Genomic DNA, 44,110 nt, shown 5'->3' on the forward strand with positions numbered 1-44,110 from the left:
CCAAGGTTTGAATGTGAAAATAATCCGGAATATGCTGGAAAAAACTATATACGGAGGTAATCCATTCGTTTTCTGCAGAAAAATTATCCGTAATTTCTTTTTCATTTTTAAGATAATAGATCCGTATCAATCCGCTATTTATAAAATACGTATGGGAACAAATTCTATTGGGTTTATGAAGAAAATGACCTTTTGGGAAATTTTGGATTTGACCAATTTCTTCAAGTCGATTTTTCAGTTCCGTCGAAACAGGAATGAAACGGCCAATATGATGTAATAAGCGTTCTATAATGTCAGATGGTTTTTATTTTGTCTACAAAATATTAGCAGTAGTCAGCCCATGGTTTGGTTGCTAATGTAATAAATAAATCAGGGATATTTTTTGATAAGAGACGACTTTTGGAAAAGAATGTCCAAAACTATGAGAACAACAATTTGTGCATTTCTGTGATTGATCTGCCTGATTCTTTTAGCACAGTTGTACGTTGGTCATACTTATTTTGACCTTGAAATAGGTTCGCTTCAGCTTGTTTTGAATTCCATTGCCAGGACTGGCCTATTTATGAAAAGTAATATGCCCGCAGGGAAGCGCATCGATCTGCGGTAGCATCCTATAAAAAAGATCTTGCCCTTTCAAAATTAACTCCCCCCGATTGCCGCCTCTTTCCTCATTCCAGGCATCGGCCTTTGTTTGATAAAAAATGGCTACGACATAGAAAAGAGAATCCTCCTTTGGGTTTAATTTTTTTTGAAATTTGGTCGATGCGTCAAGAGATGCTACTGTGGTTAAGCCATAGCTAAATTGGGATTGCTTTTCAGGGGTCATGGTATCCGAAGGTAGAAACAGTTTTACGAAGGTGTTCGGGGAATTGGGAATTGGGATAGAATCAGCAGAAAAATTAACGGTAAATGTTATAGGCTTTTCGGTTTCATTGACCACACGACTATAAAATACTAGATAACTATAATTGAAATGCTTCTTGGTGGGCCCTGGATATGGCCCCCCTTTTGGGAAACTATTTTGTATTCTTATTCCATTCGTTACCGTCTCACTGTACCATGCTGTGTCTATATCTTGCCCTTTAAGAGAGGAGCAAAGTAGCAAAAAGAAGAATGCAAATATGGAAAGTCTCATCGTTTTATGAATAGGGGGTATCTCTTTTCAAGTTGGGATACCATTAGCAATGTGCACAAAATTGTGCAAACAATTTCAGCACTTAAATTAGGAAATAAACCGCAAACCACAACTAATTTTAAAGATAATGGCTTCGATTTTCCGTGAAAACGACTTCCTATTGAGGAGCCTTGAAAGCATAATCCCATAAGGGGCTTTCTGTGACGGTGAAGTAGGGTTGTAGGCTTTTATTTGGCCAGCTTTGCTTCACTTTTTTTAAGGATATAGTTAAAATGCTCCACATCGTCGCTATTGAGTTGCAATATTCCCGTAACGGTAATAATATCGTCTGTTTTAAAGGGAGGTTTCTCAGGGAATTGGAGCTCTATCGCGGTTTCAGGACCACCAATACCGCAGAAAAAGCAGGAAGACATTGGACCCTTGGACAACACAAATACACTGCCTTGTGGATTGATATCCAGATAATAGCCCGTTATGCTTATTTTCTTTCCTTCCAAAGCTTTAACGGATGAAGAAAAATCTGGGTACAAAAAGTACTCGCCAAAATCTGGAAAATACTTTTTTTCAAATTTTACTTGGGCCAAATCTTGCCAAGTGACCTTCTTTTGAGCAAAACCAATACAGCAACTTAGCAGTATTAATGTGGTTAGAATTTTATTTTTCATGACTTAAAATGTTTGATATGTTCATTTTTATAATGGGATATATCGCTAGGGAAATGGATAGGATGATCATGGCCAATACCAAGCCCATTAGCTGTACGATTTGCCCCAATGGCAATCCCTGTAACATGTGATGTTGCTGTCCGTTTTCTAGAACGTTAAACATAAAGTATAGCCCTGCTTTTGTGCATAAAAAACCAATGACAAAGGCAAAACTGCCTATGATAAGACCTTCGTAGGCAACCATTTTTACCAATTGTAGGGCGCTAGCGCCATAGGTTCTTAAAAGCGCTAGGTCAAAAGCACGCTCTTTGATCATTTTGTAGAAACTGATAAAAATAATTGCTCCGGAAATAATGAGAATGATATACGCTATCCAGGATATTGTTTTGAACCCTATTCCTGTATATTGATAGAGCTTGTCCAATTCATATTTGGGCAAGGCCGCTTGCATATTGGTGTCTTTGTTGATTTTTCTTGGAAGCGTTAAAAGCGCCCTGGGATTTCTAAAAGAAATCAACAAGGAGGTAATCTCCTTGCCTTCATGATGATCTCCCTGATGTTCGGGATGATTTTCTTCTTCCTCGACATTGGAAAGCGCATGCTTTTCTTCATTCTCGTCAGCTTCACCGTCATGAGACGTATGATTATGGACATCCCGCACACTTTCGAGCTTAGTAATGATCAATCTATCGATGACTTTCTGGGTGGGTTTAAGAATCCCAACTACGACCAATTCTTCATCGTGAACATCGAAATCATTGGCTACCAATCCGTGTGAACTTAGGAAAGAATCGCCTATGTGAAGCTGTAGCTTATCGGCTACCGTATGCCCCAATACCACTTCCATGCTTTTATGTAGAGGACGCCCCTCCCGGATTTCGCCATTGTAAAAGGCAATAAACTCAGAAGTAGTTCCCAGAATTCTAAAACCCTTATAGTTGTCCCCATAAGAAATGGGTACAGCCATTTTAACCATAGGGTTTTTACCTATTTTTTTGGCTTCTTCATGACTGATATTCCCTGTAGGATTGTCCAAATGCAAGACAGAAGCCAATACCAATTGCAGCGGACTGCCCTTGGCGCCAATGACCAGATCTATTGCTCCCAAATTGTTCTCCATTTGATATTGGAAGGAAGTTTTCAACTGTTGAATTCCCAAGAGAAGCGAAATACTGAGGGAGAGTGTAAAAATACTCAATACCGTATACAAGGGGTTCGACTTTATATTTTGAATGCTGATCTTCCAGATATTCATAGGGTGATTGAATTTTGAAAGAATGGTTTGATTCTGTGATCGTGCGTTATCACGATGAGGTTGGCATTGTTTTTTTGAGCTTGTTTTTTAAGTAATCCTATAACAATGGCACAGTTTTCATCATCCAAACTGGAAGTAGGTTCGTCGGCCAAAATAAGCTTGGGTTTGTGTATGACCGATAGGGCAATACCTAAGCGCTGTAATTGCCCTTCACTAAGTTCCTGTAGCTTACGTTTTTTAAGTTTTCCGAGACCTAATTCATTCAATAGCTCGTCAATAGCTGTTGTATGGATTTCTTTTTTACCGAAAAAAAGTCGCGCTTGTACATTTTCAAAAACGCTTAAAGATCGTATAGCGTGATTTTTTTGAAATACAAGGCCTATATTTTGCCCTCTATAAAGGTCTAATTTAGCTGTTGACAAAGAATTTATGGCAACCTCATTAATGTATACATGGCCACCAGTAGGCTTTAATAGGCCTGCCAAAAGGTGGAGAAGCGTTGTTTTTCCTATTCCCGATTGCCCTAGAATAAGCAAATCTTCTTGCGCGGCTAAAGCAATGTTGGGAAAGTTAAAAGCAGGCTGTTCCTGTGTATAGTGAAATCTAAGGCTATCTGTCTTTACCATATACGTTATCTTGGTATGGGCCACTGATCTTCCTGTGGAAACAATTCCTGTTTCCATAGGGCTACCTCCTGATCTGTAAGAAGACAATTGTTTAAATGACCGATCATCTCCTCTTTTTCAAGATGTTGTCCAATAAATACCAGTTCTATTTTTCTATCCCCAAATACAACATCCCAATCACGTTCTATTTGATCTTTATTGTCAATGAAAGCGGCATATCCTATGCGCTCGCCAAAAGGCATAGAAGCCCACCATACCCCTGCATTGTCCACTTTAACAGAACCCCCGGCAGTACCCCAGACAATGGCGTGTTGTGGTCTTGACCCCAACCAAAATAACCCCTTACTTCGAATAATGTTTTGCGGGAAACGGGTATTTAAATAGGTTAAAAAACGTTCGGGATGAAAAGGTCTTTTACTTCTAAAAACAAAAGAACTGATTCCATATTCTTCGGTTTCCGGGGTATGCTCATTTTCAAGTTCTTTTATCCAGCCAGCAGAAGCTTCCGCTTTTTCATAATCAAATAAGCCTGTATTTATGATACGATTTAGGGCTACCTCAGATTTACTGGTTGTAATAATTGTAGCTTCCGGATTTAGTTTTTGGATAATAGCTTGGAGTTCTTCCAGTTCTTCCTCATTTACAAGATCCACTTTATTGATAACAATGACATTTGCAAATTCAACCTGATCGGTCAATAAATTCACAATGGTTCTATCATCCCCTTCAATGTCTGTCAGGGAACGGGTTACGAGATAGTCCGAACTGGAAAAGTCCTTTAAGAAGTTAAAGGCATCCACTACGGTTACCATGGTGTCTACATAGCTAAAACGGCTTAAATCTATAGTGCCATCCTCACTTTCAAAACTAAAGGTTTGCGCTACAGGAATGGGTTCGCTGATGCCTGTACTCTCGATCAATAAATAATCGAATTTATCTTGGGAAGCCAATTTCTCTACTTCAACCATAAGGTCTTCCCGTAATGTGCAACAGATACAGCCATTGGACATTTCTACTAATTTTTCTTCGGTTCTGGAAAGGACATTTTCATTTTCAATAAATTGGGCATCGATGTTTACCTCGCTCATGTCATTGACGATCACGGCAACTTTTAAACCTTCTTTATTGTGTAAAACGTGGTTGAGCAAGGTTGTTTTTCCTGCACCGAGGAAGCCACTTAAAACCGTTACGGGTAATTTTTTCATATCTTGATTTTTGCAGAGTACATGGGGCTATCCCCCTTTTAATTACTTCTTATTATACGATTTGTTATTTTCGGAAACTCTTATCAGTTGCCAATTGAAATAATGGGCTATTGCTACTAAGAAGGCACCAATAACCGTATTGCCAATTTCCCATAGCAGATTGAATTGAAATCTTCCTATTAGAATTAGCGTAAAACCCAAAGCTGCAAAAAGCAAAGGTTTTATTTGATGATGATTTTTTTTGAAACTGGGCCAAAGCGAAATAAAAACAAATAGGAGCCCGAAAATAGTAAAGGCCCATTCTATATAAGGGTTTTCCAAAAAATGCAAACTACTCAATGCAGAAAATGAAAGGAGCACGGGAATAACAATACAATGTATGGCGCAAATCAATGAACTTGATACAGCAATAATATCCAGGGTGTCGTTCTTAATTCTCATGTAATTATTTGCATATTATAGTACCTCCATTATTGATTATATAGAGGTTGCGCCATCTTATTGCAACAAAGTTGCAATAAGATGGCGTGCAAATATATTATTTATTTGTAGTATTCCCATAGCTTCTCTGGGAATACGACCTAAATACCTATTGGAGCAATGGATATTTTAGCAATACTTCTCTATCTTTTTGCAGTATACAAGGCATTGCTATGGAGGCCCGTACGATCTAAAACCCAGAAGGCAACAAGGGGTGTTCTAATGAAAAGTTCTCCATTTTTTGCTATGGCTATAGGCGCAATGGCAATTTCGAAAACGCTTGGAGTGTGGTTTTTTTAATTCCTAGAGTGTAAGTTGTAGATCTCCGGCAACTACGCTAATATGGCAGCAATCGGTCGCAACGGTATAGTTGGCACTGATCACTTCTTGGTTGTTTAGGAATCCTCTAAATTGAATTTGCCGTTCTTGATTTAGCCCTAGAATTCCATCCGTAATTAAAGGGTACCTTCCAAATTCCTGAGCAGCCGCAAATTCTGAAGGAGTTAGTGTTATGGTTCTATTATTTCCATTTTCTACATCTGTAACGCTAAATGAGTCCAAAGCAACAGGGTTTTGATTTTGATCTGATACAGAAACCGAAATCACTACAAATTCCAAGGTACAGATGGTATTCTGACATTCCGCATTGGCGTCGTCATTGGCATCGTCATCACTGTTGCAGGATATTTGAGTTAGGCTAAAGAATATAGCGCATATCATGGTAAAGGGTTTAAAGAATCTGGTCATGGTGCTTTGTTTTTACCCTTAAGATACCAAAACGGATATTGGTTGCGTTGGCAGGCTTCCAGCTGCTCTATAAATAGCCTTTAATTAAGGTTGCCATATAGGGGCATTTCACATTTTACGACGCTTCATTAATTCGTTTTTGAACCTTGCCCTCGGCAGTTTTTCTGACTTTAGGTATGTGGTCCACTTAAGGATTGCAGGAATAGCTGAATTCGTCAAACCCCATCCAGTGAAGAAGTACAGCATCATGGTTGCTATTCTTTAAACTTCTTTGAGGTAAAAAAATGCTTCATTGGAATGGTCCGAAAACAACATGCGATCTTTTTCCTGATAAATGAGACTACCCCCATTCCCTAAAACTAATTTTTTAGATGTTGTCATACACTCAACACCGAATGTGCATACCCAATACTCGTATTTTCCCTTATATTGGTTGGAAATCTCCATGATATCTGTAATATGCTCTCCTTTGTGGTCTAAGACCTGATAGAAACCGTTTTGAATGGGTTTCATTGTCCAATTAAAAAGCCCTTTGTAAAAGGGAATGACTTTTTCTACATCCGAGACCTGTAATTCGTTCCAAATAAGGGTGTTTTTTAGATTTTCTGTTCTTGTATTTTTCAACTGACTGCCCTCATATACTGTAAAACCTGCTCCTTGCACATCTCGTATTAAAGCCACTTTTCCGAAACCTTCCATGTTGTAATTGAGTTCAACAATGCCGCCCAATTGTTTGGCTCGGGTTATGGTGTGCTCCAAATTTTCTACTTGAATATAGCTCATCCAAAAATGAGGCATTCGCATTTGTTTAAATGTTTCGGGAGTTTCATATAAACCTGAAACTTGGGTATTGCCCAGGAAGGCCGTATAATACTTGTTATTTTCGTAATAGGTCCACCCAAAAAGCCTTTCGTAAAAGGCGATGGAATTTTTAGGGGAGTAGGTAGATAAATCTGCAAAAACGAAATGATTTACTTTCATGGTTTATCCTTATTTATGTTTAGGTTACCTGAGTCATTTGGAGGAGTCCAGTCGGGCGGTTTTATAAAAACCAAGATTTTGTTTAGAAACCCTTGGGTGTTTCTTAATTTTCCAAAGAGACGTGCAATACCATGAAAAAATACCTTTATAGGATTGTTCGTGTGTATGGGTTCCGAAATTCCATAGCGGACCTTTTCAACTTCAGGTTCAAATGTGTCTAGCATTCTGTCCCAAATGATTAATATTCCTGCATAGTTTTTATCCCAATATTGCCTGTTGGAACCGTGATGCACTCTGTGATGTGAAGGTGTATTGAAAAGAAACTCAACGGGCTTGGTAAGCTTTCCTATAATTTCGGTATGCAACAAGGTTTGGAATACTTGAACAAAAACTTCAGACAATAGCACCAAAATAGGGTGGAAGCCCAGCATCACAATAGGCAAAGAAAATATAATGGGCATGATGGCATCCAAGGGGCCAAACCGATATGCTACTGACATGTTAAAGTGGGGGGAACTATGATGTACCGTATGTGTGGCCCAACCAATACCAATTCTATGCATCATCCTATGTTCCCAATAATACGCAAAATCGGCCAATAGGACACAGGCAATTATGGTGACGAAATTTAATTCCACATGGGGCAAGCTAAAATTGGAATATATCCAAAAATAAAGCTTGGTTACCGCCAAAAGCCCTAAAATAATTTCTATTAAAAAGAAAGCTCCAAAGGTGATGATATTGGCAAGACTATCTAAAATAAGATCCTTGTTTAGCTTCCTTAAATAGGCATATCGGATTAATTCCAATACAAAAAAAGGAACAATGATGTATACTAAACTTAGCTCGTTAAGGATATAAAACCAATAATTTACCTCTATCCAATCGAGTTTTTTTGTTAAGAATTCAATCATAATTATTGTCTTTTCCAGGTTTCACTATCACCATAACCAAAATAATCATACTGTAATTTAAAGGTGTTTTCATCCAGAACATCAATTTTGCAATCCACTTGATATTGCTGTTGTTCATACGCAACACTATAAATACCCTTCCCTGTATCACCGTCAAATTCTTTAATGCTTAAGGTTTTTGTGCCTTCAGCTTTTTCAGTATTCCCTTTTTCATCTTGGTATTGGTAGGTATATGCATTAAAAATCCTTCCCTCTTTTTTAATGTCATAGATCACCGCTCCTTTAAAATCTTTATCCGTATAGGTAACCTTCCATTTGCCAACGATTTGGTAGGTTCCCGAATTGTCATTTGTTTTTTTCTCTTCACCTACATCTTCGATAGGGGGTGATGTTTGATCTAGATCTATGGGTTCTTCATAACCATGGTCGAATGGTTTTTCTTGCGGCGTATAACTCACCAAATGCGCCATACCTGCTAAGAAAATTATGATAGCTAAACTTCTGAATACAAGTGTTGAATTTTTCATGATTAACTGCTTTTTTACAAAGATGGGACAGATTGAGGCACTATTTTTTGACCTATGTCAAAATATGTAAGCTATGATAGGTAAAATCAACCAGCGTTTCCGTATCGCTGTGTTGCAAGTACTAGAAGGGTTATCGTCGTATTCTGCTTAAGGTTTCCTGCGATATCCCTAAGAACGATGCAATATAACCTAGTTTTACCCTTAGTTCAATATCGGGAAAATAGGTTAAAAGCAAATCGTATTTTTCCTTTGCACTCAGAAAAGACCAACCTTTAGAGAATTCATCAATAAACGTAAGCATTTCTTCAGCAAGCAGGCGGGCAAAATTTCCAAAAGAAGGAAAATCTGCAATTAACCTTTGATAGTTGTTATAGCTAATTTGAAATAAAATGCAATCCTCCAAGCATTCAATTTCCTCAAAGCTTGGTTTTTGGGCATAAAAACTGTGCCATGAGGTAATAAATAAGTTTTCCGGATAAAACCAAGAAGAAACCTGTTTATCGTCATGATAATAATAATTATGCAAAACCCCCTTTTTAATAAAATAAAGATAGTTGGCCCTATTTCCCTGACTTAGGATTTTATCCCCTTTTTTAGTTTCTTTTTCTTCAAAACTGTTCGTGATTCTTATTTGTAATTCAGGGGTTAAGAAACATCGGTTGCTTATTTCTTGAAGTAGGCTTTGCATTTTTTTATGAATTTAATTTTTATTGCGTTTACGTACACCCTATATCCGATAGGATGGGCATGATGGGGTGTTCAACCCATAATTTCAGTACGTTATTCAAAAAGGGGAGGAGTGAAGTCTTTTTGTTTATTCCCTAGATTTCAGTTCGGCTTTAATTTTGTTCATATTTCCATAATTCAAGGGAATAATTGCACTTAAGGCTATAGGTACAACAATCAAGGCACTAAAAGTTCCGCTTTTGTCTTCGGTGAAAAATAACCCCCACAAACACACTATAAATAGTGCCCCTAAGACGCCTATTAGGGCTCCGTTTATTGCTTTTAACCCTCTTAATTCTCCTTCAAGTCTTTCTGTTGTTTTTTCCTGTAACTTCATTTTTTCGTTTTTCTTTAGCGGATTTTGTAAGTTGGGTATAAGCCATCATTTTTTAGAAATGCTTCTTCAGGGTACTTTATCTATCTTGCTGAGGTGTGCGCCTATTCAGCAAAAACTTCATAATGCATGACACTTCCTGGGAAATCAACCAAATATTCGGCATCTGCAGTATAGGCAACCGCCTTTTCAAAATTTGAACCCGTAAAATTCTTTATGACTTCTAGGTTCTCCCATACCGTTATCAACTTAAAGTAAGTATATTGGGTATCCGAACGCTTTAGGAAATTCAGTTTTACAAAACCTTCAGTTTCCCTATAGTTGGGAATATCACGCTCCACTATTATTTTCGTGTACACCGCAGCCTGCTCTATTTTAGTATATCCTTCCCAAATTCTTGCTGTCATCATAATTGCCTAATGTCTATTGCTCCTATGGTTTAGTTCCTTAGTCTTTTAGATTGGTGTTCCATACTACCGAGCGTATAAACCCCTAATTTAGGAAATACAAACGGAAAGGAAAACCCATAGGGCACACTAATAGCGACAACAACTTTTTCCTGTGAGCCAAGGAAATAGCTTTTCTTAAAACTAGGGCTTTGTTTTTCCAGTAATCAAAAACGCCTCAAGAGCGGCATGCAAATTATTTCCATTGTCACTATTGGTAAAAATGATAAACCCTGCATTAAGCGCACTGTAAATTTTAAACTTGCACAAAAAATCCCCATTACTTCCGCTATGCCCAAAAGTGGGGCCAAAGGGGGTCTTTTCTATCGCTATGCCCAATCCAAAATGTTCTTCCCATCCTTCTTCGGCTTTTTCCATATCTACTTGTGTCTGTAGGGACAACATCTTGTCATAGGTCTCCGCTTTTAGCCCTTTTCGTTCTAAAAGACCTAGTGCGAAACTGGAAAAAGAAAGGGCTTCTGTATGCATGGAATACGCCATACCTGGTTCTTTGGGAAGATCTGCTTTTGTAGGGAATCTACCATAATGGCCATTGGCCACGTGCGTTTTTAAATACGCATTCTCTGAAAAATAGGTGTTTTTAAGACCCAATGGATGTAAAACTTCTTCCTCTAGAACAATTTCAATGTCTTTTTCTGTTATTTTGGAGACCACCCGCTTTAAATACTCAAAGCCTTCCCCAGAGTATCCATAGGCCGTGCCGGGAGTAAATTTAATATCTATTTTTCCATCTGAATTCATCCATGCCCAATTGGGAAAGCCTGTTTGATGGCTCAGTACATGTCTGGCCGTAATTAATTGGTATCGTTCATCATGAGCGATCTCTTCAAAAGGCAAATACGTATATAAGGGGCGATCAAGATCAATTATCCCTTTTTCTACTAATCTGCATACAGCAAAGGCGAAAACGGGTTTTGTAATGGAAGCAGCTTCAAAGAGTGTTTTCTTGGTAACAGCCTTCTTTGTAACCGTATTTTTCTCGCCATAGGTTTTGTGATAGACCACTTTTCCGTCTTTTATGACGGCCAAAGAGACTCCAGGGATGATGAAATGGTCCTGATAGGTAGTAATAAAATTATCGAGTTCTGCGGGATTGTCCGGATTAAAATCTTCAATGATTCCTTGCTCCGGTATAAGATCAGGAAGCACTTTACGCAATAGTTTTAGCGCTGGAGCTTGATTGCTTTTGCCAGACCCTAAATTTACGATCGACGTGCTATTTTTTAAATCAATTCGGTACTGGTCCCGGAACTCCCAAAATGGTTTTACACGGTAAGTACCTTCGGGCAATAGCGTATTGTAATTTCCAAGGCTATCCACTTCGGCTACGGTCCACTGTTTTTCGTAGGTTTCGTGAAAAATGGCCACCCTATCCGGCATTTTTTTTAGGGTGGTATCTTGCCACGACACCTTGCCTTTCATTTCGGCAATTTTGGTATTCGCTGCCACAGGGATAATATCTCCAAGCCGTGTAGGTTGTCCTTCTTTTTCGCCTCCTGCTCCCCAGCTTATAAAACTAAGATCTCCTTCGGGATCTTTATCTATTATTCCATGATCGAATCCAATGCTTGTATTCAATTTTAAGTGATCTCCCAATCGTATTTTTATCTCATAGATTGTTGTATTGTTCGATCGGGACATCGCCATTTTTACATTGTCCCAATCTAGTTTTTTTACCCCTAGATCTGCATTGTTCCTGTTATTGATGACACTTTTGAAATTTTCGCCGAATTGAAATGATGTTACGTCAGAACCACTCCAATCGTGTTGCTGATCGAGATATAAAGCATAGCTATCTTGTGTATACCATGCGGCATTTTCGGAAGTGTCAACGATGTGATGGTCGTCTATAACGTTCACAAGAATATAAAGTGCTTGTTCATTTAAATTATGTCCAACTTGAAAATAAGCTTTAAGGTCGTTATCGTTTGGAAGGGCACCATAAGGAGAAATGGCCATAGGATACTTTTTCAGCGTATTTGGCCAATCGTCGGCCTTTCCATCAATGGTGATAGCAGGGATAGGGTAAGCGTAAGCTTGAGCTCCATTGGAGAAATAAGCCTTAAAATCTACCGTATTTGCGGCCAATGAATAAGGAATTAAAAAGAAACACAAAATCAACATGGGATAAGAAAAACGAGTTTGGACTGATGAATTCATAAGGAAACGAATATTGAGGTTATTACGCTATACAGATAAACTAATTTTTAGAATGTTACAGTTGAGATATCCTTAAATAGGTGATTCTTTCTACATTTTACATACACCGTACCCTGCTTTTTTCGTTAAAGTATGGATAGGAAAACCACCCTTTCCTGCTAAAGACGAAGGAAATCTTAATTGTTTTTTTGAATTCCCTGATTTACATTACTTATTTTCCGAAGGCGCTAAACTCCATATCGGGAACAGTCTCCAAAAACGCATTGGTGCATCACCAAAAATATACCTACAAGATGTATGAAGTTTGGCACTAGTGCTAGCATTTTCATGATATTATTGTATTTCTGGATAGACTTGGACCTTCTATAGTTAATGGATTGATCTAGAAAAATTTCATCTGATTTCTTTAAATAGTACAATGTTTCCACATCTTAAAACCTTTCTCCTGTAGTTTCTTTTTTATGTTTTCCTAACCAAAACCTTTTTCCCTAAAGGATATGCCATAGTCTAATGTATTCATTTTAGGAATTATTTTGGTTAGGAGTTTCTACAAGGTTCCACCGTTAAAATTGATATCCAATGCGCAAATGCAAATTTATGGTAGCTTCTCCTCTGTCTTTTGGGAAGCCGGAGTTCTTGGAAAAGAAATGAATATAACCCACTCCTATGCCAGCTTCATAATTAAAATGTTTGCCAACATTTCTTCGGATCCCCCAAGTGGGTACTATGGCTAGATTGTCCACGATTTCGGCACGACTATCTTTCCCAAATTTTATTAATAAGTTATCTGAGCGAAAACTGGTTTTAAGGGCAAAGAAATTCCCGCTATTGCCGTCTATTCGTTTTCCGGCAAGGGCACGATTGTCAAAATTATAATACCACCGCGGTTCCATAGTAATAACTGTAGTGAGTAAGAAACTGGCATCTGGGAAAAAATCATCATTTTCATAAGCGTCCAGACCAAGTTCAGTTCGTAAGGCAAGCTGACGGGATAATTTTAATTCATGGTGAATCCATAATCCCGCATATCCTGTTTGGATTCCGAAAACGGATTTTTCTACAGCGGGATGCGGTGATGCCTGAGGGGTTTTTTGTGATTTCGCCGCTAGTGTAAGGGCACAAAAGAATAAGGTCAATACGATTTTTTTCATCTTTGATATGGTTTAAAAATTTGATTACAAATCAATAAACTAATCGCCAATTGGATTGACCAATAGAAGCATTGGTATGTTATTTTACGTTAAAAAATAGAATAGTTTTTAAAGAATGCTCTTTTTGTATTCGGAAGGTGAAAGCCCTGTTTCTTTTTTAAAAGTTCTATTGAAACTGGTTCTTGATTTAAAACCACATTCACATGCAATGCCAAAAAGATTGTAGTTTTTGTAATGCATCAAGCTTATTTTTTCTTTTACAGCTTCAACTCGATATTTATTGATTAAATCATAGAATGTTGTATTCATGTATTGATTTAAGAGAATGGAAAGCGTTTTATCTGTTGTAGCGATCTGCCGGGCTAATTTTCCTAAGGTTAATTCTTCGTCCAAATAGGGTTGGTCCGTATTTAAAAGAAGTTCAAGTTTGTTTTTTAAAGTTTTGAATTCTTCTCGTTTTGCTGTTGAAATAATCTTGTTTTCTGTACCTATTTTTGGCTTTGCTTCAAGCTGTACTACAAAAGAAGGCAACAATACTTTAGATTGATTCACCCCGTAATATCCTAAATACATCACTAGAACAATCATAGCCAATACAGAAATGAAATCAGCATTCCATGAAAAGTCACCGGCAAAATATTCAAATAGTTTAAACCCAAAATCAATACTCATAATACCCAATGCCGACAAAAGCATCACCTTTACCCAATGAAAATCGAATTTTGTCAGATTTGAATAGGCATATTTGGTCCACCTTCTATACTTGGCTAACCATCGTAATGAAATCATAAGGTATCCTATAAAATATAGACTTTCAGCTTTAATAAGGGTACGAATAAAGTTGGAGTGCGTATAGGCAAGAGCCTCAATTTTAAAGATACCGTATATTAAGGTAGGAAGGCTAATGCAAAGTGCAAATAGGAACGCGGGCATAAAATGCAGTATATGGCGCTTTAGCAGCTGCTTTTCTTCCAAGAATAGTGATTGTATATACAGGAATATTAAGGGACCTAAAACCGTTGTGGCAATATCATTTGGAAGGAAAAAAAATCGGGCCAGCCCAATGATATTATGCAAGAGGGCATAAAAATAAACAGCAACGGAAAACAGAAGGAAGAAGAGTACCATTAATATGTTTTGGGGCAATTCTTTATTCTGTATTCTAAATAGCTGAAATAAAATGATCGAAATAACGACAATGCCGCTCACTAAGAAGAAATCTACCACTAAGTCCATGAAATAAATACGGTCTTTTTACTATTTTGAAATGTTCATTTGGTTCTCATTGGGCGCAAGGGTTTGGTATACCCACCCATTTGAGGGATTCAAATTAGCGTTTTTCTCCATTTGATTACCTTCTGCAGCAGAACTTTATAGTATTATTAACCATTCCATCGATTCAATTTCTTTTTCCATTCATTGTAATAGTAGGATAAGATTAAGTACTGATATCACTTGAAGTACGAATATCAACCTGCTCATTCTTTTTTTGTATCCATAGGCAATGGCAATCATAAGAATCACCAGGAGAGGAAGAATTAAGCCAGATGCCATTCTCAGCGAATAGATGCTACTGACCCCATTGGCAGGCAATCTATGCCGGTTTACTTCTTTAAACAACCAGGAAACCGAATAGGCGATTTTTTCATCCTGAGCCAATTTTGCAAAATCTTCCGATACCAAAAATTGATGTTCAGCAGTCACGACTTTGTAAGAATAGTGGTAATTCCCAGCAGCATTGTAATAATTTTGCCTTGTTTTTTTGATGTCTAGCACGTCCTCGGTAAATACCTTGCCCGGCAAGGCAAAATCCAGAAGCACTATTAAGGAGAGTAGAACGGTTAAGCCATATGCATAAAGGCGTGTTTTGTTGTTTTCTTTACTCATTTTTTAAGCTTGATAAGAAGTTAAATACCTGGGCATACGCATCTTTTTTTGCTTTGAAGTTTCCATCATCGGTACCTCCAAATTCATATTCATAGTCCCTGCCATCAATATGGAGCTGTCCAAGCTTAGTATTTGAATTTTGCGCTGGGTTTGTTGAAATTAGATGACCTGCATCCTCATATTTGATATTTTTAAAGGGATATTGAAAATCGTTCTCTTTCAACCTCTTTTCAATCATATCGGCCATTTTGACGGAGGGCCAAACCTTATCATCAATTCCGGAAAAGAGTAGTATTGGGCCATTGACCTGTTCTACTTGAATAGCAGCTTTATCGGCTAAACCTGTTTTGGCTAACCCATTTTCCCAATAGGGTATCATTTGTATTGTATTGGAGCTATCACCCTTAATTTTTTCCATGGGTAAATAAGGAATCGCTGTACCCTTATACCGCCAACTGGGCTTTAAGGTATTGGAGTTATAGGGTAAAACCGTATTGGACCAAGAAACAGCACTTGGAGCATAGGCGATAACACCACTGATCATTTTAGGAAGTGTGGAAGCTAGGACCAACGCTAATTCGGCATTTCTTGAGGCCCCCATTACCATAATTTTATCGGAATTGACTTCCTTTTGATTTCCCAACCATTCTATTGCACGTTCAAAGTATTCCAGATCTATAGCTTCGGGCAGTCTTGGCAAACCCTCTTTTCCGCTATAGGGCAGGGATAAACCCACCATTTCCTTCTTTGCAAATTCCTGTGCCCAATAATCTCCCCATCGGCCGCCACCAATAAGAATTATTGTTGTTTTATTTTCTATTCCATCTTGTGCAAAGTAGTTGGCCTGAAACCCATTTTCATGTATGGGTTTGGATCTTACTCCGTCGAATAAAATGGAATCAGCGACTAAATATCCCACAATAAGAACTACTGCTAGTCCAATGGAGATACTGTATTTTCTGTTTTTTTTCACTTTTTTTGACTGTTGCTATAGCTATAATAGTTGAAATTTTCTTAGGAATGCTTTGAACCCGTACCGATGCTAAAATTTACGAACTTCATTTTTGTAGGGTGCTGGCATTTTTAATAGGTTCAATTCATCTATTCAATATCATGGGATTTGTTTAAATTGTTTTTTTAGTCTGGTGAACGTAAAGGTATCTCTTTATTTCTTTTAACAGGTCAGCATGTACACCAATGTACTAGTTGTTGGTTTCTAAGAATCCTCATTAAGGCAATTTATGGGATGGATACAGCTACGTAAATACCGAATTTAGCAAATACAAACCGAATAGGGAAGCTATGGGGATTTTTATAAAAACACTTGCACCAATTTCATCTTTATAGTCTCATTATCGTAGTTCCCCTTTAAGGGACGGTAGTCTTTGTAAAGTTGGAGTAGATACTTAACATTTTGCCCATTGTTAAAAACTTAAATTTGAAGTATTTTTGTGGTATTGATAATTTAAGTCCATTATTATGAGAAATCGTTTAATTTTTAGTCTTTTTTTTAGTTTAACATCAATTTTTATGTATGCGCAGAATACTGACTCCAATGTTAAGATAGGGGATGTTTTTTTCATAGGGGAGGTGGATCATAATACCTATGAATACATTAATTTTCCAAGACCCAACTTCATTATCAAAAGAGGAGGAATTGCCAACTATAAGAATGTAAGGGGTAGGAAAGTGGAGGTGACTTCAATCAAAGAGAAGAAGGATGGTAGCCTAGTGGCCACAATTCAATTAACCTCTAAAAAAGCTTTTTTCAATAGTCACAAATATGTAACGGTTAAGATTGTTGAAGCCATTCGAGCCAAAGAATTATTGCGGATTTAAGAGGTTGATTTTTCTGTTCCGAGACATTTCTTGATAGCTGGAATGTTATATTCCGTTTTTGGCTAAGGAGTACTTCTATTCCTAGTTTTTTATAAAGACTTATTCGATCAGTTGCTCTAATTTTTCTATTCTGTTCTTATGGGCATCGCTATTGCTTAACTCATAGGCTTTTATGGCGTTTTTAAGCGCATTGCCAAAATCACTTTGTTCTTCATAATAATCTGCCATGGCATCATAAACATTGGCGCTATTGGGGTAATTCTTGATGTTTAAATTGAAAAAAGCATATGATTTTGCTTTTGACTTGGGGTTTGGATTCAAAAATCGATACCCCAATTGATTGATGAATTCTTCTTCGGGTTTCACGGTATACCCAAAATTTTCAGAGGCTTTCGCGTAGTGATTTTCTATAAAGTCGATTAAATATTCCGGAGTTGCAATAGGTTTTCGAAATTCATCATTGATATTAAAATGATACCAAGAGAACACCGACTTTAACCCATCGTATTCTGCAATTAAAGGAACACTGCCATGATTTTCCTTCTCGTAATACTGCCAATCAAACCGCAATTTGTTTTGGGTATTCTTCGCGGTAGTTTTTGTAAAGTCCAATATAGAACGTATATGCATGGTAGCATCCGAAGTGTCTTTTTCTACCTTAGTGATGGTCATTCCATCCCTCATGGTGTTCGCTACGGCAACAAACAAGGATTTGTTATTAAATTGCTCTTGTTCCAACACGGTTTTGGTCTCTTTCAATAACTTTTGATTATTCCACCAAAGACTTGGGTCTATGGCGATATAATTATCGAAAATTTCGGGATGGTGTATCAAGGTATTTATAACCAGTAATCCTCCTAGGGAATGGCCAATAAAGGTTTTATGGGATGTTGCAGGATATGTTTTCTCGATATAGGGGATAAGCTCTTTTTCCAGAAAAGAGGTAAACGCTTCCCCGCCTCCATTGATTCCTTTTGGAATGGGATCTCCGTTTCGAGATACCGCCATACGGGAAGGAGTTAGATCTAAGGTTCTATTGGTATTGGGGATGCCCACAACAATCATATTTGGAATCTGATTAAATCGTACCAAATGTTTCATTAGCGCCTTTACGCTCTCAAAATGGGCATTTCCGTCAAGTAGGTAGAGTACAGGGTATTTTTTGGTCTTATCCGAACCTTCGGGAATGTGCACCCATATAGGGCGTTCCTCACCTAGTATTCTGGTATAAAAAGTGTCTATTTTTTTACCTTCGAGGGCATTCTCTGGCCTATGAATGTCTTGTTTCTTATCGTCTTTTTGTTGGCAGTTGGCAAGGGAAGTCACAATACATAATAGAAAAATGATTTTCTTCATGGGTAGTCGGGGTTTCTTATTTTTTATTTGTCAGTTCTACTTTCTTCTAAGTTCTGTAATAGTGCGGTACAAGACACAATGTGGAGGGTCGGCTATGATTTTATGTTGTCACCGAAAGATAACAAATTGCAATGAATTCCTTTATAAGAACTCCATAGGAGTGCGTAATATAGTATTTGGGATAGTGTTTTTTGTTCATTTACTTAACTTCAAGATTCTAAAGGCGCCTTGAATGACCAAAATAAAGACAATTGTTCCGATAATAAGGTCTGGTATGCTAGAATTTAGTCCGTTTACTAAAACCCCGGCTATAATGACCCCTAAATTGATAATAACATCGTTTGAAGTAAAAATCATACTCGCTTTCATATGAGCCTCTTCTTTGTTCTTTGATTTTTGCAAAATGTAAAGGCAAATTCCATTTGCGATCAAGGCCAAAATTGAGATGATAATCATAGTAGAAAAGTCAGGTAGTTTTTCTCGTCCAAAAAAGCGTCTTAGAACCTCAATAAATCCGATAATCGCAAGGGTAATTTGAAAGTATCCCGCAAGTTGGGCAATCCTTTTTTTTCTGGTTAAAGTTCCACCAACGGCAAATAAGCTAATGCCATAAACGAAACTATCTGCAAGCATATCCAAACTGTCGGCAATAAGTCCCATTGATTTTGAAATGGATCCTGCGGTCATTTCTACAAGGAAAAATGTAAAATTAATTCCAAGTACTGTCCAAAGCAGTTTTTTCTGGTCTATCTTTTCTCCAAAATCGGTTTGATTGGTTTTTTCGGTCAAGATTTTCTTTCCACCTAAGTTCAGTTCTAAAATTGAACTTTCTATTTGGTCAATTTCTCCAAGATGAAAAATAGTTAGTTCACGCTTGGGAATATCAAAGTCCAGATGCGTAATACTTGAAATTCCATCCAATTTCATTCGAATTAGATTTTCCTCTGAGGGACAATCCATTTTGGTAATCTCAAATATAGTTTTGTACATTCAAATTTTGAGTTTTTGAATATGGGCCACAATGATATGGAAATGCTTCTGTTACGGAAAGTTGGCCCCCGAATGTGACTAGCTTTCCTGAGGAAAAACAAAACCGCCAAGTGCTGATTTTTCCATATTCCAAATATACAAATTGCAGAAGAAGACCTTCTGTTTAATAATCTTATGACAAAGAATTGTAGCTATTGTTGGGACACCTACTTAGCTGTTCAATATGTCCCTCATTTTTCTGGCCTTACTTGAAACGGATTTTCGTTCATCTGCCGTCAATCGTTCCAAATGCGGTAGTAGCCATGCTTTTAATTCAGCATCATTTTTTGCCCATCGGGTCAAGGTATCCATCGTCTGATTTAGGACGATCCAATCGCTATGATGGGCCAAATTATTTTTCATGATTTTTTTCGCTTGAACAATTTGAGTTTCACTCATTTCCTTTTTGAGCATTCCAAATAGTTGGGACAAGGTCCATTGTGTTGAAGCTTGATCAATTTGGGCGATAGCGGTTAAAAATTGATCTATATACGGTATAAGCATTGATTTTTTTGCTTTGCAAATTCGTTTCATTGCATTTGAAGTGCGAAGACGTACAATTTCATCAGAGCTAAAATAGCAGTTGAAAAGTTCTTTAAAGTGTCTGTTTTCGGCCAATACTTCGGTTACAATTTCAACCGTATTTCCCAACGAATTAGGATGCCCGCCTTTTAATCTTTCTTCAAAGTTTTTCATTCCATTTGGGTATATCGGTATGCCAATGGTACTGCCAAAGACGCATAGCAGCCCTTTAACTATGGACTTTTGCGCTAACCGAAAGATAGGGAAAAGTTTGAAAGTGCAATTCAAATATACAAGCACCATTTGTTTATTGTTTGGAATCTATAAACATAATGGCCTCAATGATGTTTTTATCCTTGGATAAATCTTCAAAGTTGGTTTGTTTGATCACTTCTATATTGGGGACAATAGTTTTTGTGAAGGTTCCAGATCTATCTGTTCCATAGCTTTCCGTAATCGCTGCTTTTATGCCAAATGGCATTTCATAGAGGTCATTGGCTGTAGTACTACCGTGGCTTTCCTCACCGATTACAATCGTGTTTTTTCGGCCTCTAAAACCCAAAATAACAAATTCTCCCGCGCTGTTGGTCAAGATTCCGGATATCAGAGCAACGGGGATATGGGGTTTTGGTTTGGAATTTGTTTGTACAGCGTTCAACACCTTATGATTTTCATAGAGGGCGCCTTCGTAGAGACTGGTAAGGGTTTTTACGTTGTTATTGATATCCAAACTAAGACAAGTAGTGCCATTTCCCAATAAATGGGCTAGTCCGGCCAGCATTACATTGGAATTACCACCAATATTTAGACGTAGGTCAATAATCCATCCTTTAATGCTGTTGGCGTTATCAATTTTAACAATGGCATCATATATTTTTTGGCCAGCTTCGTCAAGTTCTTCCCTAGTAGCATCTTTGAGCAACATTCCTGGAATCAGCACATACCCATAGTTTTTGTTGACTACTTTGGCTTCAAAGGGTTTGTTGTTGGTGTAGGCATCGGCCAAGCTTTGATTGAATTGTTCTGCGGTAATTGGTTTGCCCAAGGTACTTTTGTACCAGTTTTTCTCGGAAAAAAGTGCCAGATGATCCCCTTGGATGGTATCGAATAATTTAACAGAAGATTCCAAGGATTTTTCAAAAGTTGTACTCTTCAGTGCCTCTTCCATTGTGTAGGACGTTACAATAGGCCAGTCTACACTCTTTGTATTTAAATAATTTTCTTCGAGGGCTTGGAATAATGAAGCGTAAAAAGTATGGATGCTATCTTTTAGGGTGAAATGTGGGTTCTGGCTGTAGGTAAAAGAAGTACAAAGAAAAAAGCCTAGGACAATACTTGAAAATAATAACTTCATGATTTCGTTTTTTGTGATTCAAGCCCTAAAACTATAGGGGGTTTCCGTGGTTTTCAAGAAAAAAGGGGCGAAGAATGTCTAGAAAAAAAAATCTGGACGTATTCATTTTTTCTTTGCAGCCTTAATGTGATAGGGGTTAACCCTGTTTCTTTTTTGAATACAGTATTCTAGGATGATGTTGAGCTAAAGCCGACTTTTTTAGCAATTGCTATAGCCTATGCCGCTTTGTTATCCCATATGGAGCAGCATTTTTACTTTTTCAGTACTTTAATCATTGTTTTGGGCCTGGTTCGGTGAATTGGATTTCTCCATTTAGGGAATATCTTGTGGAGGACATTGAACCACTAAACATAAATGAATGCCAATTACGGGTACTAAATTTTACAGGATTTGCTGTTTTTTAGCAGAATACCCTATTTTCGTACAAGTTACCAAGGCAATCTGTCCGCGGTGTTCCTTGTTGACATTGTGAAATAGGAAGGACTCCTTAAAATGTTTAATGGGCGCCCATGCCTTTAAAGAATTATAATGGGAATATATAAAATAGCCACCTTTTCTACGATTGTGACAGCAATCATAGCTATAGTAATGCTAACTTTAGATAAGGGAGCGGTAACAGGTATCCCAATAGTCATATTTTTTATTGGTCTGGCAATTTCTATTCGTGCCCATTCCCTGTTAAAAGGTCTATCCTATACTATTTTAATTTTTGCGGCCGTTGCGGCCGCTATGTTTTATCCTAGTGTTTTTACTAAAGTTGGAAGTTTTGACCTTAAAGGATTAATCGTTCCTTTGTTAATGATAATTATGTTTGGAATGGGATCATCTATGAGTTTTAAGGACTTCGTAGGGGTTATCAAAATGCCGAAAGGTGTATTTATTGGGATTATCTGTCAATTTACGATTATGCCTTTTGTGGGATACGGACTAGCCACTATTTCGGGCTTGCCACCGGAAATTGCAGCGGGTATTATCTTGGTGGGTTGTTCCCCTAGTGGATTGGCCTCTAATGTAATGTCATTTATCTCCAAATCAAACTTGGCTTTATCACTTACGCTTACCGCTATTGCTACGCTATTGGCCCCTCTTTTGACACCTATGCTAATGAAACTATTGGCAAACCAATTGGTTCCAATTCATTTCTTGGGAATGGTGATGAGTATTTTAAAAATTGTCATTATTCCTATTATACTCGGGTTGGTCTTCAACCACTTTTTTAGCGGTAAATTCAAGTGGTTGGACAAGATCATGCCCATTGTTTCCATGGCAGGGATTGCTATTATAATAACCATCATAACGGCATCGGGAAGAGATGCATTATTGACTATAGGATTAACTTTGATCATCGTAGTCATAATTCATAATATGCTGGGGTATTTTCTAGGATATGGAATTGGTAGACTTCTTGGATTGGATCAAAAATCTGCTCGAACAATAGCTTTTGAAGTAGGTATGCAAAATGGTGGATTGGCTTCCGGGATTGCCCTTGAAATGGGACGAGTGGCTACGATGGGGCTGGCCCCGGCAGTTTTCGGGCCTATGATGAATATTACGGGCTCTTCCCTTGCTACTTGGTGGAGAGGAAAACCGGTTGACACTTCAAAATGATTAGCAAAGTAGTGTTTATATGGTGTCTAACGCGATTTTTGCTATTGTTTACAAGGGTAATTTACGGTTTCAGTGTGCCTTTAATAGCCTTGATGGGCAAAAAGCCATGAACTATGGTAGAAACTGCGAGACGAAATCATTTCTTTTGCTGCTGTTTTTTATTAAAAGTAGCTAATATTCTTTAAGGAAGAGCCTTAGCACTGAATTAGGGCGATTGTTAGCAACCGTTATTTTTTTCGAGTTCTGTAATATAAGTTCCAAGAGCCCGAATTTGATTCAATAATGTCAGGAAACCCGTCACCATTAATATCTCCAATCTCAATATTGTACGTATCATCTTTTAGATCCTCTCTTAATCCAACTTCTTTAAATGTACCGTTTTCACTTCCTAAATACACATAATTTCTATCTTCAAAATTGCCTGTGATGATATCTAAAAACCCATCTTTATTTAAATCAGATATCTTGATGGATGAAGTTTCACGTTTTATATCAAAGGAGTAACTTTCTTTAAAACTTAACTTTTTACTACCAAAAAATATTTTATTTGCTGCGTTTAAGTTTCCTGTTACGATATCTAAAAATCCATCATTATTGATATCTCCAATATCAATGGAACGGGTTTGGTCTTCTGCTTTACCAAACTCAAGAATTTTTGAAAAATTCAATTTTCCATCATTTAAATATATTTTATTGGTAGTATTTCTTTCGGCAGTTATTATATCTAGAAAACCATCTTCATTAATGTCCACAATTTTGGTTTGAATTGTTTGATCGGTATCATTTCCAAAAGAAACCCGCTTTTGAAAATCACCGGTTCCATCATTCAAATAAATTTCATTTTTCTCATTTCTGTTGGATAAAATCAAATCTATATTTCCATCATTATCCATATCTGCAATTTCCAAGTTTCTTGAACGTGATTTTTTACCAAATGTAATCCCTTTCATAAAGCTATTTTCAGAAGAGCCAAAGTAGAGTTTGTTATCGACGTTGTCATTAGCTACAGCGATATCCATATAACCATCATTATTAAAATCAGCACTTTTTATGGCGTATGAACCAGCTAAAAATCTTCCAATTGGTTGTGCTAGTTTGAAACCACCAAATCCACCATTATAATATATATAGTTTTGTTCGGCCCAATGACGTCCATTAGCAACAAGCGCATCCAAATCTCCATCCATGTCAATATCAAATAATGTTATAGAAGCTGTCCTGTTCGATTGCGTACCTATTGAAAATCTTCCATCAGCATTCATAAAAGATGTTTCTTGTGAAAAACAGCTCAAAGAAGTCAATAAAATTACCTGTATAAGTATTAAATGTAATCGTTTCATGTGATTGCTTGATTATATGGTTTACTTGACGGGAACTAATAGTTTTTGTTACAAGTTTTTTCTCTAGTTGTTGGCAACGGCCGCCACTATGTGTAGTCGCAGATTTTAGTGTTTTTATTCAATGGCAACTCCTTTATTCGGTTCGGCAATAATACATGCCCAATTCACATATTCAGGCACATTATTTTTTTGAAAATAGTCCTCTTCGAATCCTATTATTTGATTCCTCAAATCAACTATTTCTAAATTCAGTACTGTGTCAATATGGAATTCAATTCCATTACTCAAATAAATGGGTTTGTATTTATCTATGGTGAAAATATACCAACTATTAGATTCTAATAATGAATTCCTGTTTATAATGAGCGTTTCAGATGTTTCGTTTTTCACATAAATCTCAAAAATATTTTCTTTTGATTTTTTCTCAGAATATTCAATTGTACTAAGTCCAATTTTGTTCAAATCGATAGGCTTGTTTTTTAGTATTTTTTTCTGTTTAGTCTTTGAAGAGAACAAATAAATTAGAAAAGGTGAAATCATAGCTAAACCAATTATGACAGCGTAATTATTTCTATTGGGCAGTCTCAACCCATAAGTTCTACCTCCAAGACTTAAGCATGTCAAAAGAAATCCTAAAACCGCTAAGATTTTTATACTTATAACTAGTATTTTCCTCGCTTTTATATTCAATTTCGTTTTAGATTGTTTTTAGCACTGTGATGCCATGTTGTTTTATAATCCATATTTGATTCTGATTAAACTGTCTTTTCTTTCTTTCAGTTCCAATGGCGGTAAACCAATAGAAATTCGGTTACGATCAACTTTCTTTAGATCATCAATCATTACGGCATATCCACCCCCTTGCGCCCGATATGTTCCATAAATTTGTGGTTGATCATTATACAAATAATATTGGTCAATCATGGTGCCCAATATTCTTGGTGAAGCAGTTCCATGGATGACAAATTCTTTGATTTTTGGTACAAAATAGTTCATTCGGATACTATCCTTTGTGTGAAGCATAAAAAGTCCGATATCAACGGGGTAATCCCTAGTATGGGGACCTACAACTTTATCTGTCGGATAACCCATGGTTTCAAAAATTTCAATCAATCGCGTTTCGTGAGCGTTATCGATGCTATCCTGTTTGGCCCAATCCGCTTCTCCATTTCCACCTCGATGCATTTGGTCTTCCGCTCGCATCGCAACGAGTTCATCGCGAAGTTTAAAATCGGCATTATTCTCAAATTCTTTACGTAGTTTTTGGTATTCAGAAACAAACTTTTGTCCAAAGTCAGATGAAAGGAATTCATTAAAATTTTCGTTAGTCTCAAACCAATTTAATGTCACACCATGTAAAATTTGCTTTTTTGCGTATTCATAGGTGATGTCGAATTTTTCTAAAATAGCAGCGTTTTCCGTGAATTTTCCAATCTCGTTGTAGTTCGTAGTATTTTTTGCCTCGCAGCAAGTAAAAGCATCTTGATATAGTTCAAATGCCTTTTCGTAATTCTTGGTTTCAAATTCCAAGTCGGCTTTGTATATGGTTTGATAATAGTCCGTTATATAATTACATGCTGTTTTTTTATCCGTTTTACAACTGAATACTAGTAGTAGCACTAAAATTGAAATTTGTCTCATAAATTTTTTCTCCAATGTGGCCCAACGGGCTCTTGTATGGGCAATTCAGGATTACTACTCACAAGCCTTTCCGTTTATACTAACCTTTGTTTTATCTTTCGTTTTTCCCTTAAATCGCCATTGCGTAACACCCTATTGTGCAAACTGATTATTTCGCTTTTGTCAGTGCCATCTTCACCGCAAGTCCGGTCAGTACTGAAGCCATAAACCACTTTTGAATTCGCAGCCAAATGGGTTTTTTAGAGAACCAAGTTGCCATTTTCGCTGCGGAAATGACAATCAATAGATTCACTGCGAAACTTATCATTATTTGAACGAGTCCCAATTGGAAACTCTGACTTAAAATTGAACCATTTTCCGGTTTTATAAACTGTGGAAAAAAGGAAAGGTAGAATACGGCCATTTTAGGATTTAGAATATTGGTCATGAGGCCAATATTAAATAGTTTGAAGGGTTTGTCAGACTTTAAATTCCTATTGGCATCAAAGATTTTGTGATCAGATGTAATGGAATTGTATGCTAAATACAGTAGATAACCCACTCCTAAAAACTTTACCACGGCAAAGGCATAGGGAATGGCAAAAAATATGGCAGTCAATCCAAAGGAAACCATTAGGATGTGAAATAAGAATCCACACATTACCCCAAAAAGCGAGATGATTCCGGCATTTTTTCCTTGGGATAGCGATCTTGAAATTAAATAAATCATATTTGGCCCCGGTGATAGTACCATGATCAAAGCGGCTAATCCAAATAAAAGTAAGTCATTAATTGGCATCATATGTATACTGTTTTTATTCTATTTTTATGATTCCTTCAGAATAGGTTTTTGCTTTTCCGGCAATTAAAACGCTGTCGTCAAGATCAGTACAATATAATTTTCCCTGACGAGATGACAATTGAGTAGCAATCATTTCCTTTTTATCTAAAACTTGACTCCAATAAGGCGTTAATGAGGCATGTAATGAACCTGTAACGGGGTCTTCGAAAATTGTGGCTTGCGGAATAAAAAACCTTGAAACAAAATCCGAATTATCTCCTTTGGCCGTAATCGCTACTCCGCCGGGGTCAATATTTCCTTTATCGAAGATGTTTTTATCAATTTTAATGTTCTTGACGTCGCTTTCGCTTTCATACACTAAAATATAATCCCTTGATTTCAAAACTTCTTTGGGTTGTTGATGTAAAGCATCTTTAATAAAATGGGGTAATTTAGCTTTAACAGGTTTTCTTCGAGGTAAATTCATTACATACAAATCATTTTCAAACTCCACATACAACTTTCCACTTTTAGAACTAAATTCAATAGTCTTTTTATCGCAAGCTGCTCGTTGTATTAGGATATGCGCGGTTGCTAATGTTGCATGTCCGCATAAATCCAATTCTAAATCAGGCGTAAACCACTTTAAGGCGATATCATTTTCATGTATTACAAAAAAGGCCGTGGCATCTACGGCATTTTCCCTTGCAATATTTTGAAGTAATGCATCATCTAACCAGCGTTCAAGTTGCACGACTTTTGCTGGATTGCCACCAAATAATTGATCGGTAAATGTATCTACTTGATAGTACTTTAATTCCATGTTATCCGTTTCTCTATTGCGTTTCTCCAAATCAATTTCCAACGAGCTTTTAAACAAACCTGATTTTATATTTAGCGTCTATAAAAGCAAGACTAAATAATAGTAGTATTGAAACTATACATGTGATACTATTTTGAGCTAAAGAGAATTTATTTTTCTTTGAAATTTTAAATACTAAAAAAAGTAGAAATGCAACTACAAGGGTTGAAATTGCATATAGGTTTAAGCCAAAATCAAGACTAATTCTTCCTTCATCGTTTGGCTGAAATCGGTTTGCCCAAGCTGCTCCCAACCTCATAATAAAGGGTAGGAACAGAAATGGGTATAGCATTATGTTTTTATGCTTTTTTAGCACAAAATAAAACACGATTCCTTGAATAATTGTAAATATGGGGCCAGCAGCACTTGCGATTATGCGATGGGTTTTAGTTAGCTGAATTGAAGTATCTTTAACTGAAGCCCCATTCAGGGTGAATCCAGCATCATACCCTAATACTTCATAGGCTATCCAATGGCTCATTTCGTGAAAGAAGAACGTTAGAAAAGTAGCAATAATCAATACTCCAACATATTTAATTAAATCTATAGACTTCATTTTAGGGGAGGGTTTGTTTTAATGAATGGCAATGGTTTTGGTAATGGGCAGTTACTTGGGGGTGGAGTGCATAAAGAAAGGCGGTGCCTCGGAAATTCGTTAGAATTTCGCATGTACTCCTTAAACACTTTCAAGCAATTAAGTATAGCCATCCTAAGTTTGTTTTCTTATTAACTTATCCAATATTAATCAAAGAACAAAAGAGCGGAGTAAGGTTATGATAGCCGTAGGAACTTCCGATTCCGTCAACAATGCAAATCCCCGCTCTTTTACCAATACAATACGATCAGTTCTTTAGGTCTTTTGAACCTGTTTTCAGGATGCTGTATGAAATTGGTATTGTTCTTTATAAAAACAAGTTATGATTAAAAGTACAATTTTTGTTGGAATCGATATTTCAAAAGATACCATCGATGTTTATGATCCTTCCAATGGTCATTTTCAATGTGAGAACAATGTCAAAGGCTTTAGATTGTTCAAGAAAAGACTTTCAAAGAATCATTGGTGTGTAATGGAAGCTACAGGTTGTTACCATCAACGTTTGGCACTATATCTCCATAAGGAGGGAATAAGGTCAAGTGTTATAAACCCTTTGGTCATCAAACGATTTATACAGATGAAATTAAACCTTGTCAAAACGGACAGGAGCGACGCAAAGATGATTTACCGATATGCTTTGGAACAGGAGGTGGAACTTTGGTTTCCCGGAACTTCGTATATCACCGAATGTAAGAGATATCAGAGCACCATTAGACTTTATTTCAAGCAGCGAACGGCTTTAAAGAATATGTTGCACTCGTTATTGACAAGTGGGTTGGGACCTAAAAAGATTTTGAGATCGATAAAGCGTCAGGTCAAACAATTGGATAAAGAAATAGCTTTGCTCGAATCCGAGATCGAGATTTTGATAAAGCGAAATGAAAAAAGTCTTTATGCACGACTCGGCACAATACCGGGCATAGGCAAAAAGACGGCCATGATCTTGATAGTTTCCACCAATGGTTTTCGAGATTTTAAAAGTGCATCCCAGGTGTCCTCATTTTTTGGCCTTGCTCCAAATGAAAGGAGTTCGGGCTCCAGTGTTCGCGGGAAAACCAGAATAAGTAAAATAGGGGACCCTCTGTTACGAAATCATCTTTTTCTCTGTAGTTTTACGGCCAGTGTCCATAACCCGCAATGTAAGGCACTATTTGACCGAATAGTATTGAAGGGCAAAAGTAAAAAATTGGCCTTGATCGCTGTCTGTAACAAGTTGATAAAACAAGCTTATGGAATAGCTAGATCAGGTTTGAATTATGACAGGAATTACGTTGGGAAACTAAACTGAATTTGAGTTGTTTTTTAGCTCAGTTCTTTGTTGTGCCCTAGTTTTTCTACAACTCCGGTTTGAAGTTAACGAAAATATCCTACCGGTGTTACAAAAGCAATGGGCTATGGGTTTTGTTGTAAAACGCTTTATTAATCAATACCTAAGTCGTCTGTTATGGAGTGTTTTAATTCTATTTCACTTATTGGAATTCCCATATTTTCACTAATAATTCCGGAAATAACTCTTTCTATCTCATACTTATTAGTGATGTTTTGGATATCTATTGTTCTATCAAAATTTAAAGAAATTACCCAGTCTATTAAATGCCCGATCGTTCCTTTTGTAATAGGCATATCTCGTTTAATGGTTCTTATTCCAAAAATTTTTAAGTGAGAATCAAGATTTGGGTTAAAATCAAGAGCAACTAACTCAGGCAAATTGAGTTGAAGTTCTGTTGCTAAAAGGTTCCACTTTGTTTTTAGATTATTTGGAGTCAGTAAATCAGATATTTTACAATCGGGCTTTATGGGCGAATCGGTCAAATTGAATTTACGAAAAACCCTCCGAATTCGATAAAACATAATTTGAGTCAAACATTTATCAGAAGGATTAATTGGAATCATTTCAAAAACTTTATCGGCAAAGTCCTGAACAGTATAAATCTTTTCGCATTCAGCATTTGGAATTCTAATTCCAAACTTGTCCTCAACGGACATTACTAATTCTACGGAGTCTAGTCCCATTCTTAATTTTTAGTACTGTTTTAAACGGTCTTGTATATGAGCCGTTTTAATGGTTTATATATTGTTTTTCCGGATGCTTTTCTCCGTTATCATATTTAGCAAATTCAACTTACATATCACTTGGCAACCAATCAGCATTTATTTTGTCTATTAACTCAAGTAAATGCCTTCTAACTTTTCGTTTAGTGAAATCAATACAAACAACTTTGTCCATAACTTTATCTTCATCCGAAACTACAACCGCAGCAAACCAAAAACCTTCTCCAAAATTTTTATGTACCGAAAACATGGGAGTTCCATATTCATATTCTTTAGCTGTCTTTTCTTCATACTGAACTCCTCTCCATCCAGCTTCCTCAAGGAAGTAGTCCTCTGCACGACTACCAAATTCTCCGGTATTACATACATATAATACATTTTTATCCAAGCATACATTTACAGCTAGTGGAATCATTTCCTCATCTTCATTATTTGCAATAATAAAGGCAATCCAATTGTTTCCGGGTAAAGAATACTTCCAATCAGGATTATTTCTTCTCTTTACATAAAATATTTCCCTTCTATTTATTCTACCTAGTAGTTCCATTCATTTTACTTGCTTACAACGGTAACCGCTATGATTTCGGTATGTCTTCGGCAGTTTGCTGAACGAAAGGCGCTGGCCTTTACCTCTGACCCACAAGGCAAGCTGCGAGACGTAGTCATTCCTTTGGGTACTGTCTTTTTATTAAAAGTAGTAAATATTCTTTTAGCTAAAAGCATAACATTGAATGATAGCAACTGTTAGGCATGGTCTTTTTTACTTGTTTTTCCGTTTTCTTAAATTCCGTTTCTCCAGTTGTAATGCCTTTTTATCTCTTTTTCCTTGGTCATTCTCGGTTAGAAAATGAATGGCCAATAGAATCTGGACCCCACGGTTATTCAAATCCGTATTTTCCGGATGGTGATATAAGTCATCCATTATGGATACAAGAGGAGTAAAGCGTCCAACAGCTTCTAATTTATTCGCATAACCCTTCATAGACGGATTGGAGTCTTCTAAATATCTCACAAATTCCATAAAAGATTTGTTATAACTAAAACCGATTCTTTCATATTCGTATTCAGGTTCCACAATTGTTATTGTTGAGCTGGAAAGCCTCCATATTTTGGTGAAAGTAGAATCTGATATTTTTGTGTATAATTTTTTCTGTTTTCTCCAACTGATTTTTTTCTTAAGGTATTTTTGATCCTCGTCAACTAGTTTTGGAATAGTGGAATTTATACAATTCCTGAATTTCGCCCTTTCGGAAGTTCCGCAAAATTCTTTTTGAAAAAAGTCTGCAATCCGATTTAAATCCGTGATTTCAGATTTCGAAAAATAAGGTTTTAGGTTTATGTTGGAATTTTGTCCAAGACAGGTCCCAAATATCAAAAACATAAAATATAGTTGTTGGTACTTCATAGAATTTAGATTGTGCTTAGCGGTCTCAACTATGATTTTGGCGCATCTTCTGTGGCTTGCCGAGCGAAAAGCCTTGGCCCCCTAGGCAAACTGAGAGACGAGATCATTCCTTTTGGTTTTGTTTTTTATTAAAAGTAGGAAATTTTCTTTGTTGGCATGTCGTTATTCTTCGATTTCTAAATCTTCTCTATTTATAATTTCCCCTCGAATCATATTTTTTCTATGACATCATCGCTTAGTATATGTATTCTGGCTAATTTCGGAGCTTTTTGTTATCAAACTGAGAGTGTAGATATGAACCATAAACCTTGAAAGTTATTACATTTACAGCCATTATCATTACTCTTTCTTGATATATTTTGCAGTACCTGCTTTGAGCATATCTAACTGCATACGCAGCATATCTATGTTTGCATCGTGGCCTGAATTCTCTATTTGTATGTATTCTTTCTCCGACGCCACGATTTCTTCAAAAAATTCTTTTGTGACTTTCGGTACCGTTAATAAATCTTTATGGCCTTGTATGATATATATGGGTATCTTCAAATGAGTGCAACATTCATCAAGGGCTACATCATTTATCATTCCATCACCATTAAATCCTGTAAATTTTAGAAATGAAAATTCTTCTGAAAACATAGAATATTTAGCGTCTGAAAATTCAGAAAGATACGCTTTTGAGACCTTCCATTGTACAGGATCACTTGCTGTCTCGCTTTCATACCTCTTTATGATTCTACGTAACTTGCCAAAGCTGGATGGATGACTCCAACGTGGTGGGCCCATTTTATTTAAAATAGCTAGAGCAGCTTTATCATCGCGCTCTACTGCGATCGTTTTAACTTTTTTATAACTCTCAGCGTAATTTTTACTCCCATTAACAAGCTGAGATAACCCAATATAAAAATGAAACTTATTCGGGGCCATGTGTACCATTTTTGTAGCTAGGAAGGACCCCCATGATGAGCCCGAAATGATTATTTTTTCTTGACCCAATCTATTTCTAAGGTAATCACTTACCTCAAGCCCATCCTGTACCAAAAGATCTACACTTAATTTAGTATTGGTTATCATATCTAAAGTGAGCTCTTCAGACTCAAATTGCGCAAGATATGTCCTTCCCGAACCTCTCTGATCCCAGTGAACAATGGTAAAGTTTTCCTCGAAATCTTGGAAAAGACTGTCGTGATATTTGCTCAAAGGAATTCCCGGACCTCCATGCACCATCAAGACTACAGGGTTCGAACAATCCTTACCTTTTATTGTAATCCACTGTGGAACACCCCCGATAAGCACATATTGAGCTTCATTTAATTCAATTCTTATATTGCTTTCAGATGGGCATGATGGGTGAAGAACTACTTTTTCTTTTACCTGAGCTTGATTTGAAAAACAAGAAAACAAGCTTACAAACATAATAATTGGAAATCTACCTTTTAAATTCATGAGCTACCTTAGTTAATATGGATTCATCCGTTATATTGTATTGACAAAAGAACCACAGGGAAAAGGATTAAATGCCCTAAAAGAAGATTTAGGACTCGAAATATTAAAAAAATGGTCTTAAAAAAGATTTAGGATGGAATGATGGTTAGCGTTTTCTATATTCGGAAGGAGATAATCCTGTAGTTCTTTTAAAAGCAAGATTAAAAGTTGATTTAGAATTAAAACCACAATCAAAGGCAATTGTTAGCATTTTCAATTGATTGTATTCCTTGTCTTTTAATCTTTTCTTTACTTCTTCGATGCGCCAATCATTAATATAATGGTTAAAATTCTTTTGAACATGTTCATTGATGACAAAAGATAAAACTTTTGGATTTACATCTAAAGAGTCAGCAAGTGTGGTTAGGGAAATAGCACCATCTAAATAGGGCTTTTCCTCGGTCATAAAAAGAGTCAATCGATTCAATAAATTTTTACTATCGGCCTCTTCTAAAGTAAAACTCTTCCTTTTTGTGATTGACTTAATGTCAAAGAGAAAATGATCGTTTGTAATAACTTGTAAACTTATATAATATAGTGTCACCGCCAATATTATCATAATGGGATAATAATGTATGAGTTCCATAGTATAGTCAAAGTATACGAATTCTGCCAAAACGTAGATCAACCAGATGATAAAAAAACCAAAAAAAATGGATATCAATTTATGTAATAGTTTGTAAAGTTCTTTACGATATGAAGGTTTATGTTGTCTAACAATTTTATAGGTTAGATACAGATAAATTGAAAAATAGATGATGCTAATACGATCGTTGGCCTTTATGATGTTAGTTAGATACATCATGTGATCAATTGGATTTTTTAAAGAAAAATAGTAGGATATAAATACTAAATTTATAATTAGAAATGGCAGGAAATGTAGTGCATTAATATTCAAAGGATTCTTAGTAACTCTAGAGGATTCTTTTGCATACAGGTAGAAAGCTGGAGAAATCAATAAAAAGAAGTTAAGATTATTAAAGAACCATGGTTGGTTTTCATAGATGCCTATTGCTACAACTCTTGCTAAAAAGGCTGCAAAACCGATTAGTATTAGAGCTAAATAAAAAAAATCTTGTTTTAGTTTCAATCCTTTTATTAAAAGAAAAACTCCAACAATAAGACCTTGCATGGCACCAAATGAAATGACGAAATTTATAATATTGTACAATTTTTTACTCCTTTAAATTTTTCAGTTCAAATGCATGTCAACGGTTTGTGGATGAAACCTAGCGCGTAAAAGACACTAGCTTTTCGAACCTGTCTGCCGGTTAACATAGCGTCGGGTTTTTATATTTTGTTTTTAATCTTTCTCTTTTTAAAAGCCAAAATAGCCCATTTCGCTGTGGCGTAAAATTCTTTTGGCGGACTTATTAATATACAAACCTTTCGGTTAAACACCTATTAGTTATGTTTTATACAATCTGTTAACTTCAGTTATTTTTATGTACTCAAATCAGTTTCATCCCAAGTAATGTCTTTAGATAACATCCAAGTTAAAGAATGTCTTCGCTCGTGAATTACACCACCATTTCCTATTGGATCGAAACCATTTGGAACGGTTTCTTTACCTAATTGAGCACTTCTAACAGCATTATGTATACAATAAAACAAATCTTCTTTCTGTGTTAATTTTTCCTCCGAAACTGTCTTTCTATCCTTCACCCAATCTTCGACACTTTCATCTAAAGGACAGCTAAAATCCTTTAAAATTTCTTGCATTTGCTCTCCTGACATCATCTGTCCAGTAATTTCAGGTTCTTTATATCCAAAATACCAAGCTAATGACCAAGCATTTTCGAATTTCCAGCCAATAGAATTTCTTGCTTGTTCGTCATCTCTTGACACATTAAGAATTTCTTTTTCTTCTTCATTCATAAAATTCTTAAGGTCATTTTTATCAATGAAATTCAGAATCTTTTCATTCTCCAAATTTTCTTCAGGAACCATTAGCCAAAGAACAAGAGCTTTTATTGCGTTTAATCTTTGAGCAATTTCAATAGCTGGGCGTATCTGCCTTTCAAATTCTGTTGGTAAAGAGCTTGCTGGTGTATATCCTGCTTCAAGACAGATAGATATATTTTTAAGTCTTAAATCTGTCATCCAGGGCACTTTTTTAAAAGGCGCTAACCCGTCTTCATTTTTAGTTCCTTGTCCAGGTTTCTGGGTATTTTTTTTTGAGCCAAATATTTTCTTTAAAAAACGCATTTTTATTATTTCTTGATTTAATGGTAGCTAATGCTCTCAGCTATGAAAAGTTTGGGATTTTATGCTCTAAATTTTCGGTTCGGCACTGAACTTTATTTTATATTCATATTTCCGATCTATCACTTTTTATCCCACATGTTCATAGCCATTGTCAGCAACTGGTTTTTATTTATTCAAGGTAAAATTTACAATACTTTCCACATGAATTTTTGTTGTGTCAAATACTGGAAAATCAAAATCTCTTTGCTCGATAAGCATGGGTATTTCCGTACATCCTAAAACAAGTCCTTCCGCTCCTCTTTCCATTAGTTCATTTGCATACCGAATAAACTTTATTTTCGACTTCCCGCTTAAAGTTCCCTTTCCAAGTTCGTTTTTTACAATATGCTGTATTTCTTCAATAGCTCTTTTTTTGGATGGAATGATGGTTTCGATATTATATTCTTTCAGCTTATTTCGGTAACAAATTCCATTTTGCTAACCGAAACACTTGATACTACTTTATTTTTGTGTAATAATGAATACGGAATATAATTGTCATTCCAGTAGCCATTTAAATACCAATTTTCGAAATTGAATTCAAATGTGGTCTCTGTCAACTTATTAAAACTTGCCCTAATTTCCGGGTCGTGTTTAAAATCTTTTACAAATCTATAGTTTATATTGTTGATTTCTATAAGTTCCATCAATGGTTAATTCTTATTCAAATTATGCACAACGGGCTCGTATAACCGTCCGTTACGGGTTAATATACGCAGACTTTTCGGTTTAATACAGACCTATGTTTAAATGTTTTATGTTTCGTTTTGGTATTTCAGCAGTTATTATTTTTATACCATGTTGGCAAATCGTTTTTATTCAGTTACTACTATTTTTTCCATTTTATAATCCTCCACAGAATGTCCATTCGGAAATGAGTTTATTATTGATTCCACTATTTTAAATTCGTTTTTCAAATAAATGTCAATCGTATTTTGGTTTTGACGATTAACAATTAATTCAATTTTTTTAATTCCATTTTTCGTTGCAAATTTGTTTACATATTCCAACGCTGTTTTTCCGATTTTCAGTCCGCGAAATGATTTCAAAATATAAAGTTTACTCAAAATCAGTTTGTTATTTAGTTTTTGAATTCCTAAATATCCGACATTTTTAGTGTCATAATTTAAGAGGAAATAACTGAAATTTTCATTCTCAATTTGATTTCCAATTGCAGTTTCCGATTGAAATTCCGTTAAAAAATACGCTGTATGTTCAACAGGAATTATTGGGTCATAAACTTCGTGTAAAATTTCAGTTGCCAATTTTTCGATGATTTTAAATTCAGTCGTATTATCTGCTTTTTTAATCTCTATCATTGTTTTTGTGAAATGTTTGCCAACGTTTTGGGTATGATCTCGTTGCGTGTTTCAGCAACTAATTTAGCAAATACAAACCGAATAGAAAATCCGCGATAATTTTCGTAAGTAGGCGAGTACTAGCAATGAATTATACAGGGTGTTGTGTGTAGTTATTTTTTCGGATTAATGACTTTTGGCAGAACACGAGTATAGCATCTAACATTAACTTTCCGTTTTCGATATATTCTACTTTGGCAATTTCTGTTTTCTGTTTGCAAGAAATTAAGTAGACTAAACTTATGACTAGGATGAAAAAATAGTTTTTCAATGATTTTTTTAAAATTAAAAGTCAGTTATTTATATTTTTATGAAAGATTTTCGGATAATTGCCTACAACGGCTCCGACTATGGTTAATAGGGGAATTAACAAGCGATTAAGTTCCGATTAAGCACTGAGCCAAAACTTTTTATTTGGTTTCATCTTTTTATTATAAAGCCAAATCCAAAAGATTTGGCGGACTTGGTTCAAAGTTCTGAACTTTGGGTTAAGTACAAAACCCGTATTAATTTAGCCATTGTTACAAACTGGCGTTGACATCTTTTTGAAATTCTGCTCAGTAAGGATTTTAACTACGTTTCAGTTTTTAGAATCAGTATTAGTAGATGATTGTATTAGTTTGCTTATTTTATAAACATCTATTTCTGAGGTATTTGGGTCGATTTCAGATACCCATCCAATTTCTGAATTAAAAAGACTTATCCTGCCTGGCAAATGTATCTGTCCAAATTCTGTCCAAGTAGTTCCATTGTTATTTGAGTAGTACAATTTGTTTGAGGTAATTGCATTATTAGAATAGGAAGTACATAAAAACTCTCCTGGCTTATTTGGAATACTGTTGAGGTCGAAAATTTTATCAGCGAGTCCTTGGGGGGTAACAATTGACCAATTTTCTCCTCCGTCTGAAGTTACAATCATATTTTTAGAGAAGTAATCACCACGATCATGATACCTAGCTATACCATTTAGAGAATCGGAGAAAGTTACTTCAAAAATTAAATCTTTATCAGTTAAAGGTGTATTATAGGCAGTCCATGTTGTTCCTCGATCAATTGATTTTAGTATTCGGCCCATAGTACCGACCCAAATAGTATCCTTAATTGCATAATAACTATCATCACTTTCAATTTCACGAGAAGATTCTATTTTCGGAAAATTCGACTCAGGAAGCCTTTTCCAATCGTTACCTGCATTATAAGTTTTAAAAACTTGAAAATATCCATCTGCATTTGAAGCAAAAACAATTCCCTCAAGATGATCAAAAAAATGTATTTGTCCACCATAGCCGTCAGAGAAAGGCACATTTTGGACTATCCAATTATCACCTCCATCAAAGGTGGCATATATTTTAGACTTCCAATCAGTGCGGTTAAAAAAATCCATCCTATCGACACTACTAACCCAAGCACTATCTTTACTGACTGCACTGATACAAGCGATGTAAAATTTGCTAGGTGTCTCTGCCGGCAAAATATCATTTTTCCATGTTATTCCTCCATCTTTCGTATGTGTAATTATATTTGGTGTATGCTCCTTAACAGTAACATTTGGGTTTGAACAACTTGCCCAAACAGTATTTCTATTAACAGTAATCATGTGAAAAGGGGAAGTACTTCCATTACTACCTAAGCTAGTATATTGTGGTGTAAATTTTTGAGAATAAACTAAATTTGATAGAGTAATTGAAAAAATTGTAATTAGAATAATTGTTTTCATCGGAATATAGATTTTACTTTTGTCCAAAGGTAAACAGTATGTTGTGCAATCTATTTTCATTCAAACACCAAAAGTGTCCAGAAAAAAGAATCTGGACTAAATTTACTGATCTTGACTCATTCGATATTGTGACGGTGTATACTCAGTATTTTTTTTGAAAATAGTATTGAATGATGATTTTGAATTAAATCCAGCTTCGTTAGAAATCGCTTCTAAGGTGTAATGTTTAAATTTTGATGAAGTTTAATAATGTCTTGATTTTCTCACTTTATGATTGTTTAAATACTCAAAAAAATCGACCTTATGAATAATCTAATTTTAATTCGCTTTGTTCCGTCACTCAATGTTGAGATAAAACACCAAGTGTTTGTCCGTTCATTGCTGATTGGTTTTTTGTGTTTTCTTTGAATCCTTTTTCGGAAACAAACCTCTTATTCTTTCTGAAAATTAATCATATTCAGTATTAGTAATATTTTTTCTCAAATTACACACAACGGTTTGTATATGATTCCTTAATTGGAAATTCATATGAATTTCCAATTAAGGAATCAGTACCATTTAAAAGTAGTAAATATTCTTTGAAGTAAGAATGTAGCTATGGATTATACACGTCTTAAGTTTACAATCCTTTAATTTTAATGGTTTAATCAGAAAGAACAAAAGAGAGGATTAAGATTAGTATACACGGTGAAGCTTTGGACTTCGACAACAATGATAATCCCCTCTCTTTTCTACTTAAATATCGTTCAGTTCTGTGAGACTTTGGATCTCGATTTTAAGTTGTTGATAGGTAAGTAGCTAGTTCTTTCCAAAAGAAATTTTCTATGAATAAATATAAAGAAATTTATGGTATTGATATTAGTAAAAGGGTGTTTGATCTTTACAATTCAGAAGTTGGCCATTTGCAATTTACCAATGATGAAAAAGGGTTTAAGCTATTGGTTGAGCATTTATCGAAAGACTCTTTAATAGTTATGGAAGCTACAGGGTATTATCATTATCGATTAGCTCAATACTTGTACAAAACAGGTTTTGCTGTATCTGTTGTGAATCCATTATCTGTCAAGCGATTTATTCAGATGAAGTTAACTAAGGTAAAAACCGATAAGAGTGATGCTAAAGCTATCTGTGAGTATGGGATGTTGAATGAAGTTCCATTATACAATGCTTTAACAGATGTTCAGGCAGAATGCTTACAGTTATTCAGGTTGTTGGATAATTACTTAAAGCAACGTACCGCTACCAAGAACAAATTACATGGAGAAAAGAGCTTAGGGGTACCATCAAAGCTTGTATATCGTTCATTAACCAGACATCTAAAGCATTTGAATGGGGAAATAGAACTGCTAGAGGGGCATCTTTTAGAGTTAATTAAACAAGAGCAGCAACATCAGTTAACTTTATTAAAAAGTATACCAGGTGTGGGTGTTAAGACAGCTTTGTTTTTAATTGTAGTGACCGATGGTTTTAAGAAGTTTGAGAGTGCTAAACAATTGTGTAGTTATGTTGGTATTACCCCAACCATTAGAGAGTCTGGAAGTAGTATAAGAGGACGCAGTAGGATCAGTAAAATAGGCAATAGAAAGCTTCGGAATTTATTGTTTTTATGTGCTTTTTCGGCATGTAAACACAACAAAGCATGTAAAGAACTATATGATCGGATTGTAGTCAAAGGAAAGAGTAAAAAGCTGGCACTGATAGCAGTAGCAAACAAACTATTAAAACAAGCCTTTGCAATTGCTAAAAGCGGATTACCTTATGATGAGAATTTTGTTTCAAGATTAGCCTAAAAAAGCTTGTTTTTTAACTCAGTTCTTTGTTGTGGTGTCGTTTTTTTAGAGCTTTTTCATCTTTGGGCTAATTCCCATCTTTTTAATTCCACTTTCCAACTTTTGAAAATCAGCTTTTTTGAGAATTAATTGAGAACTGACGAATCTATCTGCTCCGTGCACGACTCCAATTTCTCCCGTTCTTGATTTTATGGCAATTATACTTAGTAACCTTTCAATTAGTTGTTTTTCTTCGGTATCTAACTTCATCAATCATTTTTTTATTCTTTATCTCTTAGATTCTCTCTGGCTTTTTTGACAACCTCATGGTAATCTTCAAGAAATGGTTCACTTAATTCCTTTTCCAGTACTGCTTCAATATTCCATAAAACTCTCTGCTCCGATTGATCTTTAATCTGATTAAATTCCTCTGGCCCATTAAATCTGCCTAGAATTTCGAAGAGAACTATTGCCTCGTCTTTTGTAAGCCCAATATTTACTTTTTTATTAGTCATATTTAAAATGCACCACAACGGTATTGTATATGGCACGTTGCCATATTAGTAGTTTTATATTATTCAGTCGAAACTGAGATTTATTGGTAGGGGAGAGTTTAAAGTTAGCCAAATTTTGGCAATGTGTTATATACGTTGTTGTGCTTTCGTTATTTTTCGATTTCATAAAGTACGCATTTCTCTAGTTTTTTAAATTTTGAAAGTAAAGGATGATTAAAGATTTTAGTCTTTTTCATACCTATTTTTTTCATAACATTTTCTGATTTATTATTGGTCTCTGGGCAGATTGATTTCATATTTTTTAATCCAATTTGGTTAAAAGCAAATTCAATACATTTTTTGGCTCCTTCCGTGGCAAAACCTTTTCCCCATTCACTTTGAGCTAATCTCCACCCAACATCTACACAAGGTGTGAAATCAGATTTGAATGTCTGTTCGGCTATTCCAATAAATCCAATAAATTCGTTACTCTCAAGTTTGTCGACTGCAAAATAGCAAAAACCATTTTTAGAATACTGTGTTTGCATTCGTGTAATAAATTCGTCCGTCTGCTTTTGTGTTAGAGTCGTTGGAAAATACTCCATCACTTTTGGATTAGAATTTATAATAAACATTTTAATCTTATCTTCTTCTATCCAGTTTCTAAACCCCAATCTTTCAGATTTAAAAATATAATTTCTCATTCTGGTTTTTTGAAATTAGTTATTTAATTTGGTAATTAATTTTATGTGTTTTCATTGCTCGTATTATTATTTTTTGTTCCTAATAAATATAAAATTTTACTTGGTCCAGATTTTATTTTATTGATTTCCCAATTATAAGTTTCTGTTTGGTCTAAACTTTTAACGAGTTGAATCATTTCCTTTACAGAATAGGTTCTAAGAGAAGAAACAACACCATCCCAAAGCACAAAAAAAGGTACTATTGGTATTAAATAAGTGAAAATAATCCGTCCAATTTTAAATGGTTTTATAAAAGGTGTCAACAACAAAACACTTATGGGTGAAAACAACATTGCTAAAACACTTGGAATACTTCTTTCTTGTCCTTCGAATATTGCTATTGAATTATTTGTATCGATAGCATTTTGTAATATCCTCTTTGCATCTTTTGGCTTAAAATGATGCAGAGATAAAAACTGTGTCCTTAACCCTTTTAACTTTTCAGGAACATTTCTAGCATCAATAGACTTTTCTATAAACTCAAAGTTGTCTGCTGCTTCTTTTGTAAATTTAAATGCAGGAATATTGGGATAAAAATCGGTTAGAATAATTTTTAGTTCAGGAATTTTCTTTTTCAATTCAGAGTTTAACCAAATAAGTCCTCCACCACCTCCAGAACCCAAATCAACAATTTGATTTGTTTTGCTCTTTTTTAATCCTTTTTCAATAATTGGAATTATTGGCTTATACATTTTTGTTTTATTAGACAAAAACTGTAAAAAGTCCGTTCCGTAGTTCCTTAAAAAAGCTGGAAACCATTTTTGGTCTTCAAATTCAAATAAATGTATTCTTCCCATTTCTTTTGTTTATATGTTAGTTTTGTTTACGGTTCTTAGACTTTAGATAACTACACTAGAATTTGGTTTTTTAATGCCTTTCACAATTCGTGAGAAATACGATTTAAGCCAAATCAAAGTAAACACAGATTAAGAATATCGTGTTAAAAAAGCCGTGTACGGAAATAATAAACCACAAATCATATTTGCGTAAGTAGAATATCAGAGCCAATAGCGCTCCAACAAACGATGCAACAAGTTGCCCTGTAATGCCTTGATCACTGTGCATGAATCCAAAGGAACCAGTAATTAAGACAATATTAAGCACGATACTGATTTTACTTTCTCCAAAGAATTTTACAAATTGTCGCATAAAATAACCTCGAAAGATTATTTCTTCTCCAAATCCTGCAGAAGCCCAGACCAATAATAAAGTGACTAATAAGTCAGGAATACTTGCTTCTTTTAATTCATCAAAAGATGAATAATCTATAGTAACTCCTGTTAAATTTGTAATTACAGGAACCAATATAAATGTGTAAAAAATAAAGAGGCCTATTGCAACTAAAGGAGCAAATACTAAGATGTTTTTAGATGTGAATTTTTTACGTTGAAACCCAAGTTCTGTAAATGCTTTTCCTCTGTACTCTATATAACTTGCTATAAAGACTACTATTGAAACAATAACATTTGTTAGAAAACCTAGAAAAATTGGTCCAAACCATGAAAAGCAGATGATTATAGTGGTAATTAATGGAATTAATACTTTACGTAGAGTGATGTTGTTCATTATTTTTTGATTTTCAATTCAAAACGAAATAATGAGCAAAATATCTGAAAAGCCTATTGAATACTTTTGTTTTTACTGAATGGTAGTAAATTACATCTGAATAGTCGATAATTTAGAAATATTTTATTGAAAACCATTTTATAAAAGCTTCTCGCTTGTAACGACTGATGTTAATTTCTGCAATCGTATCATTTTTAAGAGTAGTTTTTAATGTAACACGCAACTTCCCATTTTCTATCTTTTCAATTAAATCTATAGCATCTTTATGAATAATAATTTTCCTATTAGCTCTAAAAAATAATTGGTCGTTTATTTTTTCTTCGAGTTCATTTAATGTAAAATCAGTAGTAATCGTAGTACCATCATTTTTAGCAGTATATACAATTTTATTTTCACTGTAGAAACAGGCGATATTTTCATAGGTTAGTTTTTTTATTTTCGCACCACTTTCAATAGTAATTTCAGTGTCTCTTAAAGATGCTTTATATAAATTGTATAAGCCTTGAGAATACAATAATATTATAAAAATAAAACATATTAATAAGGTAATTAGTAAACCAATTAATGTAAAATACAACTGTAACTCTCCGTCAATAATTATTCCTACAAAAATATTTACTGGAATATAAAGTATAGATATATATGCTAAAGTAGAAGCAATAAACCTAACAATTATTTTGACTTCCACCTTTTTAGAGAAGTATTTTTCTTTGTAAAAGTTGAAATTAAAATTAGCTATGATTCCAACCAGAATAGCTAAAATAATAGTAAATAAAAATCCTACTATTGGGAATCTATATGAGCCACTATCTAGGAAATTATCACTCGCAGCTATATGATTTACAACTAAAGAAAAAATAACCAGTACAATAACTTTTTTGATCCAGTGCCTTGTAGAGTTTTTCAAAAAAGTGTAGCTCGATTTTTTTATCGCATATTTTTTTTGTTGCGTAGTACTCATTTATTTATTGACTCTTTTTTCTAAATAATTCATCATTAGTTAAGGGTTTCTGATAATGAAGCACAACGGATAGTATAACAAGCTTAGCATCCCGAAGGGTGCCATGATTTGTTATACATTGTTACCAGCTTTTTAATTCTAATTTAG

The 44,110-nt window shown here is 35.4% G+C and carries 48 protein-coding genes and 1 pseudogene (1 of these 49 cut by a window edge); 4 read left to right on the plus strand and 45 right to left on the minus strand.

The genetic code is table 11. From position 1 onward, the window contains the following. From ACEXOE_RS22090 to ACEXOE_RS22180, 19 genes are all read right to left on the minus strand, one after another. On the minus strand, nt 1-292 hold the 5' portion of the coding sequence (locus tag ACEXOE_RS22090; RefSeq protein WP_394751098.1) for a Crp/Fnr family transcriptional regulator. It extends 284 nt beyond the left edge of the window; only the first 292 of its 576 coding nucleotides appear in the window; the start codon lies at nt 290-292; its stop codon lies off the left edge, out of view. 264 nt (nt 293-556) lie between these two features. Further along, nucleotides 557-1,135: a hypothetical protein gene (locus ACEXOE_RS22095; RefSeq protein ID WP_394751048.1), complete on the minus strand. Its 579-nt coding sequence runs from the start codon at nt 1,133-1,135 to the stop codon at nt 557-559. 227 nt (nt 1,136-1,362) lie between these two features. Next, nucleotides 1,363-1,800, minus strand: coding sequence for a hypothetical protein (locus tag ACEXOE_RS22100; RefSeq protein WP_394751049.1), 438 nt, complete (start codon nt 1,798-1,800; stop codon nt 1,363-1,365). Beyond that, nucleotides 1,790-3,055 (minus strand): ABC transporter permease, encoded by a 1,266-nt coding sequence (locus ACEXOE_RS22105; protein WP_394751050.1) that lies wholly within the window; start codon nt 3,053-3,055, stop codon nt 1,790-1,792. The genes ACEXOE_RS22100 and ACEXOE_RS22105 overlap by 11 nt, the downstream gene beginning before the upstream one ends. Beyond that, nucleotides 3,052-3,738, minus strand: coding sequence for an ATP-binding cassette domain-containing protein (locus ACEXOE_RS22110; RefSeq protein WP_394751051.1), 687 nt, complete (start codon nt 3,736-3,738; stop codon nt 3,052-3,054). Before ACEXOE_RS22110 ends, ACEXOE_RS22105 begins: the two co-directional genes overlap by 4 nt. After that, the gene (locus ACEXOE_RS22115; protein ID WP_394751052.1) at nt 3,687-4,886 is read right to left on the minus strand and encodes a GTP-binding protein; all 1,200 of its coding nucleotides are present in this window, start codon (nt 4,884-4,886) and stop codon (nt 3,687-3,689) included. Before ACEXOE_RS22115 ends, ACEXOE_RS22110 begins: the two co-directional genes overlap by 52 nt. A 42-nt stretch (nt 4,887-4,928) precedes the next feature. Continuing rightward, the gene (locus tag ACEXOE_RS22120) at nt 4,929-5,327 is read right to left on the minus strand and encodes a MerC domain-containing protein (protein WP_394751053.1); all 399 of its coding nucleotides are present in this window, start codon (nt 5,325-5,327) and stop codon (nt 4,929-4,931) included. A gap of 342 nt (nt 5,328-5,669) precedes the next feature. Then, the gene (locus tag ACEXOE_RS22125; RefSeq protein WP_394751054.1) at nt 5,670-6,113 is read right to left on the minus strand and encodes a hypothetical protein; all 444 of its coding nucleotides are present in this window, start codon (nt 6,111-6,113) and stop codon (nt 5,670-5,672) included. A 261-nt stretch (nt 6,114-6,374) separates the two neighbouring features. Beyond that, nucleotides 6,375-7,094, minus strand: coding sequence for a VOC family protein (locus ACEXOE_RS22130; RefSeq protein ID WP_394751055.1), 720 nt, complete (start codon nt 7,092-7,094; stop codon nt 6,375-6,377). Then, nucleotides 7,091-8,008: a sterol desaturase family protein gene (locus ACEXOE_RS22135; RefSeq protein ID WP_394751057.1), complete on the minus strand. Its 918-nt coding sequence runs from the start codon at nt 8,006-8,008 to the stop codon at nt 7,091-7,093. The genes ACEXOE_RS22130 and ACEXOE_RS22135 overlap by 4 nt, the downstream gene beginning before the upstream one ends. Before the next feature lie 2 nt (nt 8,009-8,010). Continuing rightward, a complete protein-coding gene (locus ACEXOE_RS22140) occupies nt 8,011-8,535 on the minus strand; it encodes a hypothetical protein (protein WP_394751058.1) in 525 nt (174 codons plus the stop codon). Nucleotides 8,536-8,665: 130 nt separating this feature from the next. Beyond that, a complete protein-coding gene (locus ACEXOE_RS22145; protein ID WP_394751059.1) occupies nt 8,666-9,223 on the minus strand; it encodes a Crp/Fnr family transcriptional regulator in 558 nt (185 codons plus the stop codon). 126 nt (nt 9,224-9,349) lie between these two features. Next, complete coding sequence (locus ACEXOE_RS22150; protein ID WP_394751060.1) at nt 9,350-9,598, minus strand: redox-active disulfide protein 2; 249 nt, start codon at nt 9,596-9,598, stop codon at nt 9,350-9,352. A 101-nt stretch (nt 9,599-9,699) separates the two neighbouring features. Then, nucleotides 9,700-10,005 (minus strand): antibiotic biosynthesis monooxygenase, encoded by a 306-nt coding sequence (locus tag ACEXOE_RS22155; protein WP_394751061.1) that lies wholly within the window; start codon nt 10,003-10,005, stop codon nt 9,700-9,702. Nucleotides 10,006-10,185: 180 nt separating this feature from the next. Further along, the gene (locus ACEXOE_RS22160; protein WP_394751062.1) at nt 10,186-12,222 is read right to left on the minus strand and encodes a serine hydrolase; all 2,037 of its coding nucleotides are present in this window, start codon (nt 12,220-12,222) and stop codon (nt 10,186-10,188) included. Between the two features lie 563 nt (nt 12,223-12,785). After that, complete coding sequence (locus tag ACEXOE_RS22165) at nt 12,786-13,373, minus strand: hypothetical protein (RefSeq protein WP_394751063.1); 588 nt, start codon at nt 13,371-13,373, stop codon at nt 12,786-12,788. A gap of 108 nt (nt 13,374-13,481) precedes the next feature. Then, nucleotides 13,482-14,609, minus strand: coding sequence for a helix-turn-helix domain-containing protein (locus tag ACEXOE_RS22170; RefSeq protein ID WP_394751064.1), 1,128 nt, complete (start codon nt 14,607-14,609; stop codon nt 13,482-13,484). Nucleotides 14,610-14,789: 180 nt separating this feature from the next. Continuing rightward, complete coding sequence (locus ACEXOE_RS22175) at nt 14,790-15,260, minus strand: hypothetical protein (protein WP_394751065.1); 471 nt, start codon at nt 15,258-15,260, stop codon at nt 14,790-14,792. Continuing rightward, the gene (locus ACEXOE_RS22180; RefSeq protein WP_394751066.1) at nt 15,253-16,233 is read right to left on the minus strand and encodes an acyl-CoA thioester hydrolase/BAAT C-terminal domain-containing protein; all 981 of its coding nucleotides are present in this window, start codon (nt 16,231-16,233) and stop codon (nt 15,253-15,255) included. Before ACEXOE_RS22180 ends, ACEXOE_RS22175 begins: the two co-directional genes overlap by 8 nt. A gap of 506 nt (nt 16,234-16,739) precedes the next feature. Between ACEXOE_RS22180 and ACEXOE_RS22185 the strand changes: the two genes are divergently transcribed. Beyond that, nucleotides 16,740-17,099, plus strand: a complete 360-nt coding sequence (locus ACEXOE_RS22185; RefSeq protein ID WP_394751067.1) for a dihydroorotase — start codon at nt 16,740-16,742, stop codon at nt 17,097-17,099. Nucleotides 17,100-17,198: 99 nt separating this feature from the next. Here the strand turns inward: ACEXOE_RS22185 and ACEXOE_RS22190 are convergent, their stop codons facing one another. From ACEXOE_RS22190 to ACEXOE_RS22205, 4 genes are all read right to left on the minus strand, one after another. Beyond that, a complete protein-coding gene (locus ACEXOE_RS22190) occupies nt 17,199-18,455 on the minus strand; it encodes an alpha/beta hydrolase (protein WP_394751068.1) in 1,257 nt (418 codons plus the stop codon). Nucleotides 18,456-18,650: 195 nt separating this feature from the next. After that, nucleotides 18,651-19,445 (minus strand): cation transporter, encoded by a 795-nt coding sequence (locus ACEXOE_RS22195; RefSeq protein WP_394751069.1) that lies wholly within the window; start codon nt 19,443-19,445, stop codon nt 18,651-18,653. Between the two features lie 210 nt (nt 19,446-19,655). After that, entirely contained in the window at nt 19,656-20,180 is a 525-nt protein-coding gene (locus ACEXOE_RS22200) for a hypothetical protein (RefSeq protein WP_394751070.1), read from the minus strand. Nucleotides 20,181-20,313: 133 nt separating this feature from the next. Next, a complete protein-coding gene (locus tag ACEXOE_RS22205) occupies nt 20,314-21,360 on the minus strand; it encodes a S41 family peptidase (protein ID WP_394751071.1) in 1,047 nt (348 codons plus the stop codon). Nucleotides 21,361-21,888: 528 nt separating this feature from the next. Here ACEXOE_RS22205 and ACEXOE_RS22210 point away from each other — a divergent pair. Continuing rightward, nucleotides 21,889-22,968: a bile acid:sodium symporter family protein gene (locus ACEXOE_RS22210; RefSeq protein WP_394751072.1), complete on the plus strand. Its 1,080-nt coding sequence runs from the start codon at nt 21,889-21,891 to the stop codon at nt 22,966-22,968. Between the two features lie 227 nt (nt 22,969-23,195). Here the strand turns inward: ACEXOE_RS22210 and ACEXOE_RS22215 are convergent, their stop codons facing one another. The 6 genes from ACEXOE_RS22215 to ACEXOE_RS22240 form a co-directional block, all read right to left on the minus strand. Then, nucleotides 23,196-24,308: an FG-GAP repeat domain-containing protein gene (locus ACEXOE_RS22215; RefSeq protein WP_394751073.1), complete on the minus strand. Its 1,113-nt coding sequence runs from the start codon at nt 24,306-24,308 to the stop codon at nt 23,196-23,198. Between the two features lie 114 nt (nt 24,309-24,422). Then, entirely contained in the window at nt 24,423-24,998 is a 576-nt protein-coding gene (locus ACEXOE_RS22220; protein ID WP_394751074.1) for a hypothetical protein, read from the minus strand. Between the two features lie 42 nt (nt 24,999-25,040). After that, nucleotides 25,041-25,838 (minus strand): hypothetical protein, encoded by a 798-nt coding sequence (locus tag ACEXOE_RS22225; RefSeq protein WP_394751076.1) that lies wholly within the window; start codon nt 25,836-25,838, stop codon nt 25,041-25,043. A 259-nt stretch (nt 25,839-26,097) separates the two neighbouring features. Continuing rightward, nucleotides 26,098-26,730, minus strand: coding sequence for a LysE family translocator (locus ACEXOE_RS22230; RefSeq protein ID WP_394751077.1), 633 nt, complete (start codon nt 26,728-26,730; stop codon nt 26,098-26,100). Between the two features lie 13 nt (nt 26,731-26,743). Further along, nucleotides 26,744-27,532: a PhzF family phenazine biosynthesis protein gene (locus tag ACEXOE_RS22235; RefSeq protein ID WP_394751078.1), complete on the minus strand. Its 789-nt coding sequence runs from the start codon at nt 27,530-27,532 to the stop codon at nt 26,744-26,746. A 49-nt stretch (nt 27,533-27,581) separates the two neighbouring features. After that, nucleotides 27,582-28,127 carry a zinc metalloprotease gene (locus tag ACEXOE_RS22240; protein WP_394751079.1) on the minus strand — a complete coding sequence of 182 codons (546 nt, stop codon included), beginning with the start codon at nt 28,125-28,127 and terminating at the stop codon, nt 27,582-27,584. A gap of 361 nt (nt 28,128-28,488) precedes the next feature. Between ACEXOE_RS22240 and ACEXOE_RS22245 the strand changes: the two genes are divergently transcribed. Then, nucleotides 28,489-29,454, plus strand: coding sequence for an IS110 family RNA-guided transposase (locus ACEXOE_RS22245; protein ID WP_394751080.1), 966 nt, complete (start codon nt 28,489-28,491; stop codon nt 29,452-29,454). 131 nt (nt 29,455-29,585) lie between these two features. On the opposite strand, the gene ACEXOE_RS22250 is transcribed toward ACEXOE_RS22245, so the two are convergent. The 10 genes and pseudogenes from ACEXOE_RS22250 to ACEXOE_RS22295 all read right to left on the minus strand — a co-directional run. Next, the gene (locus ACEXOE_RS22250; RefSeq protein ID WP_394751081.1) at nt 29,586-30,179 is read right to left on the minus strand and encodes a phosphopantetheine-binding protein; all 594 of its coding nucleotides are present in this window, start codon (nt 30,177-30,179) and stop codon (nt 29,586-29,588) included. Between the two features lie 109 nt (nt 30,180-30,288). Further along, nucleotides 30,289-30,765 carry a hypothetical protein gene (locus ACEXOE_RS22255; RefSeq protein ID WP_394751082.1) on the minus strand — a complete coding sequence of 159 codons (477 nt, stop codon included), beginning with the start codon at nt 30,763-30,765 and terminating at the stop codon, nt 30,289-30,291. A gap of 213 nt (nt 30,766-30,978) precedes the next feature. Continuing rightward, a complete protein-coding gene (locus ACEXOE_RS22260) occupies nt 30,979-31,239 on the minus strand; it encodes a hypothetical protein (protein WP_394751083.1) in 261 nt (86 codons plus the stop codon). Between the two features lie 723 nt (nt 31,240-31,962). Beyond that, a complete protein-coding gene (locus ACEXOE_RS22265) occupies nt 31,963-33,069 on the minus strand; it encodes an alpha/beta fold hydrolase (protein ID WP_394751084.1) in 1,107 nt (368 codons plus the stop codon). A 145-nt stretch (nt 33,070-33,214) separates the two neighbouring features. After that, nucleotides 33,215-34,279, minus strand: a complete 1,065-nt coding sequence (locus tag ACEXOE_RS22270) for a helix-turn-helix domain-containing protein (RefSeq protein WP_394751085.1) — start codon at nt 34,277-34,279, stop codon at nt 33,215-33,217. Between the two features lie 272 nt (nt 34,280-34,551). After that, nucleotides 34,552-35,316 (minus strand): DUF4272 domain-containing protein, encoded by a 765-nt coding sequence (locus ACEXOE_RS22275; protein WP_394751086.1) that lies wholly within the window; start codon nt 35,314-35,316, stop codon nt 34,552-34,554. 165 nt (nt 35,317-35,481) lie between these two features. Beyond that, the gene (locus ACEXOE_RS22280) at nt 35,482-35,784 is read right to left on the minus strand and encodes an aspartate/glutamate racemase family protein (RefSeq protein ID WP_394751099.1); all 303 of its coding nucleotides are present in this window, start codon (nt 35,782-35,784) and stop codon (nt 35,482-35,484) included. A 386-nt stretch (nt 35,785-36,170) separates the two neighbouring features. Continuing rightward, nucleotides 36,171-36,674 (minus strand): GNAT family N-acetyltransferase, encoded by a 504-nt coding sequence (locus ACEXOE_RS22285; protein ID WP_394751087.1) that lies wholly within the window; start codon nt 36,672-36,674, stop codon nt 36,171-36,173. 619 nt (nt 36,675-37,293) lie between these two features. Further along, nucleotides 37,294-38,430, minus strand: coding sequence for a WD40/YVTN/BNR-like repeat-containing protein (locus tag ACEXOE_RS22290; RefSeq protein WP_394751088.1), 1,137 nt, complete (start codon nt 38,428-38,430; stop codon nt 37,294-37,296). A gap of 102 nt (nt 38,431-38,532) precedes the next feature. Then, nucleotides 38,533-38,643 (minus strand): annotated as a pseudogene (locus ACEXOE_RS22295) (AraC family transcriptional regulator); the annotation flags it as partial. A 611-nt stretch (nt 38,644-39,254) separates the two neighbouring features. Here ACEXOE_RS22295 and ACEXOE_RS22300 point away from each other — a divergent pair. After that, the gene (locus ACEXOE_RS22300; protein ID WP_394751089.1) at nt 39,255-40,220 is read left to right on the plus strand and encodes an IS110 family RNA-guided transposase; all 966 of its coding nucleotides are present in this window, start codon (nt 39,255-39,257) and stop codon (nt 40,218-40,220) included. A gap of 45 nt (nt 40,221-40,265) precedes the next feature. Here ACEXOE_RS22300 and ACEXOE_RS22305 read toward each other — a convergent pair whose 3' ends face one another. From ACEXOE_RS22305 to ACEXOE_RS22330, 6 genes are all read right to left on the minus strand, one after another. Further along, nucleotides 40,266-40,469, minus strand: coding sequence for a hypothetical protein (locus ACEXOE_RS22305; protein WP_394751090.1), 204 nt, complete (start codon nt 40,467-40,469; stop codon nt 40,266-40,268). Between the two features lie 11 nt (nt 40,470-40,480). Further along, complete coding sequence (locus tag ACEXOE_RS22310) at nt 40,481-40,714, minus strand: hypothetical protein (protein ID WP_394751091.1); 234 nt, start codon at nt 40,712-40,714, stop codon at nt 40,481-40,483. A gap of 149 nt (nt 40,715-40,863) precedes the next feature. After that, nucleotides 40,864-41,397 (minus strand): GNAT family N-acetyltransferase, encoded by a 534-nt coding sequence (locus ACEXOE_RS22315; RefSeq protein WP_394751092.1) that lies wholly within the window; start codon nt 41,395-41,397, stop codon nt 40,864-40,866. A gap of 41 nt (nt 41,398-41,438) precedes the next feature. Continuing rightward, on the minus strand, nt 41,439-42,233 hold the full coding sequence (locus ACEXOE_RS22320) for a hypothetical protein (RefSeq protein ID WP_394751093.1): 795 nt from the start codon (nt 42,231-42,233) through the stop codon (nt 41,439-41,441). Nucleotides 42,234-42,336: 103 nt separating this feature from the next. Continuing rightward, the gene (locus tag ACEXOE_RS22325; protein ID WP_394751094.1) at nt 42,337-43,002 is read right to left on the minus strand and encodes a CPBP family intramembrane glutamic endopeptidase; all 666 of its coding nucleotides are present in this window, start codon (nt 43,000-43,002) and stop codon (nt 42,337-42,339) included. Nucleotides 43,003-43,114: 112 nt separating this feature from the next. After that, the gene (locus tag ACEXOE_RS22330) at nt 43,115-43,963 is read right to left on the minus strand and encodes a LytR/AlgR family response regulator transcription factor (protein WP_394751095.1); all 849 of its coding nucleotides are present in this window, start codon (nt 43,961-43,963) and stop codon (nt 43,115-43,117) included. Between the last annotated feature and the right edge of the window lie 147 nt (nt 43,964-44,110).

The organism is Spongiimicrobium salis, assembly GCF_043678055.1.
Lineage (GTDB): Bacteria > Bacteroidota > Bacteroidia > Flavobacteriales > Flavobacteriaceae > Spongiimicrobium > Spongiimicrobium salis.

Excerpts from the sequence above, each read along its gene's own strand:
- ACEXOE_RS22095 (WP_394751048.1), bottom strand. The coding sequence starts at position 1,135 with ATGAGACTTTCCATATTTGCATTCTTCTTTTTGCTACTTTGCTCCTCT.
- ACEXOE_RS22100 (WP_394751049.1), bottom strand. The coding sequence starts at position 1,800 with ATGAAAAATAAAATTCTAACCACATTAATACTGCTAAGTTGCTGTATT.
- ACEXOE_RS22105 (WP_394751050.1), bottom strand. The coding sequence starts at position 3,055 with ATGAATATCTGGAAGATCAGCATTCAAAATATAAAGTCGAACCCCTTG.
- ACEXOE_RS22110 (WP_394751051.1), bottom strand. The coding sequence starts at position 3,738 with ATGGAAACAGGAATTGTTTCCACAGGAAGATCAGTGGCCCATACCAAG.
- ACEXOE_RS22115 (WP_394751052.1), bottom strand. The coding sequence starts at position 4,886 with ATGAAAAAATTACCCGTAACGGTTTTAAGTGGCTTCCTCGGTGCAGGA.
- ACEXOE_RS22120 (WP_394751053.1), bottom strand. The coding sequence starts at position 5,327 with ATGAGAATTAAGAACGACACCCTGGATATTATTGCTGTATCAAGTTCA.
- ACEXOE_RS22125 (WP_394751054.1), bottom strand. The coding sequence starts at position 6,113 with ATGACCAGATTCTTTAAACCCTTTACCATGATATGCGCTATATTCTTT.
- ACEXOE_RS22130 (WP_394751055.1), bottom strand. The coding sequence starts at position 7,094 with ATGAAAGTAAATCATTTCGTTTTTGCAGATTTATCTACCTACTCCCCT.
- ACEXOE_RS22135 (WP_394751057.1), bottom strand. The coding sequence starts at position 8,008 with ATGATTGAATTCTTAACAAAAAAACTCGATTGGATAGAGGTAAATTAT.
- ACEXOE_RS22140 (WP_394751058.1), bottom strand. The coding sequence starts at position 8,535 with ATGAAAAATTCAACACTTGTATTCAGAAGTTTAGCTATCATAATTTTC.
- ACEXOE_RS22145 (WP_394751059.1), bottom strand. The coding sequence starts at position 9,223 with ATGCAAAGCCTACTTCAAGAAATAAGCAACCGATGTTTCTTAACCCCT.
- ACEXOE_RS22150 (WP_394751060.1), bottom strand. The coding sequence starts at position 9,598 with ATGAAGTTACAGGAAAAAACAACAGAAAGACTTGAAGGAGAATTAAGA.
- ACEXOE_RS22155 (WP_394751061.1), bottom strand. The coding sequence starts at position 10,005 with ATGATGACAGCAAGAATTTGGGAAGGATATACTAAAATAGAGCAGGCT.
- ACEXOE_RS22160 (WP_394751062.1), bottom strand. The coding sequence starts at position 12,222 with ATGAATTCATCAGTCCAAACTCGTTTTTCTTATCCCATGTTGATTTTG.
- ACEXOE_RS22165 (WP_394751063.1), bottom strand. The coding sequence starts at position 13,373 with ATGAAAAAAATCGTATTGACCTTATTCTTTTGTGCCCTTACACTAGCG.
- ACEXOE_RS22170 (WP_394751064.1), bottom strand. The coding sequence starts at position 14,609 with ATGGACTTAGTGGTAGATTTCTTCTTAGTGAGCGGCATTGTCGTTATT.
- ACEXOE_RS22175 (WP_394751065.1), bottom strand. The coding sequence starts at position 15,260 with ATGAGTAAAGAAAACAACAAAACACGCCTTTATGCATATGGCTTAACC.
- ACEXOE_RS22185 (WP_394751067.1), top strand. The coding sequence starts at position 16,740 with ATGAGAAATCGTTTAATTTTTAGTCTTTTTTTTAGTTTAACATCAATT.
- ACEXOE_RS22190 (WP_394751068.1), bottom strand. The coding sequence starts at position 18,455 with ATGAAGAAAATCATTTTTCTATTATGTATTGTGACTTCCCTTGCCAAC.
- ACEXOE_RS22195 (WP_394751069.1), bottom strand. The coding sequence starts at position 19,445 with ATGTACAAAACTATATTTGAGATTACCAAAATGGATTGTCCCTCAGAG.
- ACEXOE_RS22200 (WP_394751070.1), bottom strand. The coding sequence starts at position 20,180 with ATGAAAAACTTTGAAGAAAGATTAAAAGGCGGGCATCCTAATTCGTTG.
- ACEXOE_RS22205 (WP_394751071.1), bottom strand. The coding sequence starts at position 21,360 with ATGAAGTTATTATTTTCAAGTATTGTCCTAGGCTTTTTTCTTTGTACT.
- ACEXOE_RS22210 (WP_394751072.1), top strand. The coding sequence starts at position 21,889 with ATGGGAATATATAAAATAGCCACCTTTTCTACGATTGTGACAGCAATC.
- ACEXOE_RS22215 (WP_394751073.1), bottom strand. The coding sequence starts at position 24,308 with ATGAAACGATTACATTTAATACTTATACAGGTAATTTTATTGACTTCT.
- ACEXOE_RS22230 (WP_394751077.1), bottom strand. The coding sequence starts at position 26,730 with ATGATGCCAATTAATGACTTACTTTTATTTGGATTAGCCGCTTTGATC.
- ACEXOE_RS22235 (WP_394751078.1), bottom strand. The coding sequence starts at position 27,532 with ATGGAATTAAAGTACTATCAAGTAGATACATTTACCGATCAATTATTT.
- ACEXOE_RS22240 (WP_394751079.1), bottom strand. The coding sequence starts at position 28,127 with ATGAAGTCTATAGATTTAATTAAATATGTTGGAGTATTGATTATTGCT.
- ACEXOE_RS22245 (WP_394751080.1), top strand. The coding sequence starts at position 28,489 with ATGATTAAAAGTACAATTTTTGTTGGAATCGATATTTCAAAAGATACC.
- ACEXOE_RS22250 (WP_394751081.1), bottom strand. The coding sequence starts at position 30,179 with ATGGGACTAGACTCCGTAGAATTAGTAATGTCCGTTGAGGACAAGTTT.
- ACEXOE_RS22255 (WP_394751082.1), bottom strand. The coding sequence starts at position 30,765 with ATGGAACTACTAGGTAGAATAAATAGAAGGGAAATATTTTATGTAAAG.
- ACEXOE_RS22260 (WP_394751083.1), bottom strand. The coding sequence starts at position 31,239 with ATGGAATTTGTGAGATATTTAGAAGACTCCAATCCGTCTATGAAGGGT.
- ACEXOE_RS22265 (WP_394751084.1), bottom strand. The coding sequence starts at position 33,069 with ATGAATTTAAAAGGTAGATTTCCAATTATTATGTTTGTAAGCTTGTTT.
- ACEXOE_RS22275 (WP_394751086.1), bottom strand. The coding sequence starts at position 35,316 with ATGCGTTTTTTAAAGAAAATATTTGGCTCAAAAAAAAATACCCAGAAA.
- ACEXOE_RS22285 (WP_394751087.1), bottom strand. The coding sequence starts at position 36,674 with ATGATAGAGATTAAAAAAGCAGATAATACGACTGAATTTAAAATCATC.
- ACEXOE_RS22290 (WP_394751088.1), bottom strand. The coding sequence starts at position 38,430 with ATGAAAACAATTATTCTAATTACAATTTTTTCAATTACTCTATCAAAT.
- ACEXOE_RS22300 (WP_394751089.1), top strand. The coding sequence starts at position 39,255 with ATGAATAAATATAAAGAAATTTATGGTATTGATATTAGTAAAAGGGTG.
- ACEXOE_RS22305 (WP_394751090.1), bottom strand. The coding sequence starts at position 40,469 with ATGAAGTTAGATACCGAAGAAAAACAACTAATTGAAAGGTTACTAAGT.
- ACEXOE_RS22310 (WP_394751091.1), bottom strand. The coding sequence starts at position 40,714 with ATGACTAATAAAAAAGTAAATATTGGGCTTACAAAAGACGAGGCAATA.
- ACEXOE_RS22315 (WP_394751092.1), bottom strand. The coding sequence starts at position 41,397 with ATGAGAAATTATATTTTTAAATCTGAAAGATTGGGGTTTAGAAACTGG.
- ACEXOE_RS22320 (WP_394751093.1), bottom strand. The coding sequence starts at position 42,233 with ATGGGAAGAATACATTTATTTGAATTTGAAGACCAAAAATGGTTTCCA.
- ACEXOE_RS22325 (WP_394751094.1), bottom strand. The coding sequence starts at position 43,002 with ATGAACAACATCACTCTACGTAAAGTATTAATTCCATTAATTACCACT.
- ACEXOE_RS22330 (WP_394751095.1), bottom strand. The coding sequence starts at position 43,963 with ATGAGTACTACGCAACAAAAAAAATATGCGATAAAAAAATCGAGCTAC.